Here is a 57,671-nt window from a genome sequence, read left to right as displayed (position 1 = left end):
GGTGTTTTACCTGTTGAACCTGGTGGCGTTCTATCTGCTGTGGCGGGGACACAACCTGCCCGGCGGGGGATTCATCGCCGGGTTGGCGTCTGCCATCTCCCTGATCCTGCTGAGCCTGGCGCTCGGCGTGGAGGCCATGCCACGCATCCTGCGCATGGACCCCATGCGGCTGGCCGCCGCCGGCCTGGGGCTGGCGACGGGGACCGGTTTGGGGGCGATGGTGGCCGGAAGGCCGTTTCTGGAGCATTTTCACCTGCACGTGCACGGCCTGCCCTGGTTTGGGGAGGTGCACCTGGGAACCCCGTTCCTGTTCGATGTGGGTGTGTATCTCATTGTGGTCGGGGTGGTGAGCAAGATGTTGTTCGTGTTCATGCAGTCCACGCGGGGCCTCCGGGCCCTGGTGGAGGAGGAAGAACGACGATACAGTTCGCCGCTGGAGCAGCCGCTGGAGGAGTCGGCCCGGGCGGCCAATCGGGAGGATGATCGCCATGCCCCTTGAGACTGCATTGTTGATCGGGTTGTTGTTTGCTTGTGGCACCTACCTGGTGCTGCAAACGAGCTTCGTGCGAATGTTGTTCGGGTTCCTGATTCTGTCGAATGCCGCCAACCTGCTGTTGTTGGCGATGTCCGGCTCACCGGAGGATCGCGTGCCGCCCATTGCAGGCGCGGGATCGGGGCCCATGGTGGACCCGCTGCCGCAGGCCCTGATTCTCACGGCCATCGTGATCGGCTTTGGGGTGACGGCCTACCTGGTGATCCTGCTCTACCGCTTGTTCCTGGATCAGAAAACCACGAATGCGGCGGAATTGTACGCGGAACAGGACACCACGGAACGGACCTAGATTCTGGAAGGCAAGACATGCATCTGGTCACGCTTCCCCTGGTCGTACCCCTGTGCACGGCGCTGCTCCTTCTGTTTTGGGGCCGACCCTCGAGAGGGCGGCGGGCCATGGCGACGGCCTCGGCGGTTGGGCAGCTGATGGTGGCCCTGGGCCTCGGAATCCGGACCTATGACGAGGGGCCCTGGGTTCTGCCGGTCGGGAACTGGGCGGCGCCGTTCGGCATCGTGCTGGTGGCGGATCTGCTGAGCGCCGTCATGATTGTCCTGGGTTCGTGGACCGCCCTGATGGCCATTGTGTACGGGTCGGCCGAGTTGAGCGTTCGGGTGGAACATCCCCTGCGACTCCCGCTGATGCAGTTTCTCGTGGCCGGGATCAACCTTTCCTTTCTCACGGGGGATTTGTTCAACTTGTTTGTCGCGTTCGAGGTCATGTTGATTGCCTCCTACGCCCTGCTCACCCTGGAAGCGGACGACTGGGACATCAAACAGGGCTTTCCCTATGTGGCGGTGAATCTGGCGGGGAGCACCCTGTTCTTGTGCGGGGCAGGGTTGGCGTACCGGCTCTTCGGCACGCTGAATTTTGCCGACATGGCGCAACGGGTGGCGGGGATGGCCGACGATCCGCGTGTGGTGAGCCTGGCCCTGCTGTTCCTGGCGGTGTTTGGGCTGAAGGCCGGCCTGTTTCCGCTCTATTACTGGCTGCCCAACAGCTACCCGATTCTGCCGGCCCCCGTGGCGGCGCTGTACGCGGGGATGCTGACGAAGGTGGGGGTGTATGTCCTGCTGCGCATCTTTGGCACCGTCTTGCCGCACGAGTTGTCCGGGGTGCACGCCCTGCTGGCATGGCTGGCCGGAGCCACCATGCTCCTTGGCGTGGTGGGGGCCCTGTCTCGGAATTTTGTCCGGGGCATTCTGAGCTATCACATCCTGAGTCAGGTGGGGTTCATGATGTTGGCGATCGGCTTCTTTACCGAGTTCGCATTCGCCGCCAGCATTTTTTACATTATCCACCACATTGTGGTGAAGTCCTCCCTGTTCCTTATCGGAGGGACGGCTGCGCTGTTGAATCGCACGGATAATCTGGATCGGATGGGGAATCTGTGGCGGCATGCGCCCGGGTTGGGTGTGGCTTTCTTGTTCCAGGCGTTGTCCCTGGCGGGTTTGCCGCCGCTCAGTGGGTTCTGGGGAAAGTTCGCGATCGCGATGGAGGGCCTTCGTCTGGGAGAATACGTCCTGGTCGGGATCTCGCTGGTTGGCAGCATCTTGACGCTGTTGAGCATGCTGAAGATTTGGAATGGCGCCTTCTGGAATGCGGCGGAGGATCGCGAAGTGTGCCTGTGGGACTGGCGATGGGTGCGGATGAACCGTGTAAACCTGGCGATGGTGGCGGTCTCGCTGGGAATCGGTCTGGGCGCCGAGGGAGTCTTTCAGGTGGCGACACGCGCGGCCCAGCAGGTGCGGGACCGGGACGGGTACGCTGCCGCGGTGTTTGCAGTACGCGCCAAAGGGGTGGACGCGCGATGAAAGGGTTGGCGTTGCATCTGATTCTGGCCACGCTCTGGTTGTTCCTCAGTCCGGGGCGCAGCCTGGGCGATTTTTACGTCGGGCTCCTGCTGGGTTTCTGCGTCATCGCTTTGTTTCACTCCGTTCTCGGAGTCCAGGCATATCCACGCAAGGTGGTCGCGTTGGCGCGGTTTCTGTGGGGATTCTTGTGCGAGTTCGTGAAGGCGAATCTGAACGTGGCCGTGCGGGTTCTCTTTCGCTCCGCCTCGTCCCTGCGGCCGGATTTTGTGAACTACGACGTTGCCGGACTGACTCCGGGTGAGATCCTGGTGATGAGCTACTGCATTACGCTGACGCCGGGCACGACCACGGTCCAGATCAGCGAGGACATGCGCACGCTCGTGATCCACGCGCTGGACGTGGAGAACCCGGACGAGCTGCGGCAGAATCTGGATCGGAACCTGAAGACGCCCTTGTTGCAATTCACGCGATGAACAGTGCACTGACATCGGTTTGTTTCCTGGGACTGGGCGTGGCGGTGCTCCTGGCCCTCGTGCGCGTCATCCGGGGGCCCACGATCCTGGACCGCATTTTGGCATTCGACTTGATTGCCACCGGGGTCGTGGGGATGATCGGGCTGCTGAGCGTCGAGTGGAAAACGGCGCTGTTCCTCGAGCTGGTCCTGTTGTACTCGTTGTTGGGATTCGTCGGGACCGTGAGTTTCACCCTTTACCTGCATCGGACCTTGCCGCGGCGTCGGTCGGCAGCCCCGACCGGGAACCGTGCGTCGCCGGAAGAATTCGTGCCATGATCCCTTGGTTGGCAGGCGCGTTGATGCTCACAGGGACGGCGTTCATTTTGATCGCCGGGTTGGGTTTGTTGCGGTTGCCGGACGTGCTTTGCCGCTCGCATGCGGTGGCCAAGGCCAGCACGCTTGGAATCTTTTTGGTGTTGCTGGGCTTGTGGCTGATCCTGGGCGTCGAAGCCGCAGGCTTGAAAATCCTGCTGGCCATATTCTTTCAAGTGGCCACGATTCCGGTCGCCAGTCATCTGGTCGCGCTGTTGGCCTGGGACAAGGACCTGCCGCGTTGGCGCGGCCCCGGAGGTCCCCAGCGTGGTCGGGGGCCGGCGGGCCGACCCGACTGAGGTTGGATCCCGGACAAGGGCCACGACCCGCAGGTTCCCCGGGCTTCGGGCGGGGTTGAATCGGGCGGGCTTGCATTGACAGGACGGGCTCGCCCAAACAGGGTATCGCGCATGAGTACGTATGGGGCGGGTCCTCTGCCAAGCCGAAGAGAGTTCCTGCGTCAATCGGCCGGTCTCCTTTCTGCCGCAGCTCTGGTGCGGGCGGTGGAAATCGGGTCTCGTGCCGCCGAATCGAACACGCTCCGCATCGCCCTGATCGGCTGCGGAGGCCGCGGCAGTGGCGCGGTGGCCCAGGCGTTGTCCACGGCCGGCCCGACCGAGTTGTGGGCGGTGGCCGATTTTTTCCCCGAGCGTGCCCGCGCGCTGGTGGAGCAGTTGCGTCCGCGGTTCGGCGATCGGATCCGCGTCACCCCGGAGCGCGTTTTTGGCGGCCTGCGGGGCTACCGCGGTGCCATGGACAGCTTGGAACCGGGAAACGTGGTGATCCTGGCCACGCCGCCGGCCTTCCGGCCCATCCACTTCGAATACGCGGTCCAGCGGGGTCTCCATGTCTTCCTCGAGAAGTCGTTCGCCGTGGATGCGCCGGGCATTCGCCGTGTCTTGCGTGCGGGTGAGGAGGCGGCGCGCAAGGGTTTAAAAGTGGCGACCGGGCTGATGAGCCGTCACTATCTCCCGCTGGAGGAGGCAATGGCACGGGTGCACGAGGGTGCGCTGGGCGAGTTGGTGACGCTCTATGCGTACCGAATGCACGGGCCCGTGGGTCTGGGTCCGCGCCCGGCGAACATGAGCGAACTGGCCTGGCAGATCGCCAACTACAGTGGGTTCACCTGGTTGAACGGAAGCTTTTTTGTGGACTGGCTGATCCACAACATCGACGTCTGCTGCTGGGCCAAACGCAGCTGGCCGGTTTCCGTGCAGGGAATGGGCGGTCGCCAGGTGCGACGCGAGCCCGACCAGCTCTATGACCATTACATGGCGGAATACACTTTCGCCGACGGCACGCGCATGGTGGTGCAAGGGCGGCACATGTCCCGGTGCTGGGATTTCTTCGGTGTTGTCCTCCACGGCACTTCGGGTTGTGCGGTCCTGGGAGAAGGGCAACCCAACCCCATGTTGTTTCGCGGTCATCAGCCGACGGCCGATCGCGTGCTGTGGCGATACCGGGGTGAACCCTGTGATCCCTACCAGCGCGAGATGGATCTCTTCTTCGAAGCCATCCGCCAGGACCGGCCCTACAACGAAGTCGAACGCAGCGCCAAATCCAATCTGACTGCCATCATGGGCCGAATGGCCTGCGAATCCGGGCAACGAATCACCTGGGAGGAAGCGATGGCCTCGACCCGTGAGCTGGCACCCGGCCTGGATCAACTCCGGGACGAAGACGATCCACCTGTGAAAGCCGATCCCCAGGGCCGGTACCCGATCGCGATGCCGGGCAGCACCGAGGTCTTGTGACCGGGGCGGTTGACTCGCATCCGCCGCGCTGTTGGCAAACGAGCCAACTCCCTCGGACGCTCGGGAATCCCTGCGGCCGGCCTCGGCTCGCGAGTTTGCTCCGGGTCCGCAGACCCCGCCATGGCCCCTGCTCCAGCCCGGTACACCATGGGCGCGGGGCCGCGGATTGAATGCCGGACTGCGTGTTGCTGATCGCTTCCGCGAGGACGAGAGCCCGGTCCCGGGCAACCCGAGCCGCCCCGGGGCGCGTGTCGCTCTGCACCGAGACCGCAACCTGCCGCGGCAGGCATTGCCCGATCGCGACGGTACCGCTCCCCGGGCGGTGGCGGGAACGCAAATCGATCGGCAAACCCGCAAAGCCTGTGCGGAGCGACTCCTCGTTACCGGAATGGACCCGGGGAAGGCATGGCAGACAACGCGTTGGCACCGGGATGAAGGAACCGGCCCCTCACCATGCGAGCGCTGCCCACGAGGAGGGCCATGATCAGCAGGCCCGCCGTGGAGGGTTCTGGAATGTAATGGACCTCGAGGGACCAAGCGTCCAGGCGATATTGGCCCCCGCCACTGACATCCGCAGCAAACAACACCCAGGTGCCGCCCGGCTCGAGGCCCGCAAAGGAACCGAGCCCTGCGGTACGAGGATCGTCCGTGACCACGTCGGCGGGATCGGTGGCGCGAGCATCCGGTTGCCAGAGACCCGTCAAGGGAATGTTCAAGGGGATATTCTCATCGCCTGTTAGCGTCAGGCGATAGTTGTGCACGTCGGCGCTGGCCGCGTCGCTCAGCGTGATATGGACGTTCATGCCATCGCTGTAGCCGAAGGGCCGCCCTGGGGCTCGCCCCGGCCGATTCAACAGCACACTGTATCCGGCTGTGGGCCCGGCCAGGCTTACAAATAGATCTCCCAGAAAGGCCCCTTCCGGATGCGGGCTGAGCTGCAACGTCACCACAAGCGAAAGAATGGGGGCGGGTCCGGCCGGCAGGCTTCGGGCGTCGGCCAGGCCGGAGTCGTCGCCATCGGGGATCCACGCCTGCACGGGAAAGGTGAACGTTTGCGGCGGGAAACCCTCTGCGGCCTCGATGTCGTGCCACGCACCGCCCAGCAGCAGCAATGCGGCACCTCCAACCAAGCAGAGCCGGCGACAGGATCGGTTGGGATTCCCGGCATTCATCGTGCGACCGTGCGATAAAACCGTGTGGGCGGAGGTGGCTCGGTGGCGTCCACCCACTGGATCAGGCCCCGGGCATCGGCTTCAACTTCGGCGAGCGGCTGCCAGCGGGTGGCCGGCAGTATGTCCGACCACTCCAATGTGTAGGACCGACCGGGAACACCGGCGAACACCAGCTGCCGATGCCCGGTGGGTAGGACCGTAATGCGAACAAGGTTCAGAGAGGGGCCCGGGTCCGGCTCCGAGACCACCACAAATACGGTCTGCGTGCTTTGGTGGCCGGCGGTGTCCTGCAGGGCATATGTAAACGTATCGAACTCCGGCTGACCGACCGGGGGCTCGTAAAGGATCCAACCGTTGTCGAATGTCAGACGGCCTCCGGACGCGCTTCGGACGGCGTGGCTGACGAATTCCAGCGGATCGCCCTCGGGGTCCGTGTCGTTGCTCAGGAGCCGGAGCGCGATGACCTTGGTCGTTTGTCCCCGCGCGCGGCCGATCGTGTCGGGCAGAGCAGCCGGCGGGTCGTTCAGCGCGGGTACAAACCCGGCCGCCAGGCGATACGGGACCGTGGCGGAGGTGCTCCAGCTTGCCGGGGCGCCAACCCCAACGAACGCTTCGTAGTGGTCCGACCGGCTCCAGCCACCCCCGGCCAGGGAGCCTGAAAAGTAGAGCGAGTAATGGGCCGACCGGGCGACCGGGGGCTCGCCATCCGCCTTCGGCCCACAAGAAAACAGAAGGCCCGCCCAGAACCAGGCCGGGAACCACAACGAGCAGCACCGTCTGCATGTGGGCATGGGGCCTCCCCGGGAGCGACTCATGGGCCAGCACCGTTTGTGGGGACGGGCTGGAATTGTGCGGGCAGAACCGTCGTGTCAGGTGCAGCAGGGTCGGGAAAATCCCGGCGATCCAGAATTCGCCCATGCTCCAGGTGGACCTCTGCCTTCAAGTGACCGCTCGCATAGTAGGCACGCGCGACTCCATGCGGCCGGCCATGTTCGAAGACGACTTCCTCGGCCAGTTGACCGTTCTCGTGCCAACGTTGATAGAGGCCGTGGTATTCTCCCTCCACCAGCTGAGCCACCGATTGCGTGGCCCCGTCCGGATACCATTTGATGCGCAGACCGTGGGCGAGACCCCGCCGATAGGTTTCTCGGATTTGCAACTGACCATTGGTGTACCAACCTTCGGAGAGGCCGTTCAATTGGCCATCCACTATGGCGGAGCGCGACCACAGGGCTCCGTCAGGATAGCGCTCCACCAGGAAGCCATTGAACGGACGCGTATCTCCCGTTCGATAAAGACGGCCCTGGCGCAGCTCCAGGTCGTGGCGGGACAGTTCCGCGGGTTGCATGGACAGCCGTGGAAAGAGGAAAAACCCCAGAAGGGCCAGTCCCGACAGGCAGACCGCAGCGAGCCGACGACGAATCCGTCGGGCGTCGTCGGGGCGCTGTGCGCTCGGCGGCATGGGAATCGCGTTCACAACACCTTCAAACGGAAGAAACGCGGAGGTGCATTCGAACCCGCGTCAGGGAGACTGACCTGGACGCGCAAGAGACGAATGTCGTTGGCACGGTACTCCGTGGCGGGAGCTTCGGTTGAGCCGGCGACCTTGAAGGGTACCACCGACCAGGTTTGCAGGTCGTGACCGACGAGGATTTGATAGGTACGACCTGTGACGGCGGTGAATTCCAAGATGGCCTGACCCGCTTGGACTTCGCGCAGGTCCAGGAGGAGCGCGTGGCCGGGATCGAAGGCATAAGTGCCCGCCAAGTATTCCTGGAGGTTCGATAACCCGTCCCTGTCCAGGTCGTCGCCCGGGCGAATGTCTTGGAGGGTTTGGCCGCCGCCGAGCTGCTGGATCAGTGCGTACTCCCACATATCCGACAACCCGTCGCCGTCGCGGTCTTCACCGAGCGTCAGGTCCAACCGGGTGCGCTGAGCCGGCTGTCCCAGGGTGGCCAGGTTGGCACGCATTTCGATCGGCAGGTAAGTCGTCGAACCGATGCGAACGCGGATGCGGAAGGGGACCAGGGGTTGAAGGGCGCTCGGACGATAAAGGTCCGGGGTGACCCCGGCGTCCAGCGGCAGAGTCAGTGTGTAATTCAGGCCGCGGCCCATTTCCGGGCGCAACCGGGTCTCGACGACGCGGCCGGTGGCGGTTTCGAACAGAATGCGGGCGGACGGCGCGTTGAGAGGAACTCCGTAAGGGTCGCGAATCACGCCCTCGATGATGTGGTGCGGAGCCGGTGGATATGCGTGCGACACACCGGCCAGGGCAAGACCGGCGACCCACAGAAACGTTCGGGCGCGGCTTGGAACGTTGGGCGTGTTCATGGTCGGGATGGGCTTTTAGTTGCCGGCATAGGAATAGGTGACGAAGTGGAGCTTCACATCGCGCACGGTGCGGATGAAGCGATCGAGACCCTCCTCGGGATCATGCAACAATGTACGTCCCGGGATGACCAGCTTCCATCGGCTGTTCCACACCGAGCGGCCGATGAGGCGGCGGTTGGTGTACTGGGATTGGAGCAGACGACCGTCGGTGCCGTAGAGATCGGGCGGGAACAGGCTCGCCGAGGGCACCGGTCGGAAGGCCTGGTGCTTGCGGACCGCAAACAGCGGCTCGGTCAGCGAGTCGGCAGACTGCCAGAAGGGGAAGCTGGAAAAGTCCGACCCGCCGATGTTGAAGGGCAGCGGCACCGCCACGTCGTCCACGGTCCAGGTACGCACGACGCTCTGGTCGCCCAAGGGCGGGCTGCGCATCGAATCCACGCCCACGGGGATGAGATACACATAGGGCGTGGCGGCGAGGGCGTTCGGATCGAGGAACGTGAGGTTCGGGTCGCCGGGCGGGGTGCCGCCGGAGTAGGTAACCGCGCCCTGGTTGACGGCCGGGGCGTCCATGCCGACGTAACCCTCCAGGGCGACGCCCACGGCGTGGATCTTGGTGGCAAAGGAGCTGGGACTGTACGCATGATCGCCGCCGGCCAGGGGCAGCCCGAACAGGTTGAGTCCGTCGGCGATGGTGGTGCCGAACTCGATCACAATGCCGGGTGCCGTAAGGCCGTTGCCGGGATCGATCTGCAGACAGTAACGGCGCACGTCGGGATCCTCGAGCAGGTGTGCCATGCGCCGGCTGGAGAGGTAATCGCGCCAGACTTCGTCGCCCTCGACTCCGGGCAGGATACGGAGCAGTTCCCGACGAACCGAGACCGTCGTGCCATAGGCGTCCGGGTTGTTGAAGCCGAGCCGGCCCTTGAGCACCTGCCAATCGGCGAACATCTCGGCCAGGATGCTCGAGAGGCCGGGATCGCCGGTGTTGCTGCCGGCGAACTGCGGTTGACCCTCCCGGACCACCCCGAGGGCGCGGGATTGCACGGCACGGGCCAGGAAGCGGCGGCCCTGGTCGGTGTGGAGCAGGCCGGTTTCATAGTCGAAGGCCTGGGCGGCCATGAAGGTGTATTGAGCGGCCAGGTCGTAGAGCGCCTTGTAACGCTCGAGTTTTTCGTTGCGGAAGATGCGGAAGGCGGCGTCGCGGGTGCGGAAGCCCTGAATGACGGCCGCGGCCCGCTGGCGGAAGATACGGCGCTCCTCCTGGATGCGGTCGCCCTCGGCCAGCAGGGCGCGGTATTTCCGCTGGGCATCGTCCAGCTCCTGCAAGCGGGTTGAGTTCGGGCAGGAGGTTCTGCACGCCGTAGACCTTGTCGCGCAGCTCGCTGGTGGCGTCGCGCAATGCCTGGTTCCACTCCTCTCGCTGGATTTGGTCGAACTCGGTCCAGCGTTTGGTGGTCTGGTTGGCAACCTCGAGGACCTTGATGGCCGCAAACGTGCCCACTTTCTTCCATTCGGTGACCGATTTGAACGTCACTCCGGATGCTTCGATCGCGGCCCGGGCCGGGGCGGTCAAGTCGCCCCCGGCGGCCAGGCCGGCAATGAAGACGGTGGGGAGCGATTTGGCAGCGGTCTGGGAAATAAAACTGATCTGATCCGAAGTTACGTCGAGGATCTTATCCACGATCTCGACGGCGGTTTTGACCGCCTCCAGCGTTTGCTCGGCTCCGAGCAAGAACGCCTGCCAGTCGCGAATTTTTTCATGCGACTCTTTCTTGCGCTCGAAAGCGGCGAGCGCCCAGTCCAGGTCCCCCTTGGCGGCGTCCACCTTGTAGAGGGCCAGATAGGCGGCGTTGCGGGCCTTGATGATGTCGGAAATGGCCTGCTGGATACGGCCGGGCGAGGCGCGTCGGCCTGTCCAATGGGCCGGTTTGCCGAAGAATCCATGCGCCGGGAGGTTGAACTCGACATAGTGATTGGTGTTGTAACCAGATGCCCATGGGTTGGGATCCAGTCCCCGATCAATGCCGTCGACCCGGGCCTTGGTGATGAAGGTGAAGTCGGAGATGCCGTTGGTCTCCAACCAGTTCGGGGTGAACGTTTGGATGTCAATGCGCCAGGAGGCGTCAGCGGCCGGGTCGAGCAACGGTGTGCTCAGCTCCACCAAGTCAACGTACATGTAATGCATCAAATCCGGGCCGTTGTAGCCACTGGGGTACGTCTTCCCCGGACCAATGTCATCCGGATAGGGCGTGCCGTAGAGCTCGATCAATTGATGAGTGTAGGCGAGTTCCTGCCGGTTAACCAGGGTGCGGAACTCGGCCAGGGAATCCTCCTCAGAACGCATGAGTCGGGTAACATCCTTGGCGTCATCGAACGCGGCCAGGGCGTTTTGCAGCGCGGCCAGCGCACGGGCATAGATCTGTTCGAAATGGGTCTGGGGTTCCGCCCCCACCACGAGGGTGGGGTTGATGTCGAAGGGTACGGCGGTTTCCGGCAACCCCAGCGGGTTCAGGCCTGCCTCCGCATTGTCGAGGGTGGTTTGGAGACTGCCCGCGATGGCCGGCAGTTCAAGTAACTCGACCACCGTGGTGCGATCCACCTGCTGAATCCCGCCTTCGTGGGTGGGATCGGGATCGCGATCCGGCAGGATGGCGTTGCCCACCACCCAATGCAGGTAGGCGCCCTGGCCGGTGCGGGTGGCCCAGTGGTCCACACCCCAATCGCGCTGGGTGGGTAGTGTGCGGCGGTTATTAACTTTGGATTCGCTCAGGTGACTCCAGCCGATGCCGCGGCCGTGCCTGTAATCCCGGCGCCAGGTCAGGTCGGTGATCTGCTTGCCGGTGCGGGCCACGGCAGCCGCGGCGGCAGCGAATTTGCGCTCGTCCTGGTAATCCACCGACACGGGCTGGCCGAGGACCAGCACCGCCTCGATGCGCGGCACCCAATCGAAGTCGGTGTTCATCAGCAGGCCGTAGTAGCCCTTTAGGGCGGTGAGGTAGTGGCCATAGGCGTCGCCATGGCCCTGAGGATAGAGCCGGCGGGCATCATCGGCGTCCACCCGGCCGTTTTCGTCGAGGTCCAGGATGTTGTAGTTGAGGGCGTAGATGACCTCGCCGGCGTCGATGCCGCGGGTGTAATTCCAGTAGAGCCGGTTGTACACCGGACGGATCTCGACCCCGGGCATCAGGAAATCGTCGCGCCCCCGCAGCAGCGCCAGTTCCTCTTCGAGCAGGGACGGCACCTGTCCCCGGAAGGCGAACAGGGCGGTGGCGATCTCCCCGTAGGTGCGGTCCTTGGTGCCGATGCCGATGGTGGGATTGGCGGCATCGGCCCAGGCTTCGTTGCCCAGCATCATGTACAGGTCGTTCAGGTAGCCGGCGGCCAGGAGCAGGGCGTCGTTGGCCGGGCCGTAGTTGATGCCGGCGTCGATGCTCAGCATTTTGCCGCGCCGGAGCACGGTTTCGTAGATTTCGATCAGGCCGAATTGATTGAGCGAGTCGAGGTTGAGGGCCACGTCGCCTTCCCAGCGCGGGCCGGCCTGCTGGATGATGCTGACGTCGGTGCTGACCCGGCTGCTGAAGAGGTCGGCCACGCGCTGGTTGAAGGGATTGATTCCGGCCAGGACACGCTTGATCCAGCCCTCGGCCAGCATCGGGCGGGTCCAAGTGGACCAGGCCAGATTGCGGTCGGGGTTGCCCGGATCGGGCCGGAACGAGGCGTGGTCCGGGTTTTTGGCCTGATACCGCATGATCAGGTAATTGTCGCTCAGGGCGCGCACATCGGCCTGACCGCCGAGCAGGGCCCGTGTGCCGTCCGGAAAGCGGGAGGCGTCCAACGGCAACCAACCGGCGTCCGTGACATCCACGACTTCGCTGGCCTCGAGGCGCACATTGAAGATGAGGCGGGCATCCGGTGAGGCGCTGGAGAACAGTTCGACCGCGAGGGTGTGCCGGACCAGGCCGCCCGGCTGCGGCGTGCCGCCGGCCAGGACGCCGCTGTCGAGCCGGTAGGCGCGGCTCAGCGGCTGGAACATCTCGGGAGGCGAGGAGCGCGGCGTGTCGGCGTCGCCGAGGTTGGCTTCCACCAAGCGCTGGCCGTCCAGATACACCCGCGCCCCGAGGGCGTCGTCGAGGTCCAGGCTCAGCCACAGCTCGCCGTAGTTGGCGTCGGCCGGGACCTCAAACTGGCGGAACACGATGCTCTGGGGCTGGCCGTTGACCACCTGCTCGTAGGCCTCGATGGGGAGAAAGTCCGCCGGCACGGGCGGTTGCTCGGCCTCCGGCTCGAGCACCAGTTGAGCCTGCGTGCTCAGGCCGTGGACGGTGACGTTGAGCTCCTGGCCGTTGGCATCACGCAGGACCAGGCGGTTGCCGGGCACCAGACCGGGGGAGGCTGGCGGGGAGTCCAATACGAACAGCCCGCCCAAGGGCGAGCGCGAGGCCGCGGCGAACGGCACGCGCTGGCGCGGCACCACGGTGGTGCCCACGTCGGCGACGACGCGATTGGCGGGCGCCGCGCTGACGGTAGCAGCCCGATCGGAGGCCAACGTGAAGGGCAGATGTTGCCACGCGCCGTCGCCCAACAGGAGGGCATAGGTGTTCTGGAAAACCGCCGGAGGCAGGCCGTCCACGGGGGCGGCGATCTTCCACTCGAAGTTGTAATCCTCGGCGCGGCCGGCCAGGTCCACCACCTGTTGGAGAGTGAGGATTTCGCTCAGGGGGTTCGAGGAGGCTACCACTTTGAGCTCGCCCCGGTAGAGCGTGTCCACCACGCGTAGGATGTGCACGCTAACCGGTTCGGCCTCGGGGGTGAAGGCCAGGCCGTTGCCGGCGATGAGGGTGACGTAGCCCGTGCCCGGACCCACGGCGGTGAGGGCATACGAGTCCACCGCCTGGTCGTCGTCCGTGATGCGGGTCAGGTCCGCCGGGCCAAACCGCGTGGCGTCGCGCGGGTAATAGGTACCCGGGCGGGCGGGGTTTTCCACGTACAGCGAGAGGTCGGTGGCCAGGCCGTCAACGGCGGCCTCCCAAGCCTGCCGGGCCGGGTCATCCGGGAGGCAAAGCGCCTTGAGCCGGTCGCGGTCATTGGCGCCGAGCACGTTCAACAGCAGGTAATCGTCGCCGGCGGGTTCGTCCCGAAATTCGCCGGCGAAGACCAACGCACCAAACTCCCCGCGGTTGGGGTCCAGGAAGAACCGCTCACTCAGGTGCGGCGGCAGGTTGGGGAAGTAGATGCGGCCGCGGTAGGTGGTGGTGTGGACCGAGTCCGGGATTTTGCCCAGTCGCCCGACGCCCTCCGGCGGCCCCAGATCGAACACCTTTTCCCGCGTCGGATCATGCAGGACCACCGATTCGGCGGAGTCGCTCCGCACGACCTGGGATTGCTGATAGACCACTTCGAGGCTGGTCTGGCCACGAATGGCCGGCAGCCCACGCTTGGGTAACGTGAGGCTCTCGGCCATTTGTAGCACGGGCGTGTTGGCCGGCCAGACGGGGGAATAATGGACGAGCAACGCGTTGTCGTCGCCGGTTTGAGGGTTCAACCGGTTCCCGTACACAGGGTCGCCGGCATAAGTACCGTCGTCGTTACGCGGGCGCAGGTAAGGCGTGATGGTGCCCACGGGCGGCTGGTTTTCCAGCGGCAAGGTGGGGAAGAAGAAGCCGGGCAGGGTCTTGTAGTAAAACTGCATGGCCATGGTGGGACGGTCGCCCGTGTCGTGCGGGCCGCGGTACACCCAGATGTTGCCCTTACGGTCCTGGAGCGTGAAGGAGGCGTACTGCGCGCGCAGGCTGGGATTGCTGACGCGCCTCGGCAACGGCTCGAAGCCCAGCCTCCGGCCGTCGAACCGACCGTCAGTGATCAAATTGTCCGGTACGGCCAGTATCCGCGCCGCTTCACCAGCCTCGTAGTCTTCCAAACCGGCAAATTCCAGTTCCAAGTAGGTCGCGCCGGATTCGGTGCCGGTGCCCATGAGCTCGACCTTCCAGCTCTGCCGGGACACGGGATCCACGGCTAGCGCGATGGTACCATTCGTCAGTCCGGAGTCCGTTGCGACGCCAAACCGACGCCGGGCAAACTCGGTGGCCGGCGTGCCGGTCCACTCGCTCAAGGCGATCGGGTTCTGTGCCAGCACCACTCCTTCCAACTTCCGAGTGGTGTAGTCCACGCCGGTGACTAGGAAGCGGTGGGCGGGGAGGCCGAGATTGGCCGGGTCTTGCAGGTACAAGGTGCGGGTCTTGCCGATGCCGTGAGGGGTCTCGGTGGTCAGGGTCACCCGGTCATAGCCGGCCGACTCGTCCACTGCCGTGCTGGTGACCTGCCAAGAGCGGATTTCGCGGTTCAGGCTGCGCGGGGGCTGACCGATGATCTTGGGCGCCAGGGGCAGGCCCAGCAGCGGCAACGGCATGGGGGGTTGGAGGACGGTGCCCGCCTCGACCACGTAATCGAACACGTCGCCCGTTTCGGGCCGTTCGCGGCGGACCTTGAAGACGGTCATGGCGGGCCGGCCGTCAGCGGCCACATAATCGAGCAGCACGTAGGGTTCGGAGGTGTAGTCGGGCCCGGAGGTGATGTTCAGGTCGTCGCGCAGGGCCCAGGCCTGGCCGCCCTGCATCAGGGCGTGTTCTTCGTTGGGGTTGAAGCCCGGCAGGCGGCGGTCGTTCTGGACGTAGATTTGCGCCCTGGCTTCCAGGCTGCTTAGCGGCCCGCTGCCGTCGTTGCTGGCCAGCACAATTTCCGGGGCGTTCAGCGGCCAGCCGATTGTGTAGCGCCCGAGGACCGATGGCCAGTAAACGGCCTTGAAGCCTTGGGCCATTTGCGGCTGGGAGAGGGCGTTGACGCGGAACCACCAGACCTCCAGCCGATCGTTGCCCGGGGCGGCGTTGACCGGAATGATGGCGCCGAGGTTGGCACTTTCGAAGCCGGCCACGAAGGGGTCGCGGTAGGCGCCGGGGTGGAAAGCGTTGCCGTGGCTTTGCTGGATGTAACCGGCCCAGTAATCCCCCTCGGCGCCCCGTTCCCCGGCCGGGGCGAGGATGCGCTGGCCGACGGCGACGCTTTGTTCGATCACGCGCGGCGCAGTTTGGGCCAGGGGCAGGGCATCCGGGAACCGCCAAGTGTTGGTCCCCCAGATCGAGCTGGGCTTGCCTGTGGCGGGGTCGGTGACGGTGAGACCCGTCGCGAAAGAGCCGGCCAGCAGGTTCGGTTGTTTCACCACGGTCTCCAGCCACGAGAGCACCCGCTCGAAGCGGACCTGTTCCCCCGAGCGGAAGCGCAGCAGAGTGCGGTGAACGGGGTACGCATCAGTGAGCCAGGTGTAGAAGGCGAAGGTCTCGGTGAGTTTGGCGCGCGGCTGGTCCAGCGGGTCCTGGTAGTCAATGATCGGCGCATTTTCCGCCGGCAGCGGTACGGCCGTGGCCCGCGCCTCGGCCTCGGAATTCACGCGCGGGCGGAGGTAATGGCTGTACTTGAGGATGTCTACGGGCCAGACCTGCCGGTACCGGACAAAGCGGAACGGCCAGCGCAAACCCTCGATCCCGGTCTCCAGCCAGTGGACCTGCACGTCGTTGCGGTTGAGGGTTTCCCGGGTGGCGAAGACCAAGGGCCGCGGGGCATCCGAGAGGAAATGTTGGTACACGAAGTCCTGACTGCCGGCGACCAGGTCCGGGTAGAGGGCCGAATCGTCCTGCTGTTCCTCCAACGGATAGGCGGTCAGGACTTCGCCCAGTTCTGTGGTCACGTCGGCCGGCTGGGGTTCGCGGATCACGTCCACGATTTCGTAGCCCAAGGGACGGCGGGTGCGGCCGCCCGGCTCGGCCTCGCCCAGTAGCTCGACAAAGACGCGGCCCTCCACGTTGTAGGCGAGGATCTCGCGGCGGGAGCTTTCGTACCAGAGGGTGCGGGACTCCTCGAGTTGGGCGTTGGGATTCTCCACAATGGGGGTCTGCCCAAGGGCACGGTAGGGGGTGTCCACCCGGCGGGGGAAGTTGTTGTTGTAAACGACGTTCAGCACGGACACCCGGCCGGCGGGTACGGCCACCGGTTTGCCAGTGGGCCGGAAGACGCCTTCGGTCCAGTAAATCTTGCGCGGTGGCTTGAACGGGCTGCCTGAGACCACGTAGCGGGCGCGGTACAGGGTGTAATAGTTGCCCGCGTCCACCCAGTACCGCGAAGGATTGGCGTCGTAGTCAGCCGGTTTGCTGCTTTGGGGCTGGGCCTTGCGCCAGACCACGTCCACCGGCCCGGGCTGGATGGCGTAAGCCGTGCGGGCGTGGGGGCTCCAGTAGTAGCTGACCGTGGTGCGGGCCAGCAGGCCGGCGAAGGCGTCCTCGAGCAGCAGGCGATTGAGCCGGGCCGGCCGGGCATCGGAGGTGCCGGCGGGGTCGAGAATCTGGGTCTCGAGCGAGAGGGTCACGTTGGAGAAGCGCTCGAGGGCGTAAATCGAGGGGCCGGCAATGAGCGTGTTGAGGTCGGTCAGGAGCTTGCCGGGAAGGTTGGGATCCCCGGGACTGCTCAACAAGCTGCGGGTCTCAGCGGCAAGCTGGTCCTTGACGAAGGCGGCCAAGGGGTCGGCCGCCGCGTTCAGCCGATTCGCCAGTCCGGCCAGGTCCAGGATTTCATGGGGTTCAAGGCGGCTGGGCCGGTGTGGTTCCGGCACCCAATACTCCTGGGGCAGTGTGCCGGGGGGCAACGGATTGCCCTCCACGTCCACCAACGGCGGCGGGATGGGGGCGCCGAACAGGAAGCTGATATTGCGGCTCAGCCACGGCGCCCCGACCAGGGCCCGGGTCATAACCACGACAATCTGCCCGCCGTTTTCACCGCGGGGCAGGTCCAGGTTGGCGCTGCCGGCGTTGGCGGCGTAGCTGAGACCGGGGTTGAGTTGGGTGTTCCGCGGCGCGGCCAGGGCACCGAAGGTGATGCGGCCTTGAAACTGCCGCGGTGTGGCGGGCAGCTCGGTCAGGCCGTCGGCCCGCTGCTGCTCGGCGGTGGGGGCGCGGCCGTTGGAGCCGGGCGGGTCGCCGGGGGTGCTGGAAATGGGCACGCCGCCCACGGACTGGAGGTTGTAATCCGTTCGGTCTTGCCGCACCTCGAAGGGCGGGACCGGAACGGGGTTGCGGACCTGGGCCAGGAGCGGCCCGCTCCCCAGCAGGCTCGCCAGGCCAAGGCCCCCCAACCAGAGGAACCGGGCGAAGGATTTCATGGGACCGAGGGAGGGTGGTTGACCGGTTTCAGGACCCCGCGCGGCGCTCGGTGGCGGCCGGCGTTTCAGTTCCCGGCGGTTTCGGATGCAGCGGTTTGGGCCGCGGTTTGCGGCTGTGCGGCTCCCGAATTCTGGGCCATTTGCCGGAGCAGTTGCTCGAGGGAGGCGAGACGGGTTTTCAAGGCCTCGAGCTCGGCGCGCTGGGCGGCGATGACCGCTACTTGGGTCTGGTACTCGGCCTTCAGCTCGGCCAACTCGTGGGCTTGAGCCTTGGCGTTCTCGTTCAGGTAGAGACAGATTTTTTCGTAGTTGATGCCGTCCGGACGGCCTTCGCGGTCATAGTCCACCAGCCGCGTCAGCCCCAGTGCATGGAAGTCTTCAGCGATATAGCCGATTTCCCATCGGTCAGGATCGCCGGGCCGCGTGTAGGTCATGGGTTGGGCCTTGAGCAGCAGGGCAAAGTCGTCCCGGAGGGGCGTGATGTTCTCCTTGAACCGCCGGGAAGAATTATCGTAGCCGAGGCGGCCAGTGGCGTCGTTCCACTGTACGTTTCGATAATCGCCGAAGGGCATGCTGCTCACCCAAATGCCGCCCGCCAACGATAGATTGCCGGCCGAATCAATGCTGGCCCGTGTTGTCCAAGTCCCCGTCTGGTTGAAATCGGCCCCCCCACCCGACGTGGTGCCGATGACCAGTGCATCCCCACCGCCCGGGTCGTCGCCGATGTTAATACGGAGTTGGGATTGATTCTCAGCAACGTTGTACCGGGCGATCCACAGTGGGTCCGAGTTGTCGTTGTTCCAAGTGGGGGAAACGTCTGGTCCACCTGAGAATACTACAGCCCTGCCGTAGCCGGCGCCGGTCGTGGGAGCGTTGCCGAGGCTGCCCATCCACAGGTTTCCGTAGATCTGGTTGTCGAAGATGAAAATGTTCGCTTGGTCGCGGCGGGCGAGATTCGCCCCCAGCCGCGCATCCGCGAGGGTGCCGCTGGTGATCTTGGCGGCGTCCAGCCCCGGAATCCGGTCGGGATGCAAGGTGCCGGTGGTGATCTTGGAGGTATCCAGCCCTGGAATGCGCGCCACGTTCAGAGTGCCGCTGGTGATCTTCGAGGCATCCAAATCCGTCAGCCCGGCCCCGTTGCCGGAGAACTGGTTCGCGGTGAGGCTGCCGGCCACCACCAGGTTGTCGCCGGTGCCGGCGGCCACCAGCGGCTGGCCGTTGTTGTTGACCAGCGCGTTGGCGTGCCGCGCCAAATAGGCGTAGGGCGCCGGCAGGAGCCGCAGCCGGGGCAGAATCTCGGTGGGCGCCCCGCTGATGGTCACGGTAATGCCCAGGTAGCGGTCCGAAGCATCCACCCCGCCAAAGACCTGGGACAGCGGCGGCCGGCTCTCACCGGGGACCTCGGTGCCTTCGCCCAGCAGCACGCTGAAGTTGCCCTTGTCAATGGTCACGATCTGCTGCTCGGACCAGAGCCGGTTACCGCCGGTGGCCTGGTCATAAATACGGAAGATCACCGGGTAGTTGGCCGGGTTGTTGGACGCCAGCGGCACGCCGTTGGCGTCCACCAAGAAGCCCTGGTAGGTCATCAGATCGGGCGGCCGGGCATCCGCCGCTCGGGCGGACGGCACCAAGCTTACGAAGAAGGAGGCGCTGGCGACCAGCGCCGCCAACCGAAGAAAGGACCAGGACGGTCGCCCGTCAAAGGGGCGGGCCGGTGCGACGGATCGGATGTTCATGTTCATGTTCATGGGCTTTGGGGTTGGGAGTTTGAGAGAGGGATTTGGATTAAAAGCGGAAATTCACTGGGTGAGGGTTTCCAGGTCACTGATCCGGGTCAGTTCAAACCGGCCGCGGACCTCGAAGGTGCGGCTTTCCGGTTGGGGCCGACCCGGTTTGGTGCGGCCGGTCAGCGTGATGCGTTCGAGGTATTCACCGACAATCGTGTCGTGGCCCCGCGTCAGGCTGTCGAAGTCGTCAGCAGGAGCCCGGGGCGTCAGCGTGATTTCGCGGCGAATATCGTAGGACTCTTCCCCCCGCGGAACGCGCTGATCGAAGGTGGCGTTGAGGTTGTCATGGTCGGGGTGATAGAGGTGAAGAAATGGATTGGCACTGTCTTCATGAGTCACGGTCACGACGACCTGTACGTTCGTCCCGGCACGGAGTGCACCGACGCCCGGCCAGGGCACGTTGCTGGCCGACCACGGAAGATGGACCGCGCTGATCCGGCGCGCGTGGGCGAGTTGGGCCGGGTCCAGCAACTCCTCCCGAGTGGTCAGGCCCACCTGCCCGTCGGGTTTCGGTCCGACAAACACGCGCTGCAGGAGCTTCGCATTGCCGCCGTCGGCCCCCATGTGGACGATGAGGCGCAACGGATAAGGCCGACCCACGGTTCCAAGGTCCTCGTTGATGCCTTCGATGACATAGCGACCGTCTTGTTGCATAAGGGGCTTGCCATCGGGTCCGCGGCGGTACTGGGTGAGATAGTGCCTCACATGAGTTACCGCGGCCGCACCCACCCAGAGTCCGGCCCGCGAGCCCACGCTGGCACTCACCGGCAGCTCCCACCGGGCCAGCGAACGGTGATCGGTGAGCACCAGGACCGCGGCGTAGAGCGTCCCCGGGGTCCCGGTCATGGCGGTTCGATTGACTCCCAGAACGATTTCGACTTCCGAGCCCGGCTGCCCGGCTGGTCTCAAGGTCCACGATCGGGGCGATGCGAGATTGGTGTGGGCGAACGTCAGATCCACCGGGTTCCGGGTTCCGCGCAAGAGGAGCGGGGGGACGGCCGCGATCGAGGGCTGCCCGGCCGGTGCGGGTTCGGACGGCTGAAGGCTCAGCGTGACCTGGAGATCTTCAGGGGTGAGGTTTCTCACCCGCAGGCTGGCTGCACTACGGTCGGTCCCGAATTCCAACGAGGTGGACGGGGGCAACTGGACTGCGAAGGGCCCGAAGTAGCGGTTGTACAGCTCCCCGGCGCGCATCCAGAAGGCCTCGCCGCGCCGCACGCGCGTCGTATTCAGCGCGAACACGGGCGCGGGATTGGCCGGTCCCAGAGGCCCGCCCACATACCGAAACAACTCGAGTTGATTGAGCAGTTCCGGCGCCGGGCGCAGAAAGGCTTCAAATGTGGGCGGACTGTCCGCAGGAGTCGCGAAGCCCAGGAAATTCAACCCGGTGGTCGTCCATGTGTACCTGGGCACGACCGGTTTGCCTTTGATCCCCCAGCGAAAGGTGGGAGTGTCGGAGCGCACCCGGACCAGATAAGCCCGATTCCCTTCGAGTCGTTTCAGCACCGCATCGGGTCCCTGGCCCCGCACCCAGCTGCTCCAGGGGGACCCGGTATCTGCCGGAAGGGCGGGGGTTTGGGTAAAACGCGAGACCGGCACCTCGGGTTGCCATTGCCAAATCTCCTCGATGGGTTGGTAGGCCGGATCGGCCATCAGGTCGTCCAAGATCTGATGGGAAGCGTCCACGTGAAGGAAGACAGCGTTCCAGCCTGCGACGAGGTCAAAGGACTGAGTTACCCATTGGGCGGAAGCCTGCCAAGGCCACAGGATCAGCAAACCGAGAGAAAGACCGGTCGCCAAACGAGACGCGCGGGAACAGCGCCGTGGCCGCTGCGTTGACGGTGAAGTGCAGACCCGTTGGGGCGGCCCTGCCCTGAGGGCGTTCCGAGGATTCCAGTGGGGGTCCATGGGAAGGGGTGGGATCAGTTTTTGACGTAAAGGTACCAACCCGTCCGCGGGTTGAGTCGATACAAGGCCGCAAGCGTGGTGGTCCCGAGGCGTCCACCGAAATGGAGGACTTCGCTGCCCGTCCAGACGGCGGTGGCCTGACTGCGCCCCGGGGGATTGCCCGCCGTGGACAATGGCCGCCAGGCGCTCGCCCCAAGCGTGTAAGCGTAAGGCGGCGGTGAGGTGCCATCGGCCGCCACGCCGCCCAAAATCAGCATGTCTCGGCCCGTCCAAACCGCGTTGTGCAGATGCCGGGCAGGAGGGGCCTGGTTGGTGGACAGGGGCTGCCAAAGGCCGGTGCCGGGATCATAACGGGCCCCGTCGTTCAACGGGCCGGAGGGGCCCATGCCCCCCCAGATGAGCAGGAGTTGGCCGGTCCAAACCGCGGAATGCCCCGTGCGGGCGCTTGGGGCATTACTCTGGGCCAAGGGTTCCCACGCCACGGGCTGGCCCTGAGCGTCGAACCGCAAGCGGGCACCGTCGTTCAACCGACCGCCCGGGCCCTGACCGCCCCAGACGATCAAACTATCCCCGGTCCACACCCCGGTGGCGCCAAATCGCTCCGTGGGGGCCCCGTGGGTTGGCAGGGCACTCCATTGGTCGAGGCTCGGATCGTACAAAGCGCCGTCGCGGAGCAGGCCATCGAAATTGCGGCCGCCCCAGACCAGCATCTGCCGGCCGGTCCAGATGCAGACGTGGCCTTCACGCCCCGAAGGCGCGTTGTTGGTACTGAGTGTTTGCCAGACGGCGGTGCCGGCAGCGAGTCGCCCGCCGGTATTCCAATACTGGCCCTGGCCCGTGCCGCCCCAAACGATCATGGATTGGCCGGTCCAGACCGCGCTGTGGCCTGTGCGAGCCGAGGGCGCGCCGACGCTTGGCAATGCGCTCCAGGTGTCGGCATCCGGTCGATAGATGGCCCCGCTGGCGGTGGTCAGACTCGGGTCCGGCAGGGTTCCTCCCCATACCCACATCTCCGTGCCCGTCCAAACGGCTGTATGGCCGAAGCGGGGCAGGGGTTCGTCGATTGTCGATCCGGCGATCCATCCCGGTGCGGGAAGCTCGCCCGCCGGCGCGAATCCCCTGGCCAGCAAGGTGGGATCGTTCGCTTGCGCGGACAGTACCGGCACGCCCGGTGGGAGACCCTCTTGGAAACTCGCCGCCAGCGATTCGTGACGATTGGAGAGGGCATGCAACTCTGCGACAAGGGCGACGAGTTGCTGTTGGACAGGCTCCAATACCGCGGGTGCCAACTTGGCGGGGCTGATGCTTCCATCGGGGACGTTGCCGGCCATGCTGGCAAAGGGCGCGGCAGGAATGCGCAGGTCCGGTTCCAGTCGTTCGAATCCGTGCACCCCATCGTCGAACCAGATCCGGAGATAGAGGTCCGCGCTCCCGAACGGAACGCCGTCCAAAGGAGCCATGCCGGGCAGGGTCGGATCGCCAAGCTGTACAACATACAACCCTCGTTGGACGGGGATCGAAACGGCCGCGTCCGGTTCTCCATCCCCGTTGTGGTCGGGCGCGTTGCGCCAGAACACCTCACGGCCCGTGCCACTGACGAGGGCGAACTTGAACTGCCCCTGCCCGTTAAAGTAAGCGCCGCCGACAGCGATTCGACCCTGGTGGGGCAGAAGCGGCGAAGTTTGTGCCCAGAGAGAGACGACAAAGCCCCCTGCGGCCCAGAGAAAAGGCCCAATCCTGCGGCCTGATCTGATGCCATGGGAGGGCATTAGACAAGGCGGAGACTAACAGCATTTTTTGCCCTGTCAATGGCAATTTATGAAAACGTTGAGGAAAAATGAAAATCGTAGCCGCGGGGTCCTGTCCGCTCGAGGGGGCCCTCCGGCCTATACCGACGCGCGGCTCTGGTTTGATCTGCGTCTGCCTATCTCTGGAGCTTGCCAGAACGGGCCGGGCCTACAGTGTCCGCGGCCGGCACCTGCCGCGGCCAGCTTTTCGGATCCGCCACCTCGCTGATTCTTGGGTGCCCTACGGTCTGCGGTTTGGGGTGAGTCTGGTATTGCCCGATTTCGCCGGATCCCTGACTGGCCCAATTGGGTCGCTGGGAGCCACCCGTGGTGGGCACAGCTGCCGATAACGTTTGAGCTTGCGCGGACACCCAGTCGGAGATCCCCCGGCGTGCACGCGGACGATGCGCGTCGAATGCGGCTCGCGGGCGAGATTGGCACCGGAATGTGGCGCGAAACGCCCCGGCGGTTTCGAATGCGCGGGAACTCGGGCCGGTGAGGGATGGCAGACTCTGCGCACGCCGAGGGGGCCTGTCGTCCAGTTGCTCGACCGGGAGAGCCGAACCATGGAAAATGCTCGCCCTGCCTGCTTGCGTTGGCGATGGAAGCCCCGGGTTCACAAACGGAACGGAAGCTTGCGCCCGCAACCTGCTCACCGGCCAGCCCCGGCCGGATCGAACGACAAGCAGTGCACATTTTTCAAGGGACTGTGCAAGTTTGCAGGGTGCAAAACCGGGGGGCTGCTGGTAGCTTGGTTCTGAAGCACAACAGCGTTGACGTCAACGGCGTTGACGTTGGAAAGAGACGGGCCAGCATGGGCTGTGCCCGGACGTCTGTGATTGTCGAAGAGCCGAGAATGCCATGAAAAAGCACAGTCAATCGGAGCTGCGCCGCACTGCCTTCACTCTGATCGAGTTGCTGGTGGTGATTGCCATCATTGCGATCCTGGCGGGCATGTTGTTGCCGGCCCTTGCAGAGGCGAAGGAGAAGGCCGTGCGCGCGCGCTGCCTGAGCAACACCCGGCAGTTCGGCATGGCCGTCATGATGTACGCCAACGAGAACCGCGATTACATTCCCGCCCACACGGTCAATGGCTACTGGCTGTGGGATATGCCGCGGCAGACCGCAGACGCGATTACAAACTATGGCGCCACCCGGTCGGTGTTCTACTGCCCGAGTGTTCGGGCTTCGGTCAAGGAGTACGACGTGGAGGTGAACTGGTGGGAAATCAACCCGAACCGGCGGATCGTGGGATTCGGGTGGTTGGGGGCACGCCTCGACTCCAGTGGCAAGCCGGACGCACGCATGGCCGGTTACATGTACCCGGGCAAGCAGTTCCATCTGCGGACCACCGGCAACACCAATCCCGCCATGGCGGAGCTCATTGTGGACGCGCTGTTGTCCCGGGGACCCAACGACTTCGTCGGCGTCCCCAGCGGGCTGACCAGCGATGGCAGACACAAGAATCCGCATCGCAAGGGGGCCTTCCCGGGTGGGGGCAATGCATTCTATCTCGACGGCCACGGGGCGTGGCGCACGTTCAAGTTGATTCGGGAGCGCTACAATCCTCAGGACCGGGACGTGCGCTGGTGGTTCTGAAAGCGGGCCGCAATGCACGCCTCTGCCCCTTGGATCGTCAAGGGCCCGACGGCATCAGTGAACAAGGTCGGAGCAGGCGAGACTCGGGTTTAATCCACGGCTGCGCAGGCCGGAGGCAATTGTTTCGTCGAGGCGGCCCCGGGGTTAAGAACTTGGTGTCTTCACGGGGAATACGTCCGGGGACAGTCTAGCGGTCGTGCACCCGACCCGGTTCATGGGGCGGCATCGCATGGCGGCGAAGGTCGCGCCCTAAGTGGACCCCACCAAGGCCCTCGGCTTTGGCGGTTGGGTGTGACCGGCCACGGGCAACCGCGGCATTGAACAGGCGTGGGGATGACCGGTCCAGGGAAGCTGCAGATTCCCCTGCCAGTGTCCAGCCCCGGGCACAGGGAATTCCCGGCCTTCCAACCGCTTCTCGAGCCTGCAAGCTGGGCCACAGCGGCTTCTTGCCACGGTTCAAGTTCCGGACAGGGGTGCCGAAAGTTCGTGCTGCCATCGCACGGGGACGGCCCCTGTGCCAGGCTGTGACGAACTCGTTGGCGCCGCTGCCTTGTCGCCAGCGGGCGGGAAGGCCGTTTCCGCTGCCCCCCATCCAAACGGCTCCGGAAAAGGGCCGTGGAGAGTCGGGTCCGAGGCTTCCCCATGCCGAGGCGGCGACCGCACCCCGAGGCGAACAGGGAGGGTGCCTGAGCCGGATTGCCATTTGCAGCCGACAGGGGCATGATGCCGCTCGAGAAACCTTGACCAGCATTCCCCAGCCATGAAACGACTCTGGTCCCGGCGGCGGTTCTTGCGATCGCAACTGCAGGTGATGTTGGCGGCGGGTGTCGCCCCGGCGTGTATCCCGGGCACGGCGCTGGGGGCGAACGGGCGGGCAGCGCCTTCGAACCGTGTGGTCGTCGGGGCAATTGGTGTGGGCCCGCAAGGGCGGGCGGTGATGGGGGGCTTCCTCGCCCTGCCGGATGTCCAAGTGGTGGCGGTGTGCGATGTCAAGCAGGACCAACTGGAGCTGGCCCGCCGGGCCGTGAATCAGCACTACCAAAACGCTGATTGCCGGACCTACGGGGATTTTCGGGGGTTGCTGGCGCGGTCCGATGTCGATGCGGTCCTGATTGCCACCCCGGACCACTGGCACGTGCACGTGGCCGTGGCAGCCGTCCGGGCCGGCAAGGACATATACCTTGAAAAACCGATGGGCTTGTCGCTGGCCGAGGATCAGATTCTGCGCCGAGAGGTGCAAACGCATCGACGGGTGTTCCAGTTCGGCACGCAGCAGCGATCCAGCCGGGAGTTTCAGCGTGCATGTGCTCTGGTCCGCGAGGGCCGCATCGGTCGCCTGCAGCAAATTCGCGTGTGGTGTTTGGCCAGCCGGCCCGGGGGTTCCACCACACCGGCTCCGGTGCCTCCGACGCTGGATTACGATTTCTGGTTGGGACCGGCTCCATTCAGTCCGTACACGGAGGACAAGTGTGCCGCCGATAACAAGACATGGTGGTTCATTTACGATTACGCGTTGGGTTGGATCGCGGGTTGGGGGGTGCATCCGTTGGACATTGCGTTGTGGGGCCATCCCAACATGCTGGGCGGACCACTGGAAGTGGAGGGCCGGGCTGTTTTTCCGACCGAGGGTGCATGCAATACGGCCGTGGCGTGGCACGTGGCGTTTCGGTTTCATGACGGCGTGCGGTTGGAGTTCCGCGGTACGCGGAACGGGTACGCCGAGGTCAACGAACTGAACGATCTGCGTCCCTGGGAGGCGCAGTACGGACCCATCGCCGATCACGGCACCGTGTTCGAGGGGGACGAGGGTTGGGCGTTGGTCCACCGGGGGTTGCTACGTACCCATCCGGAGTCCCTGGCCGAATCGTCGGACCGACTGGTGGAGCGTCTGCCCCGGCTGAGCCTCAACCACGTCCGGGACTTTGTCGATGCAGTCAGGACCCGGCGGCCCACGGTTTGCCCCATTGAAGAAGCCTTCCGAGCCGACCTGCTTTGTCAGCTCAGCGATATTGCCACGCGCGTCCCGCGGCGGCTGCGATTCGACCCCCGGCAGGAGCGCTTTCTGGAGGATCCGGAGGCGAACCGCCGACTGGAACTGCGTCCTCGGCGCCGTCCGTGGCACCTGGCCTGAGCTTCCCCTGGCGCGGCAGTCATGGTCGCAAAACTCTGGGGCGTGGGTGGGATCGGCCCGGAGTTCGGTTTGCGGGGAACCCGAACGTGGGAGTGAGGTCGAGCCGGCAGCAGCCGGGGCGGGCTTGGAATCGCCTTTGCACCAGACTAGCTTGTTGCAGGTGACATGAGGTCGGGCATGAACCACACCACGCAGCCGCGGTCGGTGCAGGCGGAGGATCTGCACCCCGCTTTTACACTGGTCGAATTGCTGGTGGTCATTGTCATTGTGGGGCTGCTGGCGGCAATGCTTCTGCCGGTGCTGGGCAAGGCCAAGTCAAAAACCCAGGGCATTCAGTGCCTGAACAACCATCGCCAACTGGCCCTGGCCTGGCGGATGTACGTGGACGACAACCAGGACCGACTCCCATACGCCAGTGAAGATCCTCGCCGACCAGAGACGGCGGCGGCGGCCTGGATCTCGGGATCGCTGGATTTCAATCCCAACAATCCGGCCAACTGAGATCCGTCGCTGACCATCCAGCGCAGTCCCCTTTGGCCCTATTGCGGCAATCAGTTGACCATTTGGAAATGTCCGGCCGACCAGTCGTTCGTGCTGGTCAACGGGGTGCCCCGTCCCCGCGTGCGGAGCATGTCCATGAACGTGTACCTGGGCGGGTGGGGCGGCACCGACGGTGGCTGGGGTGCGCCGATCGCTGCGTACCGAATTTATCTGAAAATGTCGGAGCTCCTGGACCCGGGTCCGTCGAAGGTGTTTGTCTTTCTCGACATGCGCGAGGACAGCATCGACATGGGCAATTTTGCGGTGCGGATGGCCGGCTGGCCGGATCGACCGGAGCTCTACGGCTTCTACGACCTGCCCGGATACTATCATCATCAGGCCTGCGGGTTTTCCTTTGCCGATGGGCACTCCGAAATCCGGCGGTGGCGGGATCCCCGCACGACGCCGCCGTTGGTCAAAGGCGGCCTGATTTACGACACATTCGCTTCGCCGCACAACCCCGACGTGGCCTGGCTTCAAGAGCGGGCGACACGACCGGTTCGCAGTGCGCCCTGAAAGCGGCGGGGCTTGATTTCACTCGGCAGACCGGCGGGTCCGGGAGGAGGCCCGAACCACCGTCCACCCGGGGCCTGAGGCTCCGCGCAGCCAGGCCATGGAAACCTGACCAGATCGGTGGCGGCTACGTTGGTGTGGAAACTGGCCGTCTTACTCGGGTCCAAGGAGCGCGTGGTTTCGTTTGCATGGGTCAACGGTGGGGCAAGGGCGGCCGAACCACTTTGTTGTGCGAAAGCCCCGGGGTTTCGTGGTCAAAACCCACGGGCCTGTTCGAACAATAGTCCGGTCCCGACGCGGCTTGCGGCAGCGTGAGGCGCTTCGCTCATGGGCCCTTGCCGGCGGCAAACCTTGGACCAATCAGGCGCCGAGCGGCGGCGCGGGTTGGGGGAATGCGCCCGGTCAGGCAACGGCCGTGCCAGTGGGCGCCTGTTCCGCGTCTTTGAGGGCTTCGCGGAGCCGCCAAAGGAGTTCCTGGGCGGTGAAAGGCTTGCGCAGATAGTCCGCGGGCTGGCTGGTGGCGTCGGCGGGCCAGACATAGCCACTGGTGGTTACAATGGGCAGCCGGGGATGGAGGCGGCGGAGCCGTTCGATGAGCTCGCGGCCGCTCATACGCGGCATGACCAGGTCCACCAGAGCCACATCGACCTGCAGGCCCGGCTGGCCCAAGAGGGCCAGCGCCTCGGCACCGCCCGGAGCCGTCAGTACGCGGTAGCCGAACTGTCTCAGCACGGTTTCCACCGTCCGCAGGACCCGTTCGTCGTCGTCCACCACCAGCACCGTTGCGTTGCCCTGGAGGAGGTGACCGGGCGGGGCCGGCTCGCGGGCCACCACGGGTTCAGCCGGCAGGTACAGGCGTACGGTGGTTCCCTGACCGGGTTGGCTGGAGACGGCGACGCCGCCGCCGTGGCTGGTGACGACGCCATACACCCAGGCCAGACCGAGGCCCCGGTGGCCGGCCGCCGCCTTGGTGGTGAAGAATGGTTCAAAAATGCGCGGCAGGATCTCGGGGCTGATCCCGCATCCGGTGTCAGTGATTTCCAGACAGACGTGGTAACCGGCGGCCAGCTCGACGTTGCGATCCCGGGTGGGTGTGGTGAGTTCCACATTGCGGGTCCGGACGGTGATGCGTCCTTCGGGCCCCAGGGCTTCCCGGGCATTCTCGAGAATGCGCAGAATGGCCTGGTGCAGTTTGCCCTCGTGGAACCGCGTGGTGAACAAGCGCCGCTCGAGCTCGATCTGCCAGTCCACGATGGGGGGTGACGGTTTGCTTCGTACCACCGCCACTGCCCGCAGAACGAGTTCGTTGAGGTTGCCGGTGGGCAACCGATGGGATTCGTGCGCGTCGCGACTGAACGAGCCCAGCTCGTGGGCCACCTCGGCCCCGCGCGCGGCGGCTTGCTCGATTTCCAGCAGAGCCGGCCGCCAGGGATGATCGGGAGGCAACTGCGTCAGCAGCAGGGACGCCCGGCCCAGCACGGTGGTCAGGGCGTTGTTGAAGTCGAGGGCCACCGTGCGGCCGAACTGCAAGATGCAGTCGAGTTTTTGTTTCAGAGATTGCGCGTCGGTTTCCTCGGAAGGCTGACCGGGCGGGAATTGCAACAGGTAGTAGCGCTGCTGGTCGCGGCTCCACGTGGTGATCCACGCGGTGGTGCGGAGTTCCTGCCCGGCGCGCGCCCGCAGGTGGAGGGACACGGTGGGCGAAGGACTCCGGGTCCATTGCAGGAGGAATTGCTCGGCTGGAACGGGGTTGGAGGGCAGCCAGAGCGCGGACAGTCGCGCCGTGCCACTGGCAAGGCCCTGACCGAACAACTGAATGGCGGCGTTGTTGGCGCGCAAAATGGTGCCGGCTGCGTCCACCCAGAGCACCGGCCAGGCGGCGTTGTCGAATGACGCAAAGAATTCGTGTCGCATGCGACCGAGAGTTTCCCCACTGTCTCTCTCATCGGCCGAGGAGCGGCCGAACTTAAAAGCGAAGAAAGGCTGCCGGAAGAAGCTCGCGAATCGTCCACTGGCGAATGCGTCCCGGGCGGCGGCTGTCACAGCTCCACACCACGGCTTCGGGTGCGTATTCGGCCAGCAATTGTCGGCAGGCCCCGCACGGTGTGGGGCCGCCGGGAACGGGGGCAGCGATGGCGATGGCGACGAACCGCCGGGCGCCCTCGCTGAGGGCTTTGAAGAGGGCAACGCGTTCGGCGCAGCAGGTCAGGCCGAAGCTTGCACTTTCGATGTTGCAGCCGGTGAAGATCCGACCCTCCTGCGTGAGGAGCGCGGCACCCACCCGAAAGTTCGACCAAGGGGCGCACGCATGGACACGGGCGCGGCGGGCCGCAAGCGTGAGGACCCGGGCCTGTGCGGCCGGGTCAGGTTCAGCCCGATTCCCCTTACGAGGACCGTTCGTTTTCAGGGCCCGGGGCTTGGGACGATCCGGTTTGGCGGGCATACCATTGAAGGAAGGCGTCGATCCAGGCAGCAGCCTGCCGGGTGATTCGACGGGACTGTTCGAGCACTTCCTGATGAGACAGGGGCCTGCGGCTGCGGCCGGCGGCCAGGTTGGTAATGCAAGAGACCGCGGCCACGCGCAGGCCGCATTGGCGTGCCACGATGACCTCGGGGACCGTGCTCATACCGACGGCATCCGCCCCGAGTCGGGCAAATGCACGAATCTCCGCCGGGGTTTCATAGCTGGGTCCACTCACCGCAACGTAGACACCCCGATGAAGTCGGATTCCCGCAGCGCGGGCGGCCAGGGTCAATCCCCGGCCCAGCTCCGGATCGTACGCCCGGGTCAGGTCCACAAAACGGCTGTGGCCCGGCCAGTCAGGGCCCCGCAGCGGGTTGTCGCCCATCAAATTGATATGATCGCGCAGCAGCATGAAGTCGCCCGGGCGGAACCGGGGATGAATCCCCCCGGCGGCGTTGGTCAGGACCAGGTCACGAACGCCCCATGCGGCCAGCACGCGAACGGGATAAGTGACTTCAGCCAGGGACCGGCCTTCGTAAAAGTGGACACGACCGTTGAGAATGGCCAGGGGCACGCCGTGATGCAGCCCCACCAGAAGTTCACCGGCATGCCCCGGAACGGTGGGTGTGGGGAAGCCGGGTAGATCGGCGTATGAGATGCGTTCGGGATCCCGAAGGAGAGCCGCCACGCCGCCGAACCCACTACCCAGAACCAACGCCAGGCGAGGCTGGACAGAGGTGCGGCGGCGCAAACGCGCGGCAGCGGCCCCGGGCTCGGGCAGACCCGCGGCCGCCGCAAGGGATGTCCGACTTGGCATGCGGCTTCGCATGGGACGGCACGCAGCTTGCCGGCAGGGCCGTGGGCGTCTAGTTTGCCGGCGTTCAGGATGGACGGCTTATGGACTGGACGCCCGAGGCCATGCAACGCTACGCGCGACACTTGAGTTTGCCGGAAGTGGGTCCGGCGGGCCAAAGGAAAATTCGCGCGGCGAAAGTTTTGTGCATCGGGGCCGGCGGGCTCGGCTCGCCGGTGCTGTTGTATTTGGCCGCCGCCGGAGTGGGCCGCCTGGGCGTGGTCGACCATGACCGTGTGGATGTCTCGAATCTGCAACGGCAGGTGGTGCACACAACGCGGGACACCGGCCGGCCGAAAACCGCCTCGGCTCGCGAACGCCTGGAGGCGTTGAACCCGGACGTGGAAATTGTGGAGCATCCGGTGCGGTTGAACCGCGAGAATGTTCTGGAAATCCTCCGGAACTACGACGTGGTGGTGGATGGGTCGGACAATTTCCCCACGCGGTATCTGGTCAACGATGCCTGCGTGCTCTTGGGCAAGCCGAATGTTTACGGTTCGATCTACCGGTTCGAGGGACAGGCGAGCCTGTTTGCGCCGCACCTGGGCGGGCCCTGTTACCGATGTCTGTATCCGGAGCCGCCGCCGCCGGGCACCGTGCCCTCGTGTGTAGAGGCGGGCGTATTGGGGGTGTTGCCGGGCGTGATCGGATGTATTCAAGCGACCGAGACCTTGAAACTCGTGATGGGGATCGGTGTGCCGTTGCTGGGGCGACTGTTGTTGTACGACGCCCTGGAGATGCGCTTTCGCGAGATCAAGGTGCGCCGGGATCCGGGCTGCCCGGTGTGTGGAGAGCACCCGACAATTCGGGAGCTGATGGATTACGACCAGCTTTGCGGCGGGATCGGGGCCGGCCCGGGGCCGCTGACGGAAGACGAAGTGACGGTGTGGGAGATGCAAGAAGCCCTGTTGCACCCGGAGCTGGGGATTGAGGTGGTGGACGTCCGGGAACCCCACGAGTATGCGGTGGCGCACCTGCCCGGCGTGCGCTTGCTGCCGTTGAGCGAGCTTCCACAACGGTGGAAGGAATTGGATCCGAATCGGACGATTTACCTGCACTGCAAGGCGGGAGGACGCTCGATGCAGGCGGTGGCGTTTTTAAAGCAGCTCGGATTTCGGTCCGTGAAAAGTGTGCACGGGGGATTGCAGGCCTGGGCCCGGGAAATTGACCCCACGCTGCCGGTTGCCTGATGCGGCCCGGGCGCGCACGGGATCGTCAGAACCGGGGTTTTGCTTTGCGGATGGGCTTTCTGGCGTCACCGTGGTTCCAGCGCGGGCCCGGGGGGCGGTTCAGGCGCCGCCAGCGCTTTTTCGGTCTCGCTTCGCCATTGCTCGGCGAGTTCTTGGAGGGTGTGCCCGGTCCACTGGCTCCACAGGGATTCCTCGTAACGGCCTTCGCGCAGGGCGGCGTTGAGATGACGAATCAGGTCGCGGTTGTACCGGCGGCTCACCCAGTCCAAGAAATTGGCGCTGATGCGGTAACCTGCGTCGTGTCGAAGTTGCACGTTGCGCTGTTGACGCAGCCAGACCAGGTCGGCGCCATGCCTTTCGGGTTCGAACACGAACCAGCGCAAGTAGTCTGCGATTCCTTCGACCAACCAACCGGGCGGGGGGGCGGAACCGGCCGGACGGCGGCCGTACTGTTGGAGCACATGAACCAGCTCGTGCACGAGGGCGCCCACGGCTTCACCTTCGAGCTCCCGTTGGATCCAACGGGCGTTGGCGGTGATTCGGGTGCCACTGGTGGCCGCCACCCCACGGCCCGGTCGAATTACGATGCGAACCTCCCGGGGCGGCTCAAAATTCTGGCCGGGCAGCAGATCGGCCAGTCGGGGATACCATTCAAGAAGAACCGGCACCAGCGTCCCGCGCGCCCAGCTTTCCAGTTCCGGCGCCCGTGAAAGGTCCAGCGTGAAGCTGTACCGACCGTCCGGGGTGCGCACGGTGAACGGTGCGGGTCCGGCAGGGGCCGCAGGTGGGTTCGGCACGAAATCGGGGTCGGCGCTGACCGCATCGATTTCACTGTAGAACGTGTTTCCGAAGGGAATCGCGGGATCGGTCGTGTGGATTTCGAACAACAGGTAGCGAAACGGGCCGAGGGGGCCGACCGGATTGGTGATCAGGACGCCGTGCTGGCCGCCGCCCGGGCCGTTGGAGGGGCGGCTATTCACGGAAGCCAAATGTTTCCAACCCAGCTCTGCGAGGGCACGGGTTTCGTCGGGAGCGAGCCGGAACCCGGACTCGTCGCCCGTGGCGCCGTAGAGCTCGTACCGTTGAGGGCCGCGAGTGCTGGGATGCCGCGAAAACGTGGCGATGTAGCGAAGCGGGGTAGGGGAGCCGAAATCGACAAGAATGCGACCGCCGCGGGTTCCCGCGGCGAAAAAGAAGTTGGCCGCGGGTTCATCCGGTTCGGCGGGCAGCCTACCGTCATGGAGGACAGTTAGGGGCCCGCTGTTGTCATCCGGTTCTCCGAGCAGGAGGCGAAAGGCCGCGCGCGACGCGGTGTCCCGGTCACTGGCCGGTGGTACCCGGCTGAAACGGAACGGGGGCCCGTCTGTCTCGGAGCGATGTTCGGAAATGACCTGGATTTCGGCTGGAACCGACAAGGCCGCGACCCACAGGGCCGCGCCCGCCAACCGGGGTGAGAAGAGACGCGTCATGGCTTGTCCAGAGTTCAGGGCGCAATCCGGATTCGATAGAACTTCTGCGTGGCTTGGTTGGAGAGGGAAAATGGCGGCGACACCGAAAGGTCGCGGTAGGGTCCGGTGACCTCGTCGGCCTCCTGCAAGGTGCCCTCCGTCCAAGACAGTTCCCAACCTTGTTCAACCCGTTGAATTGCCAGTGTCGGCCGGGGTCGGACCTGCACGCGGAACCGCAGCGAGGCGCTGAGCGGCGGTTGGCCGTCGTCGGTCACCCGGACTTCAAACCAGGATTCCTCGGGTGCATGGACCGGAGTCCATTCGAGCCAGCCGGTGACGGGATGGAGCGAGGCCCCAGCAGGTGGATTGGATCCAAATTGGAACAGGAGGGTTTGCGGCGGGAAGTCCTCGTCCGAAGCGATGAGTTGCAGGCGCAGCGTCTGCCCCAGGTAGAGCCTTTGCTCGGCAATGGGAACGAGCCGCGGCGGGGTGTTGGGCACCCGGTTGGGAGCGTTCGGCGTGGGCAGCACAAAATCGCGAAGGAACGGCTGGCCATCCGGGAAGCGGCCCCGGCTGACATCGGCAGCCTGCGGACCAAACGTAACTGCGTCTACGAGCGTCCCGTCGGGAGCAAACAGGCCGATGGCCTCCCCGCCCCTGGCCAGGGCGAAGCTCACGTGGAGCTCGGGCCGATCGGCGCGGTTTTGACCGGGCTCGGTGTCGGCCCATACCAGCAGGAACCCCCGAGCGGGAACGACGTACCGGCCGGTGGCCGGAATTCGGTATTGGGTGGGGTTGGCGAGATTGTCGCTGAGATAATACCCGCCCAGGTCCACGGGTTCGTCTCCAGCGTTGTAAAGTTCAAACCAGTCTTCGAACTGACCGTCGGCCGGATCGGCCAGGGTTCGGGTGTTGTCGGCCATCCACTCGTTGATAAAGACGGCAACGGGCGGTGCGACCGGGTCGTTGGTGCCGGCGGGTGTGGGCCGATGAAAGGGACGCCGGTAGAAGGGCTGCGCGTCGGGGTAACTTCCGTAACTTCGGTTGCCGGGCAGGTTGGTGTAATTGAGATAGTCGACCAACTGCACGGCCCCTTCCAAACGGCGCGCCAGGGCGACCGTGCCGGTGATGGGTGCCAGCCGGAAGGAGGCATGCCATTCGGTCTCGGTGGTCTGATCCGGCTGACCGTCGCACCAAACAAGGGCAAAGCCACCGGGAGGCAGCACCGCGTTGGAAGGGAACGCCCATCGGGCCGGGTCGTCGTAACGGTCGCTGAGGTAAAAGCCGTCAAGCGCAACGGGCGCGGGGCCGGGGTTGTAGATTTCAACCCAGGGCTCGCGCTGGCCGGCACCGTCAATGGGCCCGGTGAGGTTGTCGGGCTGCACCTCGTTGAGCCAGAGCGTGGGAAACTCCGGCAGGGCCGTGGCGACAGAGTTGGGGCGGGCCGGAGTGGCCTCATAGGCGCTCGCGGGTGCGCGTTGGGCGGTCAGTTCCAGTCCGAAGACAATGTCCGAGCTGGTGATGCTGTTTTGATGGACGGACACCGCAACGACGTTCGTCCCGGGCACAAACCATGTCGGGTCCAGGGTAAAGACATCCGGGCTGGTGGCATCGCCACCCGAGGGTTGAGCCGTGGCCACGGTGTTGTGGGCCACTGCACCGGCGGCCGGCATGCGGAGGCGGTAAATCTCCCGGCCGTTGACGTAGAACACTGCGCCGTCATCCACGTACGCGCTGGCTGTCACGGTGTAGCCCGTCAGCGATTGGGTCAGCACGAGGTGGGTACGGAAGTAATACGCGTGGCCCGGGGAGAGGTTGTTGGTCACCACGCGCGGGTCCTTCAGGGTGGTGCGAACCAGCGGCGTGATCGCGCTGTTGTTTTCGAACGCCAGCAGTGCTGCTCCCGCGGGCCAGGTTGCGTCCGAGAACGCAGGCGTCGCCCACGCGAACACGTCCAGGTTGGAAACCTGCTGAAATCGCCAAACGCTGTCGAGCGCGAGAAGACGTATAAAGTCGGGGCCGGGCGCCGGCGACGAGGCCACTGCCCAGTTGGCGACCCGGCTGTTGTGCCGCGCGGGGTCGCGCAGTTGCAGCGATTGCCCCGGCTTGGGCAGGGGCCAGGGAGGTGTGGCTTCATAGCGAACGCGGTCCACGACGATCCATGTGCCGTCGGGGGCCGGCCGCAGGAGGCTCAGCGTTTCGCCATCGGCTTGAAGTTGACCGGCGAACACGTCGAAGAGCGGTACGTTTGGGCCGTACACCGTCATGAACGCGGCGCGGTCGGCGGCGAGTACGAGCCACCCCTGGGGAGGCAAAAAGGTGCCGGCGGGGAAGTCGTAGTCGAGCCCGTTGAATCGCCAGCCGGAGAGGTCGAACCCGTGCGTGGGCGACCGATTGTAGAGCTCCACGAAGGCGGCCCCGGGCAGTGACGGGCGGTAGAGGATTTCATGAATGACGACGGACTCTTCCGGCGGCGGTTGCGGTCCCTGGTGGAAGAAGGTGACCTGCTGCGCAGAGCCCGGCATGGTTTGTCCGTGCGCATCCAGGGCGGTCACGATCCAGGTGTTGGTGCCGGTTTGAAGCGGTACGACGGCGACCCATTGGGTCAGGGTGATCCAGCGCACGCTCCAGGGTACGCCATTGAGGGCGATCCGGACGGCCTCGACGGGGGCGGTACCCGTGAGCACGCCCATGCCGTTGCTCACGCCGGGGTTCGGATTCACGGTAAACGCCGAGGCCACAGCAGCCAACTGGGCTTGCAGGAAGGCCCGACGTTGAGCGAACCAGCTCTTGAGCGCGGAGGGATCGGTCAGGGCCTGGCCGTCGCACCAGCGCACGTTGTTGGCCCGCAACGCCTGGTATTTGCCGTCCATCACGGGATGGGCCCGGGCGGGATTCAATGGACCCTCCACGGCGTCGCGCACCGCCCTCCAGTAGGCGCGCTGGAAGGGGGGATGCGCATACATGCGGCTGACGGTGGGATCGTCCGAGGTGAACAAGGCGGCCTGATCCGGCGCGAAGCGCGAAGACAGACGGGGGGACACGAGCATGAGCCAGTCCAGGTCGAAGGCATACAACACCCAGCGACCGCCTTTCGGGAGGAAGGTGTACATGTTCTTGCCGATTTCGTGGCCCCAGGAGTCGAAGTTCACGATGATGTGTTCGAACGCGAACATGCGCATCCATTGTTCGAGGTCGACAAGTCCCATCGTGGCGGTGGTGTAGGGTTCGGGGGCCGGCGCGTTGAGGGCATCCACCAGGGCAAACAGATTCGTGTAATCGTGCACTCGTGGGGTGGCACGATACATCCAGGTCCAACGATAGCGCTCCCGTTTCTTGGCACCCCCGGTGGTCGTGTAATTCTGGAGGCGCGGCATGGGGTCGGCGATCAAACTCCCGCTGTCGTTGAATTCGAAGGCACGGTCGATTTTGAAGAACTGACCGTCGGGTTGGTCGGGACTCCACGCTTCAACAAAGCGCCGCCCGGGTTGATGAACCGCTTCAAAGATGGCTTGACGATGCTCGTCTGTAACACCGTTTACGTGCAGACGAATATGATACCGGTGGCTGTAAGGAAGGTTCAGTTGATCCGCAATCCACCAGGCCATTTGTTCCTGGATCGCAGTGGTTTCGCCGCCGTGACCGCCGGGCCAGTCCAGGACCAGCTCGGTGTCGCCCAGGAATCGATCGTCCTTGGGAAACTCGAGGGTGTAGCCGCAGCGGCCGGCCAACGGACTGGTGAAGCCGGGGGCGATGTAAGGACTGCCAGCGTAGAGGGCACCGGCGTTGTAAATGACGCGGTGGTCGCCGGAGACGAAGGTTACGTCCAGGGGCGTGTTGTCGAGTTTGTGCCGTCCCGTCCATGCATTGAGCGTGGCACGGGTCATCCAAATGCGATAGACCGGCAGGCTGCCAGCGGGTTGCACTTCGCCCACACGAACAAGGCATTCGCGCGCGGGAGCATCCTCGGGGAACCGACTCGAGGCGGGATTGGCGGCTGCGTCGGTGGCCTCGACGAAGAATGCGATGAGGGTGCTGGTGGGCTGGCCGGGCAGCAGGACCGTGTAAAGGCCGTCGTTGGCCAGGGCATCCCCGTTCCGTCCGTCGTCCCGCATGTCCAGGGTCACGTAGTTGGTGGCCGGATCCAACCGGTACCAGAGCCGCACGCGGTCCACGCCGTGGAAGTCGTCCACGCGCGCGGTGATGCGCACGGGTTCATCAGGGGCGGGCAGCACGGGGTGATGCCGCACCTCGTGGATGGCCGGCGGTGCGTTGGCCACGAGACGGCTGTTCGGCAGGCCCGGGGTGCCGGGATTGGACGGCACGGTCATGTCCCCGGCGCATTCAAGCCAGTTGCCGCGCAGCCGCAGCAGGATTTGGGGATGGCCTTTGAGCCAACGAACCGCGGCCCGAAGGGTGACATTGGTGGTCCCGGCTGCCAGCGTGGCGGTAAGGGGAGTGCGGACCCGGTTGATCTGGTTGTCCCCTCGATCGGCGGCTCGAATCCGGTAGGAGCGCCCACTGTTGTAGCCCTCGGAAGATTCCCACCCGGACCGCGAGAGCGTGCCCTCCGCCGTCCAGCCGGAAGCTCCGGCTTCGAACGTGCCGTTGGCGATCAGGTTGCTACCGGTGGGCGTGAGCACCTGGACATCGTCGATGAGACATTCGCCGGCACCCATGGGTAGGACCTGGAGCTGATCGGCAGGGGTGCTGCCGTGGTCGATGGTGCCCGTGGCTGCGATGACCGTCCAGGGCGCTTTGCGAGTTTCGTCGCTGTCTGCCCAGTGACCAGCCCGTCGTCCATGAGTGTCGGGGTGAATGCGCTCCAGGCTGCTGCCGCCGCCGTCGGCCCACCGCGGCCAGCGCCCGCCGTCGCGATACGTGACCTCGTCGACCACGATGTGGATAAGGTTGGTGACGACCTGCCCGGCATCGTTGGTGCGGACGATCCAATCGGGCCGCGTCAGTGCGACGCGTTCGCCGCTCCGCGCGAGCCGGCCGCTGAAGTTCCCGAACAGGTTGGTGGGATTCAGCTGGGGATATCGGCTCTGCAACCGGGCCGCGTCGCGCGCGACCACGATGTACCCATGCGCCGGGAGCACCGCATGATCCGGGAAGGTGAACCGGATGCCGTCGTCCAGTTGCCAACCCGCCAACGGAATCGGCCGGTCCGTGCGGTTGTGCAATTCGACAAACTGGTCATCGTCATCTTCGCTGATGGGGTGGTAGTAGATCTCGTTGAGGATAACCTCCCCGATGCGGATGGCGTCGTTGGGCGCGGCGGGAGTCGGCGTGCGCAGGGGGAAAATCTCCTCCTGGCCGTCCGGCCATCGACCGGAGGCCACCCCGTTGGCCTGGCCTCCGAATCGGACGGCGTCCAATACTCGCCGGTCGGGCGCGCGGAGAAAGATGGTTTCCCCCGCGGCGTCGAGGGCGAAGCCCAGCTCGGCCTCCGTAAGCACGAGGAAGGCGCCCGGTCCCAGAAGCGTGGGGCCGGGAAAACGGAAGCGATCGATCGCGGGATCGTCACTCAATATGCAACCACCGAGGTCCACCGTTTGGGTGCTGCCGTTGAACAATTCCACATAATCCAAAACGGGCCAGTCCGTGTGCGCGAGGAATTCGTTGATGCGCACTGCGTATCGAACATCCGGAACGAAACTTTCCAGACGGCCGGGAGATCCGCCGGGCCACTGACTGGCACGCCAGGCATGTGGATCGTTTTCCCCTAGGGACGGCCGTGCGAGCACAAGGCTGGGACCTGCCCCGTCCGCGGCCACGGGCCAGGGTGGCTGGTCCCGATATGCGATGTCCAGGAACACGGCACCGGTTCGATGGCGAAGTTGAACACGACCGTTGTCGTTGGGCAGGCTGTTGGTCCAGGGGCCGAACACTTGCGTCAGGCCATAGACCCCAGCCAGGGTCGCCGGATCCCGCGCCACCACCAGCAACCCGCCGGCGGGCAGGATGGTGCCGGGCGGGAAGGTGTACTGAACACTGCCGTCGAGGTGGTAGCCGCTGATGTCTTCGGGTTCGGCTCGCGTGTTCAGCAACTCGATGAATTCCAGCGCGGCATTGGTCGGATGGTACATGATTTCGGAAATGATCAGACTGGTCAGCCGCGTGCACGGGCCCGGGGGTTCGAACGGCAACCCTGCTGGCCCTGCAGCCTCCGTGACGGGAGAAAAGTCGCGCAAACGCGCATGGACCGCCATGGAGCCGCTGCCGCTGGCTGCTGCCACACCCACCGGCACGGTAGCCGGCCACGCAAGCGTAACCGATCCCAGCCGGGTCCAGTGCAAACCGTCAACCCCTGCATACCCCTCCAGGAGGTTTCCCATCCGGCGGAGCCGCAGCCATGTGTGCGGGTGGTTGGCCGGGAACGAACCGAAGCGGTCCGACCAGACCTGGGCCTGCGTCCGAACCAGAAAACAACACCCATAAACCGTGGGCGTGGCCAGCACGGCCACGCACGCGGCGCCGGGATCGAGACTCTCGCGCACCATCAAGCCGGCTGTGGAGGTCGGATCCACTTGGGCAAGGGACTCGACGCGGATGCGCAGATCGAAATCGCCCGTCCGGGGCTCGAACAGGAACACGCCTTCGTCACGCGTGCCGTTCCAACCGCTGCCGCGCACGGAAAGACCCATCCCCCTGGGCACGATCTCGAGGTTCTCAAGCAGATTCGACCCGCCCAGTTCGACCGTTCGGTACCGGTTGGCGATGAAGGTCGTCCGGGTCCCCGGAGGAACCGAATTCGCCGCTGTCGCGCGGTCCGTCACGTTCGAGACACTCAAGGTATACGCAAGACCTTCGACAAGCGGTGCGGTCACCAGCACAATTTCCTCGCCGGCAGCCGAAGCAGCCGCCTCCCGCACCGCGACGGGTCCGTCAGGGCCCAGCAGTTCGTAGTTCCCGGGGTGCAGTGCGCCGGGAAGTGCGACCGGCTCGGAAAACCGGACCACCACCGAAGTGAGCCCGGCCGACCATGCCCGCAGCAGCGCAGGAGGATTCGTGTCCGGGATTACGCGCAACACCGCGACGGCACTGGTGACCGCGAATACATTGCCGGTGATCACGTTGACGGCCCGGAGAAAAAAACGCGCCCCGTCATCTGTGGGCGAGGTGCGCGGCAATTCGAACCAGCGATTGGTGGCTCCCGCCACGGGCTGGTCGTCGCGGAACCATTGCAGCGCCGGATAAGGTTGGCCACTCACGGACACCTCGAAGCGCGCAGGCGCGGGCTCGACAACAGTCTGGGATGCAGGCTGCTGCAGGATTCGCGGCGGTGTCTCCGGCCATGGTTCGCCACTGACGGCATAGATGCCCGTGGAACCCGCCCCTGCAGCCTTTTCGAAATCAATGGCCACCAGCGGCGCCACGTCCGGCCCCAGAGCCGCTTCCAAGTCCACCGTCGTTTGGTAAAAGCGCGGATTGGTGGGCGCGCCCTGCGTTGCGCCGGTGGTAAGGTTGATCCGTTCCACGCCGCGGAGCGCATACCCCGTGTTGTTGAACCAGTCCGGGGCAGCGTAAGGAGTCGTCCACGCTCGGCCGTCGGCGAAGCGGAGGGTCATCGACGGCGAGCCGCCGCCGCTGGCGGAGTGCGCAATCACCGCAATCCGACGGTAAAGGGCGGGCTGCACAAGGGTCACGGTCCCGACCTGCAGGCCGGTGGCGCTGCTCAACACCAGGGCGTTGGGCCCGTCGTACGGCGCGAACGCGAACTCGGTTTCACCGTCTTGCGCACTGACAAAACGTCCCTCGGTGGGCAGTCCGTAGCTCTTGCCAGGCAGACCCGCCTGGTAAAAGGCGAGGTTTTCGCCCGGGTTGAACTCGACTGCCGCCGCGTGGTAAGACGGGCCGACTGCGGTGCGCTCCACGACCAGATCGCGGTTGAACCCCGTCACGGCGATGGGTTTCATCGGCCCGGCCCACCCGCCCATCGAGCCCATCAGCCACAGTCCCAACCACCCGTGGAGTCCGCCCCGGAACAGCAAAGGGAAGCATCTCCCCCAGACTCCCTGTTTGCCTGAGATGCTCCATCGGTTTACGTCCCGTGTCGGGCTCACTTTCTGTCTCATGGTGCGCTACGAGGGCCGAGGACCCACCTGGCGCAAGCAAGATTCCATGGAACCCCCTCTGCGCCAAGCCCGGAAATCGAGCTACGGGCGCAGCAGCCTTCAAGCGAGGGCTCGGTGCGTATGCCTTTCAGAAGCCACGGGCTGATCCACGCACCCGCCCGTTCCGCTGGGGCGCTCGCAGTGGGACCGATCGAGACCCGCCGGGCTCTGCAGGGACGAACCCCTGCAGGGGCTCCCGCACCGGGGTTCGCCGGGACCCCCAGCCGGGCTGCGGGCCAAAGCCAGTCGACAGATTCCCAATTTGCGCTAAAGTACAGCAGCGGTCGGACCGATGACCGCAGTGGATGGAACCGACGCGGTTCGCGCAGCGGTTCCCGCCCGGGGCGAGCCCGACTCGCGCGGGGGAAATTTGAATGCGCGGGCCTCCCGCCGGTCCAAACTGGTGTATGGAACGATGGCGGTTGCCCACGGGGACACAGGGGGAAAGAGGGAGCGGTGGTGTCCTGACGGGCAGCCGTTGCTTCATCCGAACCCAACCTCGAAGGAGTCCTCCCATGAGAAAGACAGGTGAGCCTATTGCTGAGGTGGTGCGCGACACAAAACCCCCGTTCCGCAAACTTCAGCATCAACCCAAAAAAGCCCAGCGTCACCGCTACGAGCGCAGGAAAATCAAAGCCTACCTGCACCTGGCGGACTGGCTGTCGGAGGAAACAGCCTGAGCGCTAAACCGGCTTCTCAATGAGGGAGACCCGGGGCCATGCCAACCGGCATGGCCCTGCGGTTTTCCGAACCCGTCACCATGGTGCGCGTGGCCACTAGATCGGTTCGCAACCTCCCGGATCCCGCTTAAACGCCTGCGCGGGGCGAACGGGACTCCGGCTTTGGCTCTCCGGAGGCGGCCGACAGCCGGAGGGAACAGCACGCCACTGCTGACGAACACCGCAGGCGACTTCGCTGAGATGAAGCCGTGCAGGTCTCCGGCACAGGGGGCCCGGTCCGCGAACCCGACGACCCGCACACACGCGTGCCCGGCTGCCATGCCCTGCGGGCAGTACCGTGGGACGGATCGAAGACCGCCGATATGACAGTCCTGCCCTGCCAAACCAACCGGCTTCAACAGTCGATACGTGAAACGCTCCCCGGCGCGGCCTGCGCGGCGTGGAGTTGTGCTTTCTTCAGTGTCCCGGCTTCGTTTTTCCGTCGGAAACCGTACGCGAACGCGGTTCTTATTCGGACAAGTTCATCGAAGGACGCGGTCGGTGAGCTGCCGCAAAACGATTCGAGCTCGACACGCAGCGCTGCGCGTAAAGGCGCATGTGAACCAAGGAGACCGGATGCCGGATTGTCTTGCAGAGTCAGCGGCTTTGCCCCGGCTTCGATTTGCAGGACGGGACCGGACCTGAAAAGGGCGGTTGGATCCCCCGTTGAGTCGACACCGGCAATGCTGCAACCTGCAGCGCGATGACAGGTTTGCAGAAAGCTGCCCGCTACTCCGGGATCGTCCTGGTGATAGTGGGCTTGCTGGCGTCCATGACGTTCGCGCCTGTGGACGACCGGCCCTACTTCCTTCAGCCCTACTACCGCCAGAGCTTGGGCGAGGACGTGATGCGAGGATTCCCTGCCACCATACAAGAGGGCGGCGTGGAAGCGGGATTTGCCGCCGTCAAGTTGACCCCCGAGCCGGGGGCGGCCGAAGACCGTCCTGAGGAAGGGAGGTTTCGCGCAATTCCTCTGGCCGGTTATGGCAGTCGCAGAGGGCGGCCGGCCGAGGGGACGCACGATGATTTGTTCGTGAAGGCGGCCGCTGTGCGCGTAGGAAAGGTCCTGGTGATCTGGTTGGCGGCGGACCTGTTACTCGTGCCGCCAGCGGTCAAGGACGCCGTTTCGGCCGCTCTGGCAGCCTCGCCGGGAGTGCAACGCGGTCAGATTTACTTGGGCGCCACCCATACCCACTGCGGCCCGGGCGGATGGGGGGAGGGCCCTGTGGCCGAAGCTTTTACCGGACCATTTCAGCCGGGCCTGATCGCGTGGCTCGGCGCCTGCATGGTGCGCGCGGCTCGAGACGCAGTAGCCGATCTGCAACCTGCCCGCGTCGGTTTCGTCCAGTTCGACGCCCCCGAGTGGGTGCGCAACCGGCTCGTCGGCAGGTTGGGCACCGTGGACCCCGGGTTCGCCGTGCTGGTGTTGCGACAGGAGCAGGGCCGAACCGGCCTGATCGGGTGCTACGGGGCGCACGCTACCGTGCTGGGAGCAGAGATGATGCGGTTCAGCGGTGATTATCCCGGCGCATGGCAACGCCATGTGGAGGCCGCTACGGATGGGATCGCACTGTTCCTGGCCGGCGCGGTGGGAAGCCAGTCGCCAGTGCCGGGCGAACGTGGCCTTGCCGGTGTCGAGCGTATGGGACGCGGACTGGGCCGGCGAACATTGGAAGCGGTCCGAGGTGTCTCTCTGGAAAACAGGACGGTTCTGGGCTGGACCGCAGCCGAGGTGCAGATGCCGCCACTGAATTGGCGCGTCAGCAACCGGTGGCGACTTCGTCCCTGGCTCGCGGAACGCCTTTTGCGCCCCCGGAGCACGGTTACACTGCAAGCCGTGCGGGTGGGGCGCACCCTTTGGCTTTCGACCCCCTGCGATTTCAGCGGCGAGCTTTCCGTGCGCATCAAAGAGGCCCTGGCCGCGCGCGGCTATTACGGAGTGATCACGAGTTTCAACGGCGATTACGTGGGCTACGTTCTCCCCGCTCGCTACTACGCCATGGACGGCTACGAACCGAGAACCATGTCCTTCTTCGGTCCGCACGTGGCAGATTATTTCGAAGAAGGCTTGCGGAAGCTCGCCCAGCGGCTCATGGGCGCAGCTTCCACCGCATCAGGAATCCCACCACCCCTCCGAGGTGAACTCCCGACCCTCGAGCAATGAGGCTGAAAGCCCGCGTTACGCGGCAGGCGGCCATAACATCTCCGGAGTTCGAGCCCAGAGGCGGCGTTTCAGGGAAACCCCGCAAAGCACACAGAAAACGCAAAGGACGGATTCTGGCAGCAATTGTGCGACCGCCGGCCCGGCACTGTTGTTGTCCATGGTATTTCCTGTACCGGCCCGCGTTTCCAGGCGTGATCCCCTTCTGGGAGTTCCAAGAATCCTTCTGTGTCTTCTGCGTTCTCTGTGGGCCTGAAAATCTGCCGACTCTGCTGAAACCGGGATTTGCGCGTTCTCTGGTCCGGGGCTGGTTGAGACCCAAAAATCGGCGCGTCGCTGGGGCACGACTGACCGGCAAGCGGCAATGCTTGGGAACTCGCCCGTGCCGTGCGGGCAGTGGTGCCGAACCTGGGGGTGGTGCGGCGCAATCCAGATCGGGTACAGTCGGAGGTGCGCCAGGACTTTGTCCCGCAGAGGTCCTGAACTCTTCGTCCGGCCGCGTTTCAAATTGAACCCGAAATTCGTATATCGAAGGAAATGCCGCTGTCCCTCAGCCTCCCGCGCCGATGACGCCCGGCATTCCGCCGCGCTTTCCGGAGGTTCCGAAAACCTGAAATGCGTCGCCTTTCCTTCATGGTGGCGAAGGGAAGCTTGCTCGGGACGGGCGGTGGATGTACCGTTGGGACGCGGAGAACCGGTTGGTGCGGGGGATGAGCTACGGTGCCACAGACCGGGCCGGTTGGCGTCGGGTGGACTGGGCGTACGATGCGCTGGGCCGACGCATCCGGCAGACGAGCTACGTGCTGAGCAACGGGGTTTGGGTGGTGACGGAGGACCTGAAATTCGTGAGCGATCCGGTGTGGTTCGGCCGGCACCTTGCAGAGTTGAACGCTACGAACCACGCGCTGGTGCGCAGCTACGTGTGGGGCCTGGACCTGAGCGAGACGCTGGATAGTGCGGGTGGCGTGGGCGGTCTGCTCTGGGTGCGGCTGGCCAGCGGTCTAGCGTCCGGGACGCATTTCGTCACGTACGACGGCAACGGGAACGTGTGGCAATTGGTTTCCGCCTGCACCGGCACGGAGACCGCGCGCTACGAATACGGTCCCTTCGGCGAACCCCTCCGCACCACCGGCGCCGCTGTTTCCTTGAACCCCTTCCGCTTCAGTACGAAGCGCACGGACCCGGCCACAGGACTGGTCCTTTACGAGTATCGAGCGTATTGGCCGACTGGAGGCCGGTGGTTAACTCCAGACCCTATCGAAGAGAAAGGTGGGTTGAACCTCTACGGCTTTATCCGTAACGACTGCGTCAATCTCGCCGATGAAGATGCAAGATCTCTAATTGCAGCTGGTTTAAAAATTGCAGCTGGTCTCTTAGCAGTTTGCGCTACTGACTTCGCCCTATGCGTTGGCCACGTTTACGACCAGCTTCACAAGGCACGCAAGCAGGTGCGGGCTCGCACAGGGCAAGATCCGGAATTATCTGGTACTGCGGCGGACGCCCTCGGGCACTGCGTTGCATCCTGCAACCTCGCAAAGGCCCCCTCGTGGTGCCTTCTGGCAAACGTGGCCTTGTGGGTGACGAACCTGCATGAGGATGAGCAAACGGCCGCGTCACGCATGGACGTTCTTAACAATTTTGCGGGTAATCGACTAGGCAAAGGAAAGCTCGCCGACTGCTTTCAAGCTTGCCAAGATGCCCTGCGGGCTGGCCAACTGGTCTGTCTAGATGTGAGTGGTAACCTTACTCCATGCAAACCCTGATGAGTTGGGCGTGAGGAATGGCTCGTAGGTTCAGTAAAAGCCTTCTTTGGATCGTAGTCGGCTGTTGTATTCTATACGTGCTATTGCCTTTAGGCATTACTTTCCCGCGGCTTGCGACTGCCTGCCGCCCCAGAGTGGCGTCCTCATTTTGTTCAGACCGCTGGAAAGCCGCGACCTTTGAGTCGGGCGTTCGCTTTCCCATGGCAAACGAGCTGATCCGCAGTAAAGCATTATTGGGATTGTCGGAAGGGCGGCTCATGGAAATGCTTGGTGAGCCGCATTACCGAACCGTGGGCCAAGGTCAGCACGGCTCAGTATTGTATGTGTATGAGCTTGCGGGCCAGAGCCAGTATCCTGCCGTATGCTGGCTGTACCCCTGGGTGTGCCCGAATATTTCGTCGTGGGCTTTGGTCATCGAGTGTAGGAACGGCGTGGTTGTTAAAGTGTGGATTACGCAGACATAAGGGTGGCAAGGGTGGAGTCGCGGCCCCGGCAGGAGCGCTGCAAACGGAATCTGGCACAAGGGAGCTGGATCCGGTCTCGAGGGCCGAGAGCAAGTCGCGTGCAGGTTGCAGGGGCCTTCGTGTTGGTGAGAGTGCACCTCTGGGGTCAGGGGATAGAAAAAGCTGAGGGGGAAGACAAAAAGAGGTCGGGCGCGAGGAACGTCTGGTAGGAATTGCGGACAACGTGGTGCTTTTCGAACCAATGCGCTTAATCTAGCGGAAGTAGACGTAGCCGGAGTTGTAGCCAGCATATTAGCGTGGTGCTTGAATGATTGTTGGCGAAAATGTCGCCGTTATGGTGAGCCGGAAGGATTCTGCCTCGTCCAGCGTTTGCAGTCGGCCGCTGTGAGCGCCGATCGCGCATAATGACGAGAGCGTATAATGTCCAATGGCACGACTCGCGCTTGGGTGAGGGTGGTTGCAGCGTAGGTGTCTCTAGACGCGGACGCTGGGCTCCGAGGCATTTTGGGGATCGGCGTCCGGCAGGGCTGTTTCCGCAGGCGTGCCGTGCTATATGGAAAGAGGCGCTTCTACGCGGGACGTCAACCTGGTCCGGGACGGGCGGTGGCTGTACAGTTGGGACGCGGAGAACCGGCTGGTGCGGGTGATGAGCTACGGGGCCAGCGATCGGGCCGGCTGGCGTCGAGTGGACTGGGCGTACGATGCGCTGGGCCGGCGCATCCAACAGACGAGCCACGTACTGAGCAACGGGGTTTGGGTGGTGACGGAGGACCTGAAATTGGTGAGCGATCCGGTGTGGTTCGGCCGTCATATTGCGGAACTGAACGCCACGAACCATGCCGTGGTGCGCAGCTACGTCTGGGGCCTGGACTTGAGCGAGACGCTGGACGGTGCCGGTGGCGTGGGCGGTTTGCTCTGGGTTCGAATCGCCAGCGGCCCGGCCTCGGGCACTCATTTCGTCACCTACGACGGCAACGGGAACGTGTGGCAGTTGGTTTCCTCCAGCACCGGCACCGAGACGGCGCGGTACGAATACGGTCCTTTCGGCGAACCCCTCCGCGCCACCGGCCCCGCTGCTCCCTTCAACCCCTTCCGCTTCAGCACCAAGAGGACATGTAATGCAACGGAATTGGCGCTGTACGAATATCGTGCTTACGAGCCAAGTCTTGGCCGGTGGGTGAGCCGAGATCCACTCAATGAGATGGCGTTCGCGCGGTTACGGGAAAGATTCCTCAAGCCTTGGAACGAGGTGCGGCGCGACCTTTGCTATGTATTCGCGGGCAATAATGGCACAGGGTGCTATGATCCGCTGGGGCTTTGGTACGACTTCGTGAGCGTGTATTATCGTAGCTGCGCAGCGATGCACGAGCTTGGAAGTTCTGGTTTCTGCGACTGCGTGTGCGCGCCCATCACAACCCCTGATGTTGCAAAAGATTGTGAGGGTGATTGTAAACGGTGCGCTGACGTCTTGGCGAGGGGCATGAGGGGCCGGAGAGTCAGTCCCCATTCATGGTGTTTGTGTCTTCGGCAACTGGGCAATAAGCGGGCGGCCAAGAGGGGCCGTCCTTGTGTGGATTGTGCACAGGTGTGCCGATTTCTTGAAGGTGTTTAGAGAGCAACGGGATGAAACATCTACCTGTGACTGCACTGGTCGTGGCAGGGGCCTTATTATGCGGCTGTGAAGGGACGCGATGGTCGCCTGGGGAATGTGTGGGGCCCCTTGTGGTTCAGTTGCAGGCGTATGGGGCGCGAGTGACCAGGACGAATGGGTTACCTCAAGTGCGGGCGACGTGGCGAGTGCAGACCGATTCGAAAGGATTTCGATGGCTGATCTACGGTGTGGCGTATGACGAAGTCGAACGGGCCGTCCAAGCTGCTTTTGGCCATCAGGGTCAAACCTACGGGTCGCAGGGAGGAGCGCGTGGGTGCCTGTTCCGAGCCGTGGACATAGGGGTGGGGTTGCATCTCATGGACAAGGGCGATTATGTGGAGGTAGTCTGTCTTCGCGGCATGACAAACTGGCCCTGGTTCGTGGGCCGGTGAACGGGAGGGAGCGATTTGGGACGACGCGCTCGGAGCGACATGTTGGGTCGGCCGGTGCGCACGGAGTATCCCGACGGCGCCGAGACCCTGCAGTTCTACGACGCGGCGGGCCGCTTGATGCGGAGTCGGGACCCGGACGGAGTGCAGACCCTCTACACCTACGGCCAGGACGGGTCGTTGGAACGGACGGTGGCGGACCTGAACCGCAACGGGGAGCTGGACCTGCAGGGGCCCGACCGCATCCGGCGCCAGCAACAGGACGCTGTGACGCTGGGCGGACGCGTCTGGCAACGCACCCGCCTCTGGGAGACCACCGACGACAATCAGGAAGTGCTGGTGTCGGAAGAACGCGTCAGCCTCAGCGCGCCGGAAACCCACGTGAGCCTCCGGTTCGACCGGACCACCACCACGGTCATCCAACGAGTGCCGGCCCAACAGCAGCGGCTGGTCACCGTGACCCATCCGGACGGCTCGGTCACCGAGCAACTCTACACCAACGGGCTGTTGGCCCGGGTGATGCGCTGGGCCGACAGCGCCCGCACCACGCTGTTGAGCCGCACCGACTACGCCTACGAGGCGCACGGGCGGCAGGCGCAGGTTATCGACGGCCGCAACGGGGCAACCACCTTCACCTACAACGCGGCGGATCTGGTGGCCACGCAGGTGCAACCGGACCCGGACGGGGCCGGGCCGCTGACCGAGCGGACCACTATCTGGCAGTACGACCTTGCGTTGCGGGCGACCAACGTGCTGTTCCCGGGCGGGCGCTGGCAACGGACGCTCTATACGCCGCAGGGGCAGGTGGGGCGCAGTTGGGGCACCAGCGCCTGGCCGGTGGAGTGCGGCTACGATCATGCCGGGCGACTGACCAACTTGGTGACCTGGCAACAGTTCGACCTGGGCAGCGGGCAGGGCACGGGCGGTCAGGCCCGGACGGCCTGGCGGTACGACCCGCAACGGGGCTGGCTGGTGGCCAAGTGGTACGCCGACCCGACCACCGGGGTGCCGACGGAGAGCCGGGCGGTGCGCTACAGCTGGAGGGCCGGCCGTCGGTTGCGCAGCCGGCAGTGAACGCGCGGGCTGGTGACGACCTACGGCTACAACGCGGCCGGCGATCTGGAATCGGTTCAATACAGCGGCGGGGCGGTGGGCTACACCAACCGGTACGATCGGCGGGGTCGGCTGATCGAGGTGGTGCAGGGCCCGGTCACGCTGCGGCGGTGGTACAGTGCAGCCGGGGAACTGATCAGCGAGAGCTGGACCGGCGGGGAACTGGACGGGGTGCGGGTGACGAACCTGGTGGACAGCTTGGGGCGTCGGATCGCCCAGGAGGTCTGGCGGGGCACGCAACCGCTCAGCCGGGTGGATTACACCTGGGGCGGCGGCGACCGACTGTTGAGCGTGTCGGACGAGCTGGGCCATCGGGCGGACTACGACTGGGAACCGCTGGCGCCGATGGGCGGCAGGTGAGCTTCCGGCAGTCGGGCACGGTGCGGCTGACGACCACGCGGGGCTTCGATGCCTGGAACCGGTTGACCAACATCCAATCGGTGGCCGCCACGGGGCTGGTCAGCCGGCTGCGCTGGACCTACGACGAACGGGGCCAGCGGGTGCGGGCCGACTGGGCCGACGGGAGCCGGTGGGTGTACAGCTACGACGCCTACGGGCAGTTGCAGTCGGGGCGCCGGTACTGGGCCGATGGCACACTGGTGGCGGGGCAACAGTTCGAGTATCGGCATGATGCGATTGGGAACCGGACGGCCGGGGCTTGGGGCGGGGACGAACGGGGCCAGAGCCTGCACTGGAGCACCAACACGGTCAACCGACTCAATCAGTACACCAGTCGGACGGTGCCGCCGTATGTGGCGGTCTCGGGCGAGGCAGCGACGAATGCGACGGTGACGCTCTGGTGGGGCACCAACGAGTGTGCGCCGGTAGTGCGGCAGGGGCGGTACTGGTATGGGGAGGCGCAGGTGAACAACCGGGGACAAATCGGTAGCCGCCGACGGAAGTCGGCGGAAATGTCTCGCAACAACTGGCGGCCGCCCAAGCGCACAGCTCAATTGGCGGGCGTGACGAACCTGGGGGTGCTGCGGGGCAATCCGGACCGGGTGCAATCGGAGGTGCGGTCGGACTTTGTGGCGCAGAGTCCGGAGACGCTGATCTATGACGGGGATGGGAACCTTGTACGGGACGGGCGGTGGGTGTACAGTTGGGACGCGGAGAACCGGTTGGTGCGCGTGATGAGCTATGGGGCCACAGACCGGGCCGGTTGGCGTCGGGTGGACGGGGCGTACGATGCATTGGGCCGGCGCATCCGGCAGACGGGCTACGTGCTGAGCAACGGGGTCTGGGTGGTGACGGAAGATCTCAAATTCGTGAGCGATCCGGTGTGGTTCGGCCGGCACATCGTGGAGCTGAATGCGACGAACCACACGCTGGTGCAAAGCTACGTGTGGAGTCTGGACCTGAGCGAGACGCTGGACGGTGCCGGTGGCGTGGGCGGCTTGCTCTGGGTGCGGCTGGCCGGTGGTCCGGCCTCGGGTGCGCATTTTGTCACCTACGACGGCAACGGGAACGTGTGGCAATTGGTTTCGGCCAGCACCGGCACGGAGACCGCGCATTACGAATACGGTCCCTTCGGCGAACCGATTCGCGCCACAGGGTCGATGGCCAAGGCGAACCCGTTCCGCTTCTCGACCAAGCGGACAGTCTATGCAACAGCCATGGTGCTCGCCGAACACCGGGGCTACAGTCTGACGTCCAGCGCTCCACTGCCCGTACCGCCACCGACGTTGCCTTCGCCAGCGGTCTTTATTCCCAAACCCAGCCCGCCGCCTGTTGTTGTTTGCACGGTGACATTCTGCTGCTTCTACGTGGGGACAGCTTTCGTCTGCGAGAAAACCGGCTTGCGCGACTGGCTGGCTCGACGGCTTTGTCCTGTCAGGGAGAAGAGCTATAAAATTGAAAAGTGCGTCAAAACCCGAGATTGGGTTGATCCAACCGGAACCAGGCACTGCAGATTTCGGTGCGAGTACCCGGAAGAGATATTGGAGCGTAGGGACGACGAGTGCAACAAGGATAGAATCTATCGAGTTGTGCCAGACGATTAGTCCATGCCCCCACTCTCTGCAACACTGAAGAAGATCGTCGGTTCCGACCGGGATCCGGAGGAGGAGCTCGATCTGGAGGCCGTTTGCGATCGCGTGGCGACAGTTTTTAGCGACCATGCCGATCTGGCAATGGCGCTATTTGCGGGTGTGTCGGGCAGAATGAAGGCGGGGGCTTTGGGGATTCATCTTCTTAAGCTTCTAGAGGTCGATTCAGCAGTTCGGGATGTTGTCACAACTGGGCACCTGGCTAAGTTCCTCAGTCGCCTTGAGGTATTTCAGAGAACGTCGGATTATAGGATCGTTGGAATGCCACACCTTCTTTTTGATCCTCGTTCGCATGAGGAACGCGCGGAGTACTTCAAGCATGGTGCATCGCTCGAACTGGAAAGCGATGCGTTTGAGGCCGCAGAAACGCAAGCAATGCTTGATCGGGAGAATAAACTGTTCGCGAAATACAAATATCCTGGCTTATTGAGGCTCGGCTGAATGGGTAACGATCGGAGACAAGGAAAGCTCTGGTCGCTGCAAGAAGGCGCGCATCAAGGTCGGGGGCGCTGGCTGTGCCGGAGCGAACGCCACGCCTTCCGGCTCAAGTGGTAGAAGCGCCGAGGGCAGAAGTTGGCCGGCGCAGGGTACTTGAGGTGTCCCCAGGTGTATCCGGCCGACTTGAGTTCCGGCGCATAGGCCGGCAGCCGAGGCAGCACGATCTGTTCTTCGGTCCATTGCACATCGCCGCGTACCCGACGGCTGCGGTACGGGGCCAAAGACATGCCAGAGGATCAAGCGGTTGCCAGGCCGCTGGCGGTGCAGAGAGCTTAGAAAATCCACTACCTGAGCCGCCCTGATGCTGCCGCGATGAGACCGATAGTAGAACCCCCACCAAAGGGATGCCCGCGATCACGGAAAGCTTGCCCCAAGCAGGACGGAAACTCCGTCGGGGCGTTTGGCCTTTGGGAGCCCAAGTGCGCACCACGCTCGACCGTTCCGAAAAGCCGCTTTCTATTCGTGCCCCTGAGTCAAGCTTGGGGCGACGGCCCACGGGGCGCCGCTTGCAGGCGCCCACGCCCTGTGGCGTGACCCACCGACTGGTCACAGTGTCGGAGCACGCCGGCCATCGGGCCGACTACGAGTGGGAACCGCTGGCGCCAATGGTGCGGCAGGTGAGCTTCCGACAGTCGGGAACGGTGCGGCTGACGACCACGCGGGGCTTCGATGCCTGGAACCGGTTGACCAACATCCAATCGGTGGCCGCCACGGGGCTGGTCAGCCGGCTGCGCTGGACCTACGACGAACGGGGCCAACGGGTGCGGGCCGATTGGGCCGATGGGAGTTGATGGGCCTACCGCTACGATGCCTACGGGCAGTTGCAGTCGGGGCGTCGGTACTGGGCCGATGGCACGCTGGTGGCGGGGCAACAGTTCGAGTATCGGCACGATGCGATTGGGAACCGGACGACCGGGGCCTGGGGCGGGGACGAACGGGGCCAGAGCCTGCACTGGAGCACCAACACGGTCAATCGGCTCAACCAGTACACCAGTCGGACGGTGCCGCCGTACCTGGCGGTCGCGGGCGAGGCGGCCACGAATGCGACGGTGACGCTGTGGTGGGGCACGAACGAATGGGCGCCGGTGGTGCGGCAGGGGAGGTACTGGTACGGGGAGGCGCAGGTGAACAATCGGAGCGGCGGGGTGTGGGTGGTGGTGACGAACCTGGGGGTGGTGCGGGGCAATCCGGACCGGGTGCAATCGGAGGTGCGGTCGGACTTTGTGGCGCAGAGTCCGGAGACGCTGATCTATGACGGGGATGGGAACCTTGTACGGGACGGGCGGTGGGTGTACAGTTGGGACGCGGAGAACCGGCTGGTGCGGGTGATGAGCTATGGGGCGAGCGATCGGGCCGGTTGGCGTCAGGTGGACGGGCCGTACGATGCGCTGGGCCGGCGGATCCGGCAGACGAGCTACGTGCTGAGCAACGGGGTTTGGGTGGTGACGGAGGACCTGAAATTCGTGAGCGATCCGGTGTGGTTCGGCCGGCACATTGCAGAACTGAATGCCACGAACCATGCCGTGGTGCGCAGCTATGTGTGGGCCCTGAACTTGAGCGAGACGCTGGACGGCGCCGGTGGCGCGGGCGGATTGCTGTGGGTTCGGGTGGCCGGTGGTCCGGCCTCGGAAACGCATTTTGTGACCTACGACGGCAACGGGAACGTGTGGCAATTGCTTTCCGCCAGCACTGGCACGGAGGCCGCCCGGTACGAATACGGCCCCTTCGGCGAACCCCTCCGCGCCACCGGCCCCGCTGCTCCCTTCAACCCCTTCCGCTTCAGCACGAAACGAACCGACGCCGCTACGAGGCTGGTGCTCTATGAGTTTCGAGCTTGTAGCCCGTCTGAGGGACGGTGGCTAAATAGAGATCCAGCACAGGAAGCAGGTGGCTGCAACTTGTACGGCTGGGTTCAGAACAACACCGTCGGATTCTACGATTTGGACGGACGTGAAATCGGCGGGATCTGTCCGAAGTGCGGGCAATATAAGACCGGGCCTTGGTGTGCCAACTGCGCTCAGTCGCCGAGACCTCCTGCATTTTGTGTGTATTGGCGCGGTTTTGGGAAGCTGATGTTCCGTATAGATGGCCCATGGTGCGTCTGGACTGCCACACTAGCTGTGGACGTATGTGGCGGTAAATGTCCAAAGACATTGTCAATAGAGCGGAAGATCCCACTGTCGCCGCGTTGGCAACTCACTGTTCTGTTGTGTCTCTGCCCTCCCGGGCCTGAGTTTACCAGATGCAGTGGAAAGGCTCCTTAACAGGGAAGCTGAAGATGTCTGCAATCATTCATCGAGATCCACCCGTTGACAAGCAGGCAGTCAGCCTTTTTGCTCTGAGCTACCTGCTTTCCTGCCTGGCTTACTGGCTTGACTCTGGCATGGTAGCGGTGGCAGCTGGCTTTTGTCTATTCTGTTTTTTGATCCGGATGATCTTTATCAGCAAAAACCGTTCCGATGTGGAATAGATGAGGGTTGGTTAGTTAGCTACGAACGCGAAGCGCGCCCCCACAGAACGATTGTGAAGGAGGTGGTCAGGAGGAGGCGCCTACGAATGCGACGGTGACGCTGTGGTGGGGCACGAACGAATGGGCGCCGGTGGTGCGGCAGGGGAGGTACTGGTACGGGGAGGCGGTAGTGAACAACCGGACCGGTGGGTGTGCGTGGTGGTGACGAACCTGGGGGTGGTGCGGGGCAATCCGGACCGGGTGCAGTGGGAGGTGCGGTCGGACTTTGTGGCGCAGAGTCCGGAGACGCTCATGTACGACGGGGACGGGAACCTTGTGCGGGACGGGCGGTGGGTGTACAGTTGGGACGCGGAGAACCGGCTGGTGCGGGTGATGAGCTACGGGGCGGCGGATCGGGCCGGTTGGCGTCGGGTGGACTGGGCGTACGATGCGCTGTGCCGGCGGATCCGGCAGACCAGCTACGTGCTGAGCAACGGGGTTTGGGTGGTGACGGAGGACCTGAAATTCGTGAGCGATCCGGTCTGCTTCGGCCGGCACCTTGCAGAGTTGAACGCTACGAACCACGCGCTGGTGCGCAGCTATGTGTGGGCCCTGGACTTGAGCGAGACGCTGGACGGTGCCGGTGGCGTGGGTGGTCTGCTCTGGGTGCGCGTGACGAGCGGTCCGGCGTCCGGGACGCATTTCGTCACCTACGACGGCAACGGCAATGTCTGGCAGTTGGTCTCTGCTTCCACCGGCACCGCGACCGCCCGCTACGAGTACGGTCCCTTCGGCGAGCCCCTCCGCACCACCGGCCCCGCCGCTCCCTCCAACCCCTTCCGTTTCAGCACGAAGCGGACGGACCCGGCAACGGGGCTGGTGCTCTACGAATACCGGGCCTACAGCCCAAGCACGGGCCGCTGGCCAAGTCGCGATCCCATCGCAGACTTTGCGTTCCTCCACGACCGCGTGCGCGGAAAGACTTCGCGGCACGTTGTTGAACTCGTAAAGAGGGCCTTGCTTGCCGCGGACACTTTTGCTGGGACCAAACCTATCGACCAGATCGACATCCTCGGCCTTGAGAACGTCCAGATTGTTGTAATGACGGTAATCCGACCACCCGACGCTCAGGCCGGTGTCAAAACCATACACAGAGTTGTTATTGACGAATACGGCAAGATCTCGACTTCATCGACGTTCACCGGTTTTACAAGCGTGCTCGGCTATCCCGTCCCAGGAACTTCGACGTTCTGGCAGTGGGCAGTCGGAACCCATCCGAACTTCACCGTCACGATGATCGGCGATGCGCACTCAGCGGTGCTTCCGCCGTTCATGGACATTGATTACAATTTCGACATAGCACTGAACTTTTGTTCGCGGCAGGGACGCCTGACTGGCAAGCACGACAGTTATCCTTCATACGTCGTGCGAGTTAAAGGCAAGACCATTCACGACTTCCAGCAGCAGTCACTTTCCGGACTTTTGGGAGACGGAGAGGTAACCGTTGATAAGACGTTTAGCTGGTAACTGAGAGCGTATGGACTTTCTCATCTTCCTGAGCATAGTAGGCATTCTGACTGGCGGGCTACTCGCGTGGTTCACCAAGGGCGGCTTCAGAAAGCTTTCTGTTTGCTGTGGCGTTGCCAGCTTAGCCATTGGTGGTGTTGTGAATCTGATTCTCGCCGGCGCGCCAGCGTCTTTCTCAGCAAACTATCTCATGACTGCTGCGTTCTACTTTTTCTGGCCCTGGTTGCTGCTCCTATTCTTGCCCTGCCTTGTGACGGCAGGGTTGATCTTCATCCTGAAGGCCCGACGCAGGCGCGGGTGACGGAATGGGGTCCAGCCCAAACAGTGTAAGGTCTCTAGTTCGCCTCAGGCCATCTCGATAGGAGGTCAGCCATCCAGCAGGCTGCGCTTGATTACGGACGCTCATTTCTGATGGCAGACCAAACGCACCTGGTGGCTGCAGCAGGGGGCCTTCCTCCTCCCACTGCGGGGTATGGATGAGATTGAGTGAATCAGCATGTGATACGAGTTGTTTGAATCGCATGCTGGGATTTGTCGCGGAATGGGGCAGCGTCAGGATTGCTGGAATATGAGAACATTCTGCGCGAGGCGACCAACACGGCCAGCGTCTTTGAGAACAGCCACCTGGGCTGGCGCTAGGAGAAGTATTTCCGGCCGGAACTGGTGGTGGAGAACTCCACGGGTGCATCGGCCTGGGCGTCACGAACATGGCCATGCTGCCAGTATGCTCGGGCCAATATGTGTTGTGGGAAATGAGGGTTCAGCTGATGATGTGCCAGTTGCCGCACGGCTTCTGCTACGATGCGGATAGCAAGCTTGTGGGGGACGGGCGGTGGGTGTACAGTTGGGACGCGGAGAACCGGCTGGTGCGGGTGATGAGCTACGGGACGAGCGATCGG

40 protein-coding genes (1 of these 40 running past the window's edge) are annotated in these 57,671 nt (G+C 64.4%); 26 read left to right on the top strand and 14 right to left on the bottom strand.

Going from position 1 to position 57,671, the window contains the following annotated elements; translation table 11 throughout:
* From ACPDIT_RS00200 to ACPDIT_RS00170, 7 genes are all read left to right on the top strand, one after another.
* Positions 1-499: the 3' portion of an MnhB domain-containing protein gene (locus tag ACPDIT_RS00200; protein ID WP_423440484.1), read on the top strand. It extends 44 nt beyond the left edge of the window; 499 of the gene's 543 nt are visible here — the last part of the coding sequence; its start codon lies off the left edge, out of view; the stop codon is at positions 497-499.
* Positions 489-842 (top strand): sodium:proton antiporter, encoded by a 354-nt coding sequence (locus ACPDIT_RS00195; RefSeq protein ID WP_423440482.1) that lies wholly within the window; start codon positions 489-491, stop codon positions 840-842. The genes ACPDIT_RS00200 and ACPDIT_RS00195 overlap by 11 nt, the downstream gene beginning before the upstream one ends.
* 17 nt (positions 843-859) lie before the next feature.
* On the top strand, positions 860-2,365 hold the full coding sequence (locus ACPDIT_RS00190; RefSeq protein ID WP_423440480.1) for a proton-conducting transporter membrane subunit: 1,506 nt from the start codon (positions 860-862) through the stop codon (positions 2,363-2,365).
* A complete protein-coding gene (locus ACPDIT_RS00185) occupies positions 2,362-2,838 on the top strand; it encodes a Na+/H+ antiporter subunit E (RefSeq protein ID WP_423440478.1) in 477 nt (158 codons plus the stop codon). Before ACPDIT_RS00190 ends, ACPDIT_RS00185 begins: the two co-directional genes overlap by 4 nt.
* Positions 2,835-3,155 carry a monovalent cation/H+ antiporter complex subunit F gene (locus ACPDIT_RS00180; protein ID WP_423440476.1) on the top strand — a complete coding sequence of 107 codons (321 nt, stop codon included), beginning with the start codon at positions 2,835-2,837 and terminating at the stop codon, positions 3,153-3,155. The genes ACPDIT_RS00185 and ACPDIT_RS00180 overlap by 4 nt, the downstream gene beginning before the upstream one ends.
* Positions 3,152-3,490 (top strand): monovalent cation/H(+) antiporter subunit G, encoded by a 339-nt coding sequence (gene mnhG / locus ACPDIT_RS00175; protein WP_423440474.1) that lies wholly within the window; start codon positions 3,152-3,154, stop codon positions 3,488-3,490. The genes ACPDIT_RS00180 and mnhG overlap by 4 nt, the downstream gene beginning before the upstream one ends.
* A 111-nt stretch (positions 3,491-3,601) precedes the next feature.
* Complete coding sequence (locus tag ACPDIT_RS00170) at positions 3,602-4,945, top strand: Gfo/Idh/MocA family protein (RefSeq protein ID WP_423440473.1); 1,344 nt, start codon at positions 3,602-3,604, stop codon at positions 4,943-4,945.
* 380 nt (positions 4,946-5,325) lie between these two features.
* Here the strand turns inward: ACPDIT_RS00170 and ACPDIT_RS00165 are convergent, their stop codons facing one another.
* The 8 genes from ACPDIT_RS00165 to ACPDIT_RS00130 all read right to left on the bottom strand — a co-directional run bounded on the left by ACPDIT_RS00165 (position 5,326) and on the right by ACPDIT_RS00130 (position 23,114).
* Positions 5,326-6,117, bottom strand: a complete 792-nt coding sequence (locus tag ACPDIT_RS00165; RefSeq protein WP_423440472.1) for a PEP-CTERM sorting domain-containing protein — start codon at positions 6,115-6,117, stop codon at positions 5,326-5,328.
* Entirely contained in the window at positions 6,114-6,908 is a 795-nt protein-coding gene (locus ACPDIT_RS00160; RefSeq protein ID WP_423440470.1) for an Ig-like domain-containing protein, read from the bottom strand. Before ACPDIT_RS00160 ends, ACPDIT_RS00165 begins: the two co-directional genes overlap by 4 nt.
* A gap of 20 nt (positions 6,909-6,928) precedes the next feature.
* A complete protein-coding gene (locus tag ACPDIT_RS00155) occupies positions 6,929-7,594 on the bottom strand; it encodes a toxin-antitoxin system YwqK family antitoxin (RefSeq protein ID WP_423440469.1) in 666 nt (221 codons plus the stop codon).
* The gene (locus ACPDIT_RS00150) at positions 7,591-8,448 is read right to left on the bottom strand and encodes a hypothetical protein (protein WP_423440467.1); all 858 of its coding nucleotides are present in this window, start codon (positions 8,446-8,448) and stop codon (positions 7,591-7,593) included. The genes ACPDIT_RS00155 and ACPDIT_RS00150 overlap by 4 nt, the downstream gene beginning before the upstream one ends.
* 1,093 nt (positions 8,449-9,541) lie before the next feature.
* Positions 9,542-17,650 (bottom strand): hypothetical protein, encoded by an 8,109-nt coding sequence (locus ACPDIT_RS00145; RefSeq protein WP_423440465.1) that lies wholly within the window; start codon positions 17,648-17,650, stop codon positions 9,542-9,544.
* A 65-nt stretch (positions 17,651-17,715) separates the two neighbouring features.
* Positions 17,716-19,386, bottom strand: a complete 1,671-nt coding sequence (locus ACPDIT_RS00140; RefSeq protein WP_423440463.1) for a tail fiber domain-containing protein — start codon at positions 19,384-19,386, stop codon at positions 17,716-17,718.
* Between the two features lie 63 nt (positions 19,387-19,449).
* Positions 19,450-21,123, bottom strand: a complete 1,674-nt coding sequence (locus ACPDIT_RS00135) for a hypothetical protein (RefSeq protein WP_423440461.1) — start codon at positions 21,121-21,123, stop codon at positions 19,450-19,452.
* Between the two features lie 236 nt (positions 21,124-21,359).
* Positions 21,360-23,114 (bottom strand): Kelch repeat-containing protein, encoded by a 1,755-nt coding sequence (locus ACPDIT_RS00130; protein WP_423440459.1) that lies wholly within the window; start codon positions 23,112-23,114, stop codon positions 21,360-21,362.
* 879 nt (positions 23,115-23,993) lie between these two features.
* On the opposite strand from ACPDIT_RS00130, the gene ACPDIT_RS00125 reads away from it, so the two are divergent.
* The 4 genes from ACPDIT_RS00125 to ACPDIT_RS00110 all read left to right on the top strand — a co-directional run bounded on the left by ACPDIT_RS00125 (position 23,994) and on the right by ACPDIT_RS00110 (position 27,918).
* Entirely contained in the window at positions 23,994-24,731 is a 738-nt protein-coding gene (locus tag ACPDIT_RS00125; protein ID WP_423440457.1) for a type II secretion system protein, read from the top strand.
* Between the two features lie 760 nt (positions 24,732-25,491).
* On the top strand, positions 25,492-26,862 hold the full coding sequence (locus ACPDIT_RS00120) for a Gfo/Idh/MocA family protein (protein WP_423440455.1): 1,371 nt from the start codon (positions 25,492-25,494) through the stop codon (positions 26,860-26,862).
* 177 nt (positions 26,863-27,039) lie between these two features.
* The gene (locus ACPDIT_RS00115; RefSeq protein ID WP_423440453.1) at positions 27,040-27,363 is read left to right on the top strand and encodes a prepilin-type N-terminal cleavage/methylation domain-containing protein; all 324 of its coding nucleotides are present in this window, start codon (positions 27,040-27,042) and stop codon (positions 27,361-27,363) included.
* Positions 27,364-27,417: 54 nt separating this feature from the next.
* Positions 27,418-27,918, top strand: a complete 501-nt coding sequence (locus ACPDIT_RS00110) for a hypothetical protein (RefSeq protein ID WP_423440451.1) — start codon at positions 27,418-27,420, stop codon at positions 27,916-27,918.
* A 399-nt stretch (positions 27,919-28,317) separates the two neighbouring features.
* On the opposite strand, the gene ACPDIT_RS00105 is transcribed toward ACPDIT_RS00110, so the two are convergent.
* From ACPDIT_RS00105 to ACPDIT_RS00095, 3 genes are read right to left on the bottom strand one after another with little or no spacing between them, the layout of a single operon-like run.
* A complete protein-coding gene (locus ACPDIT_RS00105) occupies positions 28,318-29,829 on the bottom strand; it encodes an ATP-binding protein (RefSeq protein ID WP_423440449.1) in 1,512 nt (503 codons plus the stop codon).
* Between the two features lie 52 nt (positions 29,830-29,881).
* Complete coding sequence (locus ACPDIT_RS00100) at positions 29,882-30,358, bottom strand: cytidine deaminase (protein ID WP_423440447.1); 477 nt, start codon at positions 30,356-30,358, stop codon at positions 29,882-29,884.
* Positions 30,300-31,196, bottom strand: coding sequence for a purine-nucleoside phosphorylase (locus tag ACPDIT_RS00095; protein WP_423440445.1), 897 nt, complete (start codon positions 31,194-31,196; stop codon positions 30,300-30,302). Before ACPDIT_RS00095 ends, ACPDIT_RS00100 begins: the two co-directional genes overlap by 59 nt.
* Before the next feature lie 80 nt (positions 31,197-31,276).
* On the opposite strand from ACPDIT_RS00095, the gene moeB reads away from it, so the two are divergent.
* On the top strand, positions 31,277-32,422 hold the full coding sequence (moeB, locus tag ACPDIT_RS00090; RefSeq protein ID WP_423440443.1) for a molybdopterin-synthase adenylyltransferase MoeB: 1,146 nt from the start codon (positions 31,277-31,279) through the stop codon (positions 32,420-32,422).
* 65 nt (positions 32,423-32,487) lie between these two features.
* Here the strand turns inward: moeB and ACPDIT_RS00085 are convergent, their stop codons facing one another.
* Together ACPDIT_RS00085 and ACPDIT_RS00080 are read right to left on the bottom strand one after the other, a co-directional pair.
* Positions 32,488-33,891 (bottom strand): basic secretory protein-like protein, encoded by a 1,404-nt coding sequence (locus tag ACPDIT_RS00085; RefSeq protein ID WP_423440441.1) that lies wholly within the window; start codon positions 33,889-33,891, stop codon positions 32,488-32,490.
* Between the two features lie 14 nt (positions 33,892-33,905).
* Positions 33,906-41,792 (bottom strand): lamin tail domain-containing protein, encoded by a 7,887-nt coding sequence (locus tag ACPDIT_RS00080; RefSeq protein WP_423440438.1) that lies wholly within the window; start codon positions 41,790-41,792, stop codon positions 33,906-33,908.
* A gap of 713 nt (positions 41,793-42,505) precedes the next feature.
* Here ACPDIT_RS00080 and ACPDIT_RS00075 point away from each other — a divergent pair.
* The 9 genes from ACPDIT_RS00075 (at position 42,506) to ACPDIT_RS00035 (ending at position 52,739) form a co-directional block, all read left to right on the top strand.
* A complete protein-coding gene (locus ACPDIT_RS00075; RefSeq protein ID WP_423440436.1) occupies positions 42,506-42,670 on the top strand; it encodes a hypothetical protein in 165 nt (54 codons plus the stop codon).
* A 742-nt stretch (positions 42,671-43,412) separates the two neighbouring features.
* Positions 43,413-44,873: a neutral/alkaline non-lysosomal ceramidase N-terminal domain-containing protein gene (locus ACPDIT_RS00070; protein WP_423440434.1), complete on the top strand. Its 1,461-nt coding sequence runs from the start codon at positions 43,413-43,415 to the stop codon at positions 44,871-44,873.
* A gap of 668 nt (positions 44,874-45,541) precedes the next feature.
* A complete protein-coding gene (locus ACPDIT_RS00065; RefSeq protein ID WP_423440432.1) occupies positions 45,542-46,633 on the top strand; it encodes an RHS repeat-associated core domain-containing protein in 1,092 nt (363 codons plus the stop codon).
* A gap of 1,017 nt (positions 46,634-47,650) precedes the next feature.
* Positions 47,651-48,709 carry an RHS repeat domain-containing protein gene (locus ACPDIT_RS00060; protein WP_423440431.1) on the top strand — a complete coding sequence of 353 codons (1,059 nt, stop codon included), beginning with the start codon at positions 47,651-47,653 and terminating at the stop codon, positions 48,707-48,709.
* Between the two features lie 11 nt (positions 48,710-48,720).
* The gene (locus tag ACPDIT_RS00055) at positions 48,721-49,140 is read left to right on the top strand and encodes a hypothetical protein (protein ID WP_423440429.1); all 420 of its coding nucleotides are present in this window, start codon (positions 48,721-48,723) and stop codon (positions 49,138-49,140) included.
* A gap of 39 nt (positions 49,141-49,179) precedes the next feature.
* On the top strand, positions 49,180-50,211 hold the full coding sequence (locus ACPDIT_RS00050; protein WP_423440428.1) for a hypothetical protein: 1,032 nt from the start codon (positions 49,180-49,182) through the stop codon (positions 50,209-50,211).
* A gap of 12 nt (positions 50,212-50,223) precedes the next feature.
* Positions 50,224-50,610 carry a hypothetical protein gene (locus ACPDIT_RS00045; protein WP_423440426.1) on the top strand — a complete coding sequence of 129 codons (387 nt, stop codon included), beginning with the start codon at positions 50,224-50,226 and terminating at the stop codon, positions 50,608-50,610.
* Complete coding sequence (locus ACPDIT_RS00040) at positions 50,607-52,253, top strand: hypothetical protein (RefSeq protein WP_423440425.1); 1,647 nt, start codon at positions 50,607-50,609, stop codon at positions 52,251-52,253. Before ACPDIT_RS00045 ends, ACPDIT_RS00040 begins: the two co-directional genes overlap by 4 nt.
* 3 nt (positions 52,254-52,256) lie before the next feature.
* Complete coding sequence (locus ACPDIT_RS00035) at positions 52,257-52,739, top strand: hypothetical protein (protein WP_423440423.1); 483 nt, start codon at positions 52,257-52,259, stop codon at positions 52,737-52,739.
* A 53-nt stretch (positions 52,740-52,792) separates the two neighbouring features.
* Here the strand turns inward: ACPDIT_RS00035 and ACPDIT_RS00030 are convergent, their stop codons facing one another.
* The gene (locus ACPDIT_RS00030; RefSeq protein ID WP_423440421.1) at positions 52,793-53,023 is read right to left on the bottom strand and encodes a hypothetical protein; all 231 of its coding nucleotides are present in this window, start codon (positions 53,021-53,023) and stop codon (positions 52,793-52,795) included.
* Between the two features lie 303 nt (positions 53,024-53,326).
* Between ACPDIT_RS00030 and ACPDIT_RS00025 the strand changes: the two genes are divergently transcribed.
* The 5 genes from ACPDIT_RS00025 to ACPDIT_RS00005 all read left to right on the top strand — a co-directional run.
* Positions 53,327-53,587, top strand: coding sequence for a hypothetical protein (locus tag ACPDIT_RS00025; RefSeq protein ID WP_423440419.1), 261 nt, complete (start codon positions 53,327-53,329; stop codon positions 53,585-53,587).
* Between the two features lie 30 nt (positions 53,588-53,617).
* A complete protein-coding gene (locus ACPDIT_RS00020) occupies positions 53,618-55,060 on the top strand; it encodes an RHS repeat domain-containing protein (protein WP_423440418.1) in 1,443 nt (480 codons plus the stop codon).
* Between the two features lie 326 nt (positions 55,061-55,386).
* Positions 55,387-56,772 carry an RHS repeat-associated core domain-containing protein gene (locus ACPDIT_RS00015; protein WP_423440416.1) on the top strand — a complete coding sequence of 462 codons (1,386 nt, stop codon included), beginning with the start codon at positions 55,387-55,389 and terminating at the stop codon, positions 56,770-56,772.
* A 10-nt stretch (positions 56,773-56,782) separates the two neighbouring features.
* On the top strand, positions 56,783-57,073 hold the full coding sequence (locus ACPDIT_RS00010) for a hypothetical protein (protein WP_423440414.1): 291 nt from the start codon (positions 56,783-56,785) through the stop codon (positions 57,071-57,073).
* Positions 57,074-57,485: 412 nt separating this feature from the next.
* Positions 57,486-57,671 (top strand): hypothetical protein (locus tag ACPDIT_RS00005; protein WP_423440412.1); only part of this gene is annotated, 186 nt, incomplete at its 3' end.

It is taken from the genome of Limisphaera sp. VF-2 (assembly GCF_049537125.1).
In the GTDB taxonomy this organism is placed as follows: Bacteria; Verrucomicrobiota; Verrucomicrobiia; order Limisphaerales; family Limisphaeraceae; genus Limisphaera.
Note: the sequence above shows the minus strand (reverse complement) of the source record. Positions and strands in the feature narration are given on the sequence as shown.

What these genes read in the sequence shown, in the direction of transcription:
- ACPDIT_RS00060 (WP_423440431.1), top strand. Translation starts at nt 47,651, where the DNA reads ATGGAAAGAGGCGCTTCTACGCGGGACGTCAACCTGGTCCGGGACGGG.
- ACPDIT_RS00170 (WP_423440473.1), top strand. Translation starts at nt 3,602, where the DNA reads ATGAGTACGTATGGGGCGGGTCCTCTGCCAAGCCGAAGAGAGTTCCTG.
- ACPDIT_RS00055 (WP_423440429.1), top strand. Translation starts at nt 48,721, where the DNA reads ATGAAACATCTACCTGTGACTGCACTGGTCGTGGCAGGGGCCTTATTA.
- ACPDIT_RS00140 (WP_423440463.1), bottom strand. Translation starts at nt 19,386, where the DNA reads ATGAACATCCGATCCGTCGCACCGGCCCGCCCCTTTGACGGGCGACCG.
- ACPDIT_RS00180 (WP_423440476.1), top strand. Translation starts at nt 2,835, where the DNA reads ATGAACAGTGCACTGACATCGGTTTGTTTCCTGGGACTGGGCGTGGCG.
- ACPDIT_RS00095 (WP_423440445.1), bottom strand. Translation starts at nt 31,196, where the DNA reads ATGCCAAGTCGGACATCCCTTGCGGCGGCCGCGGGTCTGCCCGAGCCC.
- ACPDIT_RS00100 (WP_423440447.1), bottom strand. Translation starts at nt 30,358, where the DNA reads ATGCCCGCCAAACCGGATCGTCCCAAGCCCCGGGCCCTGAAAACGAAC.
- ACPDIT_RS00185 (WP_423440478.1), top strand. Translation starts at nt 2,362, where the DNA reads ATGAAAGGGTTGGCGTTGCATCTGATTCTGGCCACGCTCTGGTTGTTC.
- ACPDIT_RS00105 (WP_423440449.1), bottom strand. Translation starts at nt 29,829, where the DNA reads ATGCGACACGAATTCTTTGCGTCATTCGACAACGCCGCCTGGCCGGTG.
- mnhG (WP_423440474.1), top strand. Translation starts at nt 3,152, where the DNA reads ATGATCCCTTGGTTGGCAGGCGCGTTGATGCTCACAGGGACGGCGTTC.
- ACPDIT_RS00085 (WP_423440441.1), bottom strand. Translation starts at nt 33,891, where the DNA reads ATGACGCGTCTCTTCTCACCCCGGTTGGCGGGCGCGGCCCTGTGGGTC.
- ACPDIT_RS00065 (WP_423440432.1), top strand. Translation starts at nt 45,542, where the DNA reads ATGTACCGTTGGGACGCGGAGAACCGGTTGGTGCGGGGGATGAGCTAC.
- ACPDIT_RS00160 (WP_423440470.1), bottom strand. Translation starts at nt 6,908, where the DNA reads ATGCCCACATGCAGACGGTGCTGCTCGTTGTGGTTCCCGGCCTGGTTC.
- ACPDIT_RS00125 (WP_423440457.1), top strand. Translation starts at nt 23,994, where the DNA reads ATGAAAAAGCACAGTCAATCGGAGCTGCGCCGCACTGCCTTCACTCTG.
- ACPDIT_RS00145 (WP_423440465.1), bottom strand. Translation starts at nt 17,650, where the DNA reads ATGAAATCCTTCGCCCGGTTCCTCTGGTTGGGGGGCCTTGGCCTGGCG.
- ACPDIT_RS00030 (WP_423440421.1), bottom strand. Translation starts at nt 53,023, where the DNA reads ATGTCTTTGGCCCCGTACCGCAGCCGTCGGGTACGCGGCGATGTGCAA.
- ACPDIT_RS00130 (WP_423440459.1), bottom strand. Translation starts at nt 23,114, where the DNA reads ATGCCCTCCCATGGCATCAGATCAGGCCGCAGGATTGGGCCTTTTCTC.
- ACPDIT_RS00080 (WP_423440438.1), bottom strand. Translation starts at nt 41,792, where the DNA reads ATGAAACCCATCGCCGTGACGGGGTTCAACCGCGATCTGGTCGTGGAG.
- ACPDIT_RS00050 (WP_423440428.1), top strand. Translation starts at nt 49,180, where the DNA reads ATGTTGGGTCGGCCGGTGCGCACGGAGTATCCCGACGGCGCCGAGACC.
- ACPDIT_RS00015 (WP_423440416.1), top strand. Translation starts at nt 55,387, where the DNA reads ATGGGCGCCGGTGGTGCGGCAGGGGAGGTACTGGTACGGGGAGGCGGT.
- ACPDIT_RS00195 (WP_423440482.1), top strand. Translation starts at nt 489, where the DNA reads ATGCCCCTTGAGACTGCATTGTTGATCGGGTTGTTGTTTGCTTGTGGC.
- ACPDIT_RS00075 (WP_423440436.1), top strand. Translation starts at nt 42,506, where the DNA reads ATGAGAAAGACAGGTGAGCCTATTGCTGAGGTGGTGCGCGACACAAAA.
- ACPDIT_RS00070 (WP_423440434.1), top strand. Translation starts at nt 43,413, where the DNA reads ATGACAGGTTTGCAGAAAGCTGCCCGCTACTCCGGGATCGTCCTGGTG.
- ACPDIT_RS00190 (WP_423440480.1), top strand. Translation starts at nt 860, where the DNA reads ATGCATCTGGTCACGCTTCCCCTGGTCGTACCCCTGTGCACGGCGCTG.
- ACPDIT_RS00150 (WP_423440467.1), bottom strand. Translation starts at nt 8,448, where the DNA reads ATGAACACGCCCAACGTTCCAAGCCGCGCCCGAACGTTTCTGTGGGTC.
- ACPDIT_RS00115 (WP_423440453.1), top strand. Translation starts at nt 27,040, where the DNA reads ATGAACCACACCACGCAGCCGCGGTCGGTGCAGGCGGAGGATCTGCAC.
- ACPDIT_RS00165 (WP_423440472.1), bottom strand. Translation starts at nt 6,117, where the DNA reads ATGAATGCCGGGAATCCCAACCGATCCTGTCGCCGGCTCTGCTTGGTT.
- ACPDIT_RS00010 (WP_423440414.1), top strand. Translation starts at nt 56,783, where the DNA reads ATGGACTTTCTCATCTTCCTGAGCATAGTAGGCATTCTGACTGGCGGG.
- moeB (WP_423440443.1), top strand. Translation starts at nt 31,277, where the DNA reads ATGGACTGGACGCCCGAGGCCATGCAACGCTACGCGCGACACTTGAGT.
- ACPDIT_RS00035 (WP_423440423.1), top strand. Translation starts at nt 52,257, where the DNA reads ATGCCCCCACTCTCTGCAACACTGAAGAAGATCGTCGGTTCCGACCGG.
- ACPDIT_RS00120 (WP_423440455.1), top strand. Translation starts at nt 25,492, where the DNA reads ATGAAACGACTCTGGTCCCGGCGGCGGTTCTTGCGATCGCAACTGCAG.